The sequence below is a fragment of the Bacillus sp. LQ01 genome, assembly GCF_057624735.1.
Window position 1 is genome coordinate 1902164 of record NZ_JBYEZL010000001.1, and the last position, 56749, is coordinate 1958912.

At 33.5% G+C, this 56749-nt stretch carries 66 protein-coding genes (2 of these 66 cut by a window edge); 15 read left to right on the forward strand and 51 right to left on the reverse strand.

Translation table 11 applies throughout. The features are described 5' to 3' along the window. The 4 genes from AC22L0_RS09905 to AC22L0_RS09920 all read right to left on the reverse strand — a co-directional run. A protein-coding gene (locus AC22L0_RS09905) for a M4 family metallopeptidase (protein ID WP_087967053.1) crosses the window boundary here: on the reverse strand, positions 1–580 show its 5' end (the start). The gene continues 1124 nt to the left of window position 1, outside the view; 580 of the gene's 1704 nt are visible here — the first part of the coding sequence; its start codon is at positions 578–580; its stop codon lies beyond the left edge, outside the window. A gap of 340 nt (positions 581–920) precedes the next feature. After that, a complete protein-coding gene (locus AC22L0_RS09910; protein ID WP_001171075.1) occupies positions 921–2873 on the reverse strand; it encodes a bifunctional metallophosphatase/5'-nucleotidase in 1953 nt (650 codons plus the stop codon). 536 nt (positions 2874–3409) lie between these two features. Further along, the gene (locus AC22L0_RS09915) at positions 3410–3925 is read right to left on the reverse strand and encodes a DinB family protein (RefSeq protein WP_487272251.1); all 516 of its coding nucleotides are present in this window, start codon (positions 3923–3925) and stop codon (positions 3410–3412) included. A 128-nt stretch (positions 3926–4053) separates the two neighbouring features. Next, on the reverse strand, positions 4054–4530 hold the full coding sequence (locus tag AC22L0_RS09920) for an AraC family transcriptional regulator (protein ID WP_000862353.1): 477 nt from the start codon (positions 4528–4530) through the stop codon (positions 4054–4056). A gap of 554 nt (positions 4531–5084) precedes the next feature. On the opposite strand from AC22L0_RS09920, the gene secY reads away from it, so the two are divergent. After that, the gene (gene secY, locus AC22L0_RS09925) at positions 5085–6389 is read left to right on the forward strand and encodes a preprotein translocase subunit SecY (protein ID WP_000490135.1); all 1305 of its coding nucleotides are present in this window, start codon (positions 5085–5087) and stop codon (positions 6387–6389) included. 85 nt (positions 6390–6474) lie between these two features. Here the strand turns inward: secY and AC22L0_RS09930 are convergent, their stop codons facing one another. Further along, complete coding sequence (locus AC22L0_RS09930; RefSeq protein WP_000234333.1) at positions 6475–7392, reverse strand: DMT family transporter; 918 nt, start codon at positions 7390–7392, stop codon at positions 6475–6477. Positions 7393–7540: 148 nt separating this feature from the next. On the opposite strand from AC22L0_RS09930, the gene pdxR reads away from it, so the two are divergent. Both pdxR and mleBCA read left to right on the forward strand, forming a co-directional pair. Next, a complete protein-coding gene (gene pdxR / locus AC22L0_RS09935) occupies positions 7541–8974 on the forward strand; it encodes a MocR-like pyridoxine biosynthesis transcription factor PdxR (protein ID WP_000706791.1) in 1434 nt (477 codons plus the stop codon). Between the two features lie 485 nt (positions 8975–9459). Further along, positions 9460–10314: a BCA family alpha/beta fold macrolide esterase gene (gene mleBCA / locus AC22L0_RS09940; protein ID WP_087967048.1), complete on the forward strand. Its 855-nt coding sequence runs from the start codon at positions 9460–9462 to the stop codon at positions 10312–10314. Positions 10315–10428: 114 nt separating this feature from the next. On the opposite strand, the gene AC22L0_RS09945 is transcribed toward mleBCA, so the two are convergent. Together AC22L0_RS09945 and AC22L0_RS09950 are read right to left on the reverse strand one after the other, a co-directional pair. Next, on the reverse strand, positions 10429–10764 hold the full coding sequence (locus AC22L0_RS09945) for a hypothetical protein (RefSeq protein ID WP_001257760.1): 336 nt from the start codon (positions 10762–10764) through the stop codon (positions 10429–10431). An 11-nt stretch (positions 10765–10775) separates the two neighbouring features. Continuing rightward, complete coding sequence (locus AC22L0_RS09950) at positions 10776–11945, reverse strand: ParM/StbA family protein (protein ID WP_000025622.1); 1170 nt, start codon at positions 11943–11945, stop codon at positions 10776–10778. Positions 11946–12153: 208 nt separating this feature from the next. Between AC22L0_RS09950 and AC22L0_RS09955 the strand changes: the two genes are divergently transcribed. Beyond that, positions 12154–12558 carry a hypothetical protein gene (locus AC22L0_RS09955; RefSeq protein WP_001093143.1) on the forward strand — a complete coding sequence of 135 codons (405 nt, stop codon included), beginning with the start codon at positions 12154–12156 and terminating at the stop codon, positions 12556–12558. 44 nt (positions 12559–12602) lie between these two features. Here AC22L0_RS09955 and AC22L0_RS09960 read toward each other — a convergent pair whose 3' ends face one another. From AC22L0_RS09960 to sleB, 6 genes are all read right to left on the reverse strand, one after another. After that, the gene (locus AC22L0_RS09960) at positions 12603–13139 is read right to left on the reverse strand and encodes a DUF1697 domain-containing protein (RefSeq protein WP_087967046.1); all 537 of its coding nucleotides are present in this window, start codon (positions 13137–13139) and stop codon (positions 12603–12605) included. A gap of 400 nt (positions 13140–13539) precedes the next feature. Then, a complete protein-coding gene (locus AC22L0_RS09965; protein WP_487272253.1) occupies positions 13540–14052 on the reverse strand; it encodes a GNAT family N-acetyltransferase in 513 nt (170 codons plus the stop codon). Between the two features lie 11 nt (positions 14053–14063). Next, positions 14064–14420 carry a hypothetical protein gene (locus AC22L0_RS09970; protein WP_000976447.1) on the reverse strand — a complete coding sequence of 119 codons (357 nt, stop codon included), beginning with the start codon at positions 14418–14420 and terminating at the stop codon, positions 14064–14066. A gap of 106 nt (positions 14421–14526) precedes the next feature. Continuing rightward, positions 14527–15123, reverse strand: a complete 597-nt coding sequence (locus tag AC22L0_RS09975; RefSeq protein WP_000854053.1) for a YhcN/YlaJ family sporulation lipoprotein — start codon at positions 15121–15123, stop codon at positions 14527–14529. 26 nt (positions 15124–15149) lie between these two features. Next, positions 15150–16490, reverse strand: a complete 1341-nt coding sequence (gene ypeB / locus AC22L0_RS09980) for a germination protein YpeB (RefSeq protein WP_487272255.1) — start codon at positions 16488–16490, stop codon at positions 15150–15152. A gap of 15 nt (positions 16491–16505) precedes the next feature. Further along, a complete protein-coding gene (gene sleB, locus AC22L0_RS09985) occupies positions 16506–17285 on the reverse strand; it encodes a spore cortex-lytic enzyme (protein WP_001249053.1) in 780 nt (259 codons plus the stop codon). 144 nt (positions 17286–17429) lie between these two features. On the opposite strand from sleB, the gene AC22L0_RS09990 reads away from it, so the two are divergent. Continuing rightward, on the forward strand, positions 17430–17762 hold the full coding sequence (locus tag AC22L0_RS09990; RefSeq protein WP_000734903.1) for a DUF3889 domain-containing protein: 333 nt from the start codon (positions 17430–17432) through the stop codon (positions 17760–17762). 146 nt (positions 17763–17908) lie between these two features. Here the strand turns inward: AC22L0_RS09990 and AC22L0_RS09995 are convergent, their stop codons facing one another. From AC22L0_RS09995 to kynU, 5 genes are all read right to left on the reverse strand, one after another. Then, positions 17909–18532: a Pr6Pr family membrane protein gene (locus AC22L0_RS09995; protein WP_087967044.1), complete on the reverse strand. Its 624-nt coding sequence runs from the start codon at positions 18530–18532 to the stop codon at positions 17909–17911. Between the two features lie 16 nt (positions 18533–18548). Then, complete coding sequence (locus AC22L0_RS10000) at positions 18549–19466, reverse strand: serine hydrolase domain-containing protein (RefSeq protein WP_061654645.1); 918 nt, start codon at positions 19464–19466, stop codon at positions 18549–18551. A 119-nt stretch (positions 19467–19585) separates the two neighbouring features. Further along, positions 19586–20425 carry a tryptophan 2,3-dioxygenase gene (gene kynA, locus AC22L0_RS10005; protein ID WP_000661957.1) on the reverse strand — a complete coding sequence of 280 codons (840 nt, stop codon included), beginning with the start codon at positions 20423–20425 and terminating at the stop codon, positions 19586–19588. A 32-nt stretch (positions 20426–20457) separates the two neighbouring features. Beyond that, entirely contained in the window at positions 20458–21087 is a 630-nt protein-coding gene (gene kynB / locus AC22L0_RS10010) for an arylformamidase (protein ID WP_000858061.1), read from the reverse strand. 2 nt (positions 21088–21089) lie between these two features. Then, the gene (gene kynU / locus AC22L0_RS10015; RefSeq protein WP_087967042.1) at positions 21090–22376 is read right to left on the reverse strand and encodes a kynureninase; all 1287 of its coding nucleotides are present in this window, start codon (positions 22374–22376) and stop codon (positions 21090–21092) included. Positions 22377–22535: 159 nt separating this feature from the next. On the opposite strand from kynU, the gene AC22L0_RS10020 reads away from it, so the two are divergent. Further along, complete coding sequence (locus tag AC22L0_RS10020; protein WP_000798551.1) at positions 22536–23147, forward strand: TetR/AcrR family transcriptional regulator; 612 nt, start codon at positions 22536–22538, stop codon at positions 23145–23147. 35 nt (positions 23148–23182) lie between these two features. Here the strand turns inward: AC22L0_RS10020 and AC22L0_RS10025 are convergent, their stop codons facing one another. Further along, positions 23183–23620, reverse strand: coding sequence for an NUDIX hydrolase (locus tag AC22L0_RS10025; protein ID WP_000062927.1), 438 nt, complete (start codon positions 23618–23620; stop codon positions 23183–23185). Positions 23621–23716: 96 nt separating this feature from the next. On the opposite strand from AC22L0_RS10025, the gene AC22L0_RS10030 reads away from it, so the two are divergent. Further along, positions 23717–24133 (forward strand): hypothetical protein, encoded by a 417-nt coding sequence (locus AC22L0_RS10030; RefSeq protein WP_065703928.1) that lies wholly within the window; start codon positions 23717–23719, stop codon positions 24131–24133. 27 nt (positions 24134–24160) lie between these two features. On the opposite strand, the gene AC22L0_RS10035 is transcribed toward AC22L0_RS10030, so the two are convergent. The 7 genes from AC22L0_RS10035 to AC22L0_RS10065 form a co-directional block, all read right to left on the reverse strand. Then, complete coding sequence (locus tag AC22L0_RS10035; protein ID WP_000006411.1) at positions 24161–24619, reverse strand: SRPBCC family protein; 459 nt, start codon at positions 24617–24619, stop codon at positions 24161–24163. A gap of 149 nt (positions 24620–24768) precedes the next feature. Further along, positions 24769–25008: a DUF3953 domain-containing protein gene (locus AC22L0_RS10040; RefSeq protein ID WP_139894525.1), complete on the reverse strand. Its 240-nt coding sequence runs from the start codon at positions 25006–25008 to the stop codon at positions 24769–24771. Positions 25009–25144: 136 nt separating this feature from the next. Continuing rightward, positions 25145–25402 carry a DUF3977 family protein gene (locus AC22L0_RS10045; protein WP_065703926.1) on the reverse strand — a complete coding sequence of 86 codons (258 nt, stop codon included), beginning with the start codon at positions 25400–25402 and terminating at the stop codon, positions 25145–25147. Between the two features lie 112 nt (positions 25403–25514). Further along, positions 25515–27365: a sigma-54-dependent Fis family transcriptional regulator gene (locus AC22L0_RS10050; protein ID WP_065703923.1), complete on the reverse strand. Its 1851-nt coding sequence runs from the start codon at positions 27363–27365 to the stop codon at positions 25515–25517. A 313-nt stretch (positions 27366–27678) separates the two neighbouring features. Then, positions 27679–28017, reverse strand: coding sequence for an NIPSNAP family protein (locus AC22L0_RS10055; RefSeq protein ID WP_000499983.1), 339 nt, complete (start codon positions 28015–28017; stop codon positions 27679–27681). Continuing rightward, on the reverse strand, positions 27990–28586 hold the full coding sequence (locus AC22L0_RS10060) for a GNAT family N-acetyltransferase (RefSeq protein ID WP_000635686.1): 597 nt from the start codon (positions 28584–28586) through the stop codon (positions 27990–27992). The genes AC22L0_RS10055 and AC22L0_RS10060 overlap by 28 nt, the downstream gene beginning before the upstream one ends. A 17-nt stretch (positions 28587–28603) precedes the next feature. Next, a complete protein-coding gene (locus AC22L0_RS10065; protein WP_087967038.1) occupies positions 28604–29368 on the reverse strand; it encodes a DeoR/GlpR family DNA-binding transcription regulator in 765 nt (254 codons plus the stop codon). Positions 29369–29618: 250 nt separating this feature from the next. Here AC22L0_RS10065 and AC22L0_RS10070 point away from each other — a divergent pair, with 250 nt between their 5' ends. Continuing rightward, positions 29619–30116, forward strand: coding sequence for a hypothetical protein (locus AC22L0_RS10070; RefSeq protein ID WP_000838469.1), 498 nt, complete (start codon positions 29619–29621; stop codon positions 30114–30116). 64 nt (positions 30117–30180) lie between these two features. Here AC22L0_RS10070 and AC22L0_RS10075 read toward each other — a convergent pair whose 3' ends face one another. The 3 genes from AC22L0_RS10075 to AC22L0_RS10085 all read right to left on the reverse strand — a co-directional run bounded on the left by AC22L0_RS10075 (position 30181) and on the right by AC22L0_RS10085 (position 31980). Next, complete coding sequence (locus tag AC22L0_RS10075) at positions 30181–30780, reverse strand: class I SAM-dependent methyltransferase (RefSeq protein WP_002196577.1); 600 nt, start codon at positions 30778–30780, stop codon at positions 30181–30183. 89 nt (positions 30781–30869) lie between these two features. Beyond that, a complete protein-coding gene (locus AC22L0_RS10080; protein WP_000877650.1) occupies positions 30870–31271 on the reverse strand; it encodes an Rrf2 family transcriptional regulator in 402 nt (133 codons plus the stop codon). Between the two features lie 85 nt (positions 31272–31356). Next, positions 31357–31980, reverse strand: a complete 624-nt coding sequence (locus AC22L0_RS10085; RefSeq protein ID WP_098281305.1) for a DUF4085 domain-containing protein — start codon at positions 31978–31980, stop codon at positions 31357–31359. Positions 31981–32200: 220 nt separating this feature from the next. Here AC22L0_RS10085 and AC22L0_RS10090 point away from each other — a divergent pair, with 220 nt between their 5' ends. After that, entirely contained in the window at positions 32201–32794 is a 594-nt protein-coding gene (locus AC22L0_RS10090) for a hypothetical protein (RefSeq protein WP_061656032.1), read from the forward strand. Between the two features lie 85 nt (positions 32795–32879). Here the strand turns inward: AC22L0_RS10090 and lpdA are convergent, their stop codons facing one another. The 7 genes from lpdA to AC22L0_RS10125 form a co-directional block, all read right to left on the reverse strand. Continuing rightward, on the reverse strand, positions 32880–34259 hold the full coding sequence (gene lpdA / locus AC22L0_RS10095) for a dihydrolipoyl dehydrogenase (RefSeq protein WP_000041211.1): 1380 nt from the start codon (positions 34257–34259) through the stop codon (positions 32880–32882). Between the two features lie 15 nt (positions 34260–34274). Beyond that, the gene (locus tag AC22L0_RS10100) at positions 34275–35474 is read right to left on the reverse strand and encodes a dihydrolipoamide acetyltransferase family protein (protein ID WP_000257764.1); all 1200 of its coding nucleotides are present in this window, start codon (positions 35472–35474) and stop codon (positions 34275–34277) included. A 27-nt stretch (positions 35475–35501) separates the two neighbouring features. After that, complete coding sequence (gene acoB, locus AC22L0_RS10105; protein ID WP_087967034.1) at positions 35502–36536, reverse strand: acetoin:2,6-dichlorophenolindophenol oxidoreductase subunit beta; 1035 nt, start codon at positions 36534–36536, stop codon at positions 35502–35504. A 17-nt stretch (positions 36537–36553) separates the two neighbouring features. Beyond that, positions 36554–37552, reverse strand: a complete 999-nt coding sequence (acoA, locus tag AC22L0_RS10110) for an acetoin:2,6-dichlorophenolindophenol oxidoreductase subunit alpha (RefSeq protein ID WP_087967032.1) — start codon at positions 37550–37552, stop codon at positions 36554–36556. A gap of 169 nt (positions 37553–37721) precedes the next feature. Next, complete coding sequence (locus AC22L0_RS10115; protein WP_000233797.1) at positions 37722–38201, reverse strand: DinB family protein; 480 nt, start codon at positions 38199–38201, stop codon at positions 37722–37724. Between the two features lie 42 nt (positions 38202–38243). Continuing rightward, a complete protein-coding gene (locus tag AC22L0_RS10120) occupies positions 38244–39440 on the reverse strand; it encodes an MFS transporter (RefSeq protein ID WP_000664567.1) in 1197 nt (398 codons plus the stop codon). 110 nt (positions 39441–39550) lie between these two features. After that, positions 39551–40510, reverse strand: a complete 960-nt coding sequence (locus AC22L0_RS10125) for a helix-turn-helix transcriptional regulator (protein ID WP_000856359.1) — start codon at positions 40508–40510, stop codon at positions 39551–39553. 135 nt (positions 40511–40645) lie between these two features. Here AC22L0_RS10125 and AC22L0_RS10130 point away from each other — a divergent pair, with 135 nt between their 5' ends. Then, complete coding sequence (locus AC22L0_RS10130) at positions 40646–41491, forward strand: oxidoreductase (protein WP_001034787.1); 846 nt, start codon at positions 40646–40648, stop codon at positions 41489–41491. 76 nt (positions 41492–41567) lie between these two features. On the opposite strand, the gene AC22L0_RS10135 is transcribed toward AC22L0_RS10130, so the two are convergent. From AC22L0_RS10135 to AC22L0_RS10150, 4 genes are all read right to left on the reverse strand, one after another. Beyond that, complete coding sequence (locus AC22L0_RS10135) at positions 41568–41951, reverse strand: DUF4181 domain-containing protein (protein WP_000528450.1); 384 nt, start codon at positions 41949–41951, stop codon at positions 41568–41570. A gap of 272 nt (positions 41952–42223) precedes the next feature. Further along, positions 42224–43060, reverse strand: coding sequence for a PP2C family serine/threonine-protein phosphatase (locus AC22L0_RS10140; protein WP_135238445.1), 837 nt, complete (start codon positions 43058–43060; stop codon positions 42224–42226). Then, positions 43044–43544 carry an HIT family protein gene (locus AC22L0_RS10145; RefSeq protein ID WP_139894526.1) on the reverse strand — a complete coding sequence of 167 codons (501 nt, stop codon included), beginning with the start codon at positions 43542–43544 and terminating at the stop codon, positions 43044–43046. Before AC22L0_RS10145 ends, AC22L0_RS10140 begins: the two co-directional genes overlap by 17 nt. 91 nt (positions 43545–43635) lie before the next feature. Next, complete coding sequence (locus AC22L0_RS10150; protein ID WP_002196584.1) at positions 43636–43803, reverse strand: glycine zipper domain-containing protein; 168 nt, start codon at positions 43801–43803, stop codon at positions 43636–43638. Between the two features lie 217 nt (positions 43804–44020). On the opposite strand from AC22L0_RS10150, the gene AC22L0_RS10155 reads away from it, so the two are divergent. Beyond that, entirely contained in the window at positions 44021–44257 is a 237-nt protein-coding gene (locus AC22L0_RS10155; RefSeq protein WP_000283222.1) for a hypothetical protein, read from the forward strand. 53 nt (positions 44258–44310) lie between these two features. Here AC22L0_RS10155 and AC22L0_RS10160 read toward each other — a convergent pair whose 3' ends face one another. Beyond that, positions 44311–45147, reverse strand: coding sequence for an ABC transporter permease (locus AC22L0_RS10160; protein WP_001084761.1), 837 nt, complete (start codon positions 45145–45147; stop codon positions 44311–44313). Continuing rightward, positions 45140–46345, reverse strand: coding sequence for a quaternary amine ABC transporter ATP-binding protein (locus tag AC22L0_RS10165; protein WP_000370606.1), 1206 nt, complete (start codon positions 46343–46345; stop codon positions 45140–45142). The genes AC22L0_RS10160 and AC22L0_RS10165 overlap by 8 nt, the downstream gene beginning before the upstream one ends. A 171-nt stretch (positions 46346–46516) precedes the next feature. Between AC22L0_RS10165 and AC22L0_RS10170 the strand changes: the two genes are divergently transcribed. Further along, positions 46517–47374, forward strand: coding sequence for a glycine betaine ABC transporter substrate-binding protein (locus AC22L0_RS10170; protein ID WP_001227619.1), 858 nt, complete (start codon positions 46517–46519; stop codon positions 47372–47374). Positions 47375–47420: 46 nt separating this feature from the next. Here the strand turns inward: AC22L0_RS10170 and clpP are convergent, their stop codons facing one another. Together clpP and AC22L0_RS10180 are read right to left on the reverse strand one after the other, a co-directional pair. Then, on the reverse strand, positions 47421–48002 hold the full coding sequence (clpP, locus tag AC22L0_RS10175) for an ATP-dependent Clp endopeptidase proteolytic subunit ClpP (protein WP_000991611.1): 582 nt from the start codon (positions 48000–48002) through the stop codon (positions 47421–47423). A gap of 21 nt (positions 48003–48023) precedes the next feature. Continuing rightward, positions 48024–48710, reverse strand: a complete 687-nt coding sequence (locus tag AC22L0_RS10180) for an RNA polymerase subunit sigma-70 (RefSeq protein ID WP_000337520.1) — start codon at positions 48708–48710, stop codon at positions 48024–48026. A 142-nt stretch (positions 48711–48852) separates the two neighbouring features. Here AC22L0_RS10180 and AC22L0_RS10185 point away from each other — a divergent pair, with 142 nt between their 5' ends. From AC22L0_RS10185 to AC22L0_RS10195, 3 genes are all read left to right on the forward strand, one after another. Then, complete coding sequence (locus AC22L0_RS10185; protein WP_001125388.1) at positions 48853–49173, forward strand: 2Fe-2S iron-sulfur cluster-binding protein; 321 nt, start codon at positions 48853–48855, stop codon at positions 49171–49173. A gap of 4 nt (positions 49174–49177) precedes the next feature. Then, positions 49178–49840 (forward strand): ribose 5-phosphate isomerase A, encoded by a 663-nt coding sequence (gene rpiA / locus AC22L0_RS10190; RefSeq protein ID WP_001049986.1) that lies wholly within the window; start codon positions 49178–49180, stop codon positions 49838–49840. Between the two features lie 114 nt (positions 49841–49954). Further along, positions 49955–50389 carry a GNAT family N-acetyltransferase gene (locus tag AC22L0_RS10195; RefSeq protein WP_001190864.1) on the forward strand — a complete coding sequence of 145 codons (435 nt, stop codon included), beginning with the start codon at positions 49955–49957 and terminating at the stop codon, positions 50387–50389. A gap of 126 nt (positions 50390–50515) precedes the next feature. Here AC22L0_RS10195 and AC22L0_RS10200 read toward each other — a convergent pair whose 3' ends face one another. The 7 genes from AC22L0_RS10200 to AC22L0_RS10230 all read right to left on the reverse strand — a co-directional run. Further along, positions 50516–51883 carry a lytic polysaccharide monooxygenase gene (locus AC22L0_RS10200; protein ID WP_087967028.1) on the reverse strand — a complete coding sequence of 456 codons (1368 nt, stop codon included), beginning with the start codon at positions 51881–51883 and terminating at the stop codon, positions 50516–50518. A 453-nt stretch (positions 51884–52336) separates the two neighbouring features. Continuing rightward, positions 52337–53530: a macrolide family glycosyltransferase gene (locus tag AC22L0_RS10205; RefSeq protein WP_087967026.1), complete on the reverse strand. Its 1194-nt coding sequence runs from the start codon at positions 53528–53530 to the stop codon at positions 52337–52339. Positions 53531–53622: 92 nt separating this feature from the next. Next, on the reverse strand, positions 53623–54303 hold the full coding sequence (locus AC22L0_RS10210; RefSeq protein ID WP_000180359.1) for a formylglycine-generating enzyme family protein: 681 nt from the start codon (positions 54301–54303) through the stop codon (positions 53623–53625). Between the two features lie 161 nt (positions 54304–54464). After that, positions 54465–54968, reverse strand: a complete 504-nt coding sequence (locus AC22L0_RS10215; RefSeq protein ID WP_487272256.1) for a DNA topology modulation protein — start codon at positions 54966–54968, stop codon at positions 54465–54467. Next, positions 54965–55894 carry a phosphotransferase enzyme family protein gene (locus tag AC22L0_RS10220; RefSeq protein WP_087967024.1) on the reverse strand — a complete coding sequence of 310 codons (930 nt, stop codon included), beginning with the start codon at positions 55892–55894 and terminating at the stop codon, positions 54965–54967. The genes AC22L0_RS10215 and AC22L0_RS10220 overlap by 4 nt, the downstream gene beginning before the upstream one ends. A gap of 24 nt (positions 55895–55918) precedes the next feature. Next, positions 55919–56305, reverse strand: coding sequence for a ribosomal maturation YjgA family protein (locus AC22L0_RS10225; RefSeq protein ID WP_001093461.1), 387 nt, complete (start codon positions 56303–56305; stop codon positions 55919–55921). Positions 56306–56370: 65 nt separating this feature from the next. Further along, positions 56371–56749: the 3' portion of a class I SAM-dependent methyltransferase gene (locus AC22L0_RS10230; RefSeq protein ID WP_487272257.1), read on the reverse strand. It continues 329 nt past the right edge of the window; only the last 379 of its 708 coding nucleotides appear in the window; its start codon lies beyond the right edge, outside the window — the gene reads right to left on this strand; the stop codon is at positions 56371–56373.

The following is a 56749-nucleotide window of genomic DNA, read 5'->3' on the forward strand; positions in this document are numbered from 1 at the left end:
TAACTTGGTATGCATTTTTAGCTTGTCCATTATTTTCATCAACAAAAATAACCTCTTTAACTTCTGGCTCAGAAATAAACTTGAGATCGTTCCCGTACTTCGTATAAATAAATTGTTTTGCTTCATCTTTTGATAGATTAATAGGTTTTTTCAATTCTTCTTGTTTTAAATTTTGCGCGCTATCACCTGAAACACTTTTAATAACACCATTATTATCTACGTGTGCAGTTAATTGATGGCCATATACTTCTTTTCCTTCGTATGTTTGTTGCATACGCACAAGTGTAGTTCCATCATACGAACCACGTTTTTGAAGAACTTTATAATCTACTCCTGCTTCTCCATTGACTTGTTTTTGGGACAGAGCTTGTTCTGTTTTCTCCTTAAGTGCATCCTTTACTACATTTTCTGGTGCCTTTTGTGACGGTTGTGTAAGTTCACCCGAACGGAACGATTCCTCTTGAATTTGAACTTGTAGTTGATCTGTTTCCTCTGCATGACCTACGCCATATGGTGCCACAGCTGTTAAAGCTAATCCTGTTGTTAATGCTACCTTAGTTAATGTCTTTTTGTTTTTCATTATTTCACCTCGTATAATTTTTGAAATAGAAAGCTTGTACAAAGTATACTGTCTATTTCTGTCGGAAAAAAGAGAAAATACGAAATTTATGTAACATTATGCAAAATTACATAAATTGTGGTCAATATTATAAATAATGAACGGAACACATATGTACATTAATTCGAATAAAAGAGAATCCTTATAGACGCTCATCCAATTGGTTAGTTATTAATTATCTATATTCATTCTAATAAAAGTATACTTACATCTAAATAACAACATAAAAACCCACTCTTTACTATTGTAAGAGTGGGTTTAATGCTATTAAAATAACAATTACTATAAGAAACCTTATAATTTATATTTTTTTAGTAATCCTATTAAGTTTTTTATAAAATTCACCTTTTGTCTTTGTATGATTAAACTCATTTGGATTAATATTTGCTTTTTGTGAGAGTGCTACAATTTCTTCTTTTGAAATTGAGTCTTTCGTATTTATAGATGCTATATTTGTGTATTTTCCGTCTTCTGTTTTTGGAATTTCTAAAATCCCTTTATTCACGAGATCAACTACAGCCTTATGCTCTGAAGAATGTAAATCTACACCAGTAATTTTCCAATTACGCATAACTTTTGGAGTGTATACACCATTCTTTACCTCTTTTAAATATGTAATAGCAAGGTTACGAATGGTTCCGCCTGTTTCTCCAAATGCATTCTCTTGTTTAGATGACCAAATTTGTTCAAACTTACGCCCCTCTAAAGCTCCCCCTTTTGCCTGAAGAGCCTCCATTCTATATGCATTCATTCCTAGCGTCATAACATCGCTCATTTTGATTGGTTTGTTTGTACGAATAGAGCGTAAATTTGTAATTCTGCTTCCATATGGTTTTGTTAAGTCAATTTCGTATTTTACGCCTCCAAAGAAATCGTTCGTACTGTATTTAGATGCACGGCGGGTTTTATCAAAGCTAACGGTTACATCTCCGGCACGAGATGAGTTAAAATATCCTGCTGCCCATTCCATATAGTCTTTTAAATCTTTTCCAGAAATCTTATATACTGTAATTTCTCCCAAGGCATATTGGTAATTGTACGCAATATCTTTTTTCTTAATAGGACCTGTATCTAAACGGGCATAATCATTATCAATTTGATGGGCTACTACATCCGCTTTACTGTAGTAGAGCATGACTTCATGAAAGAAATCTGATAAAGGTGTTTCTTGAATCTGAACACTTGGAATACCCTTTATTTCATTTTCAGGAACAAGATTTCTACCCTTTAATTGAGCGACTACAACATTTGCATCTCCTCTCGCATATTCGTGAAAAGGTGTTAATGCTTCTTCAAGTGTAGGATCAGATAATATCGTTGTTCCATCAGCATTTTTTACAGGTATAGCGGTAGCAGTTTTATTTTTTAAAGTCAACTTCCCATCTTGCTTTGTAAAAGTAAGGTCAATACGTGAAATATGTGTTCCATATTTATCTGGTTCTGTAATAATTACGCCATTTACAACTTCTTTTTTTACAAGTTTATGCATGTGAGCCGCAAAAATAGCGCTTAGTTCCGGACAAGCATTTGCAATATCTTGAACACCAGTACCAGGGATACCATTCTCATTTTCTAATCCCATATGCATAACTCCTACCATTACATCTACTTTACCTTCTAATTCCTTAATTGCCTTTTTCGTCTCTTCTACCGGATTTTTCACCACTAAACCATCTAAGTGATCTGTCCCTTTTTCAAAATCACTAATCATTGGTGTATTCATACCAATAATCCCAACTTTAATTCCACCTTTTTCTACAATTGTATATGCAGGAAGAAAGCGCTCTCCATTTTCCTTATAAATATTTCCTGCTAACGTTTTTCCCTTATATTGCTCACTAACTTTTTTCAATGTATCTAATCCAAAATTGAATTCATGATTTCCAAATGCCCAGGCGTCATATCCCATTGTATTCATCGCTACCATCATTGGCGATTGTGGTTTATCGTTGAATAATTCTACTGAGTTTCCTTGAATTGTATCCCCAGCATCTACTAATATGGTATTTGGATTTTCTTGACGGACCTTCTTTATAACCGTATAAAGCTGCGTCAAACTTCCACTCATATTTGCTCCATCAAGCGCATAATCCCAAGGCATAAATCTACCATGAATATCTGCAGTACCTAACAATGTGATATTAACTTCAGATTCCTCAGCCTTAGAGATAGGTGGTTTGACTATTACTGCTGTTCCAAGCAGTAATAGAATTACAAAGTAACATACATAGTTCTTCCATTTCATTTTTTGCATAATAATAATATTTCTCCCCTTTTTGTACTTTCATAAAGTTGCTTGAACTTTAAAAATGTAACTTATTATTCAGGAAACTTCAACTACAAAAGATAATTTTGAAGGTGGTTCTGTTGCAAAATAAAGAGAATAAATTGCATACATCCCCTAACAGAATTGTATTTTATCGTTTCCTGACAGAATACCCCTTCCTTAAGCGTGTGAAGAGTACTTTCAAAATAAGGACATATCATTCATCATCATAAAATCATTATTTCAATTTACTAAAATTCGCATATAAAATATGTTATGATGATTATTTTTTTGAATTTCATTGTCGAAGTATTTCCTTCTCAATGAAAATACTTCCAAAAAAATAACCCCGCTCTTCATTTAAGACGGGGTTACACTTATACAGAAAATCGGATAGTTTCATATTTTCTTAAGCTTATTGGTTACTTTCAACTAATTTCATTCTATTTTTGTTTTCTTCTGAATCAATATGAATCAACCGTTTTCCCTGTTTATAATACGCATCAATAAATAGGGAATGATTTTTACTTTTCAATTTCACAAAGTAATTTTATCTCTTTTATTTGTGAAATATGACGCTGTTCATGTAAATAAATCAGTTCTATCCACTGATCAAGGGATAATTCTCCAAGAGCTGGATGCATCACTGCTTTTTTCGCTAATATAGACTCATCTTCTATTGTACTCAGGAAACGCATCAATTCTTTTCTTGATTCGTTTAGCATATTGAGCATTTGCTCCACTTCAAATGGTTCTATACTTGGTTCAATCATTTCTGGAGCTATAAACTTTTTCGTTCTATCTAATAAAATAGTGTGAATTTCTTTACGCTCATTTTGGTTACTATCTAACTTTTTTAATCCTGATGAAATAACTGTTATAACTCTCTCATCTAATAAAACTAAATGATGACAAACTTGTGCAATACTCCATTTATCCTTATCTGGTTTCCTATTAAATTGAGCATCACTCAACAAATTAATTTCCTCAACTAATTGATCTCTCGTTTCATAAAACTTGTCATTTACAAATGTATCCATGTGGATTCTCCTTTCATTGCAACCTACATACTTAAATTCCTACGCTAGAAATATTATCTTCAAAAAAAGTTTTTCTTTCACTACTATTCCAATTTCATTTTAAAGCTACAAATGAAATTATTTGTTTTTTATATCTTTTTAATTGGCACAAATAAATTAACCTTTAACTTTCCATCTAGATCTTCAGCAACATTATTTAAGCAAAACTCTAAATTATCTCTATCATAATCTGCATCATACTCACTATTTGGTAGCCACTCTGCATACATGTATTGATACGCTTCACTTAATTTATGAGGTTCATCATAGAACTGGTATAGACCATATGTACCTCCATCTAATCTTTTAAATTGCACATCATGATGCTTTTCTTTATCGAAGTTTTCAGGAATCGTAACACATGCATCATGCCGGCACTTATGACTTGCAACAAGTTCAGGATTATCTAATGATATTCCGATAAATGATTGCTCTGGTGGATAAAGTTTATTTTCAATTGACCAATTCAGTAACTTTCCCCAGTGATCTTGTGGTTCAAAGTAGCTACCAGTTCGTCTTATATATGCTACTTCTAATGGTGGAAATTTTTTTATAAAAACTTTCATTTACATCTTCTCCCCTATAAATATGTACACTGTTTATTTAGCTTTCTTTAAATATTTATTCCTTCTTAAATAAAAAGAATCCTCTAATCACATGAATTTTAATTGAAATACAATTGATTACTATTACTACTACTAAAGTAGTATGTACTTTCATACTTTTATTTGATTTTAAATTCTTTTTAAATCGATATATTAATTGTAAGAAAATAAAAAGGTGGAGGATTTTAATTGATTAAAGGAATATACGAAGCGCATTTACCAGTATAATGTCCTATCAATTTATCATTAAATAAATGTAAAAAATGACCCTATTTATTCATTTTTAATGCGTATGTATGTACATTTGTTAATTTATTCGATATATTATGGGTATTGAATGATTACGTGAAGTGTATAGGTCGCTTATATAACACCTTATATTTTTATATCCGTGAAAACTACAAAGTGTATGAAAATCCATTTGTCAAATGAATTTAGTGCGGAAGGAGGTTTGTGGTTACTTCATAGGGTATAATAATCAGTTTTTTACTGATAAAAATATAGGAGGCGACATAATGTTTCGTACGATTTCAAATTTCATGAGAGTAGCTGAGATAAGAAGGAAAATCCTTTTTACACTAGCGATGTTAATCGTTTTTCGAATTGGCACGTTTATTCCAGTTCCTCATACTAACGCAGAGGTATTAAAAGTACAAGATCAAGCTAACGTTCTAGGTATGTTAAACGTATTTGGCGGAGGAGCATTGCAACACTTCTCAATCTTTGCTGTAGGTATTACACCATATATTACAGCTTCCATCATAGTACAGTTACTACAAATGGATGTTATACCTAAATTTTCGGAATGGGCAAAGCAAGGAGAAATGGGCCGTAAGAAATCAGCTCAATTCACTCGATACTTTACAATCATTCTCGCATTCATACAGGCCATCGGAATGTCTTATGGCTTTAATAATATAGCAGGTGGACAATTAATAACAGATCAAAGCTGGACTACATACTTATTTATTGCGACAGTTTTAACTGCAGGTACTGCATTTTTACTTTGGTTAGGCGAACAAATTACCGCTAACGGAGTTGGTAATGGTATTTCGATGATTATCTTCGCAGGTCTCGTTGCCGCCATTCCAAATGTTGCAAATCAAATTTATTTACAACAATTCCAAAATGCTGGCGATCAGCTATTTATGCACATAATAAAAATTGTTTTAATTGGACTCGTAATTTTAGCGATAGTTGTTGGTGTTATTTACATTCAACAAGCTGTACGTAAAATACCGATCCAATATGCAAAAGCTGTTTCAGGAAACAATCAATATCAAGGAGCAAAAAACACTCATTTACCGCTTAAAGTAAATAGTGCTGGTGTTATACCAGTTATCTTTGCTTCTGCATTTTTAATGACGCCGCGTACAATTGCGCAGCTCTTCCCTGATTCAAGCGTATCAAAATGGTTAGTTGCAAATCTTGATTTCGCACATCCAATTGGAATGACACTTTATGTCGGTCTTATCGTTGCTTTCACATACTTCTACGCATTTATTCAAGTAAATCCTGAACAAATGGCTGAGAATTTGAAAAAGCAAAATGGATATGTTCCTGGTATTCGTCCTGGTAAAGCAACTGAACAATATGTAACTAAAATTCTATACCGTTTAACATTTATCGGTGCAATTTTCTTAGGTGCTATTTCTATATTACCGCTCGTATTCACGAAAATTGCTACGTTACCACCTTCTGCTCAAATTGGTGGTACAAGCTTACTTATCATTGTCGGTGTAGCACTAGAAACTATGAAGACGTTAGAAAGCCAGCTTGTAAAACGTCATTATAAAGGCTTTATTAAAAAAGTGAATTAATTATCAAAAACACAGTTGGTTATTTTTCCAACTGTGTTTTTGATTTTATCAGTCCTGTAATATACAGGGCTATTGCTTTATTAAACTACATCTCCTTCTCTAATAACCGCCCTTTTTTGAAATAAGTCCGTAGTGTTGAACGATTGGCCAAAAATACACCAATCAATATTAGACAAGCCCCCATTCCCATTGTAGGATTTAAAGGTTCTCCTAAAATGATATATCCCACAATTATTGCAATTAATGGTGATACATATAACCACGTCGATGGAAATACTGGATTTGTTTTTGATAAGAGCCAGTAATATAATCCGTGTCCACCAATCGATCCGATAAATATGAGATATAAAATAGGCCATTGCACACTCCATGAAGTTAATACGGTTACATTTGGTTGTTCTACAATAATAGATGCGATTAGTAGTAAAATCCCTCCATAAAACATTTGAATACCGTTAATAAGAAATGGTGATACATTTGATAAATCTGACAGTATTTCTTTCGAACGAATAGAGCCTATTCCGTAAAATAACTCCCCTATAACTAACACAATACAAGCAATACTCCATATGAAACTTACTTGTTGATGCATTCCTGGTAAAGAAACAAATATAACACCTGCTAGTGCAATAACTAAAGCAACGAGTTGTTCCTTTTGTAATTTCTCCCTATTCCTCTTTGCTTGTATTAATAAAATCATCATTGGTCCCGTAGCAGAAAGAACAGCAGCTAATCCCGAAGAAATATATTGTTCTGACCAATATAAACTTGCGAATGTCATAAATGTTAAACAAAATCCAGCATACATAATGCGTTTTGAAAATATATGTGGCATAATTTCTTTTCGCTTTAATTTAAAAATAATCATAAGGATTATGCCCGCTAAAAAGAAGCGAATTCCTGCTGAAAACAACGGTGGCGCCCCTGCTTCAATTCCAATTTTTATCGTTAAAAATGTTGTCCCGAAAATAATACATACTAAAATGTAATTAAAAATGACCATTTTGCTTCCTCCTTTTTACTCTTAGAATGAGTATAGAGGCTATGGTGTATAACAGTGTATCGGTACATATAACAGTTACTTCAAGTTGTAGTTGATTCCCTATATATTTTTCGCTTTAATTAAGTTAAAAAGAAAAATAGGTGAACCTATGAAAATTGTATTGCGTAAAGAAACAAACATACCGTATTACAAGCAAATATATATGCAAATTGTTGACAGAATACAAAGTGGTATGCTTTCACATGGTGAATCTCTTCCTTCTTTACGTTGTATGGCCACAGATTTACAAATCAATGTATTAACAGTTCGTAAAGCGTATAAACAGTTAGAAACGAAAGGGTATATACGCATCGAACAAGGAAAAGGTGCTTACATATATAAACGGGTAAAGAAAGATTTCAAACCAATTCCGTATAAATGGCAACAAATGAAAACGATTAATGTTATGCGTTCTCAATATGCAATGAATAAGCACCGTAAATATTATAATTTTTCACAAGCAATTCTGTATCCTCGTCTGTTACCAAATCCATTTTTGGCAGATGAAATGCATAAATTGCTGGATAAAAATCCGATGTTGTTAGCAACTTATGGGCCAGTTCAAGGCGATTATGAATTGCGAGTTGAAATAGCAAATTACTTAAATGAACACCAGAAATTAGTGACAGACCCATCTCAATTATTAATTACAAGCGGCGCACAACAAGGAATTGATTTAATTGCTCAAACATTATTAAAACCTGGAGATATTGTATTAGTAGAAAGTCCATGTTACAGTGCTGCGCTTGATATTTTCATCAATAAAGGTGTTCAAATCATTCCCGTTTCTCTTGATAATCATGGAGTTCGCTCCGACTTAATTGATGATATTTGTCAAAGTAAAAATCCCGTTTTATTGTATACGAATCCCACCTTCCAGAATCCGACAGGTACAGTAATGAGTAAAGAACGAAGAATGGAACTTATAGAACTATCGGAGTTATATCAATTTTTTATTATTGAAGATGATTCTTTCGGAGAAATATATTTTGAGGATGCTATAATCCCGCCCCCAATCAAAAGTTTTGATAAGGATGGCCACGTAATATATATAAAAGGATTTAGTAAAACGTTAGCACCAGGACTGCGTATCGCGGCACTTATTGCCGATGGTCCTATTTTTGAATGGCTATATGCAGTAAAAGGTTCAATGGATATCGGTAGTCCTTTATTAACACAGAAGGCACTTCTACCGTTTTTACGTGCAGAACGTATGAAAAACCATTTAGAAAAATTACGTACAGCTTTACAAATGAGACGTGATTTAACAATTGATATATTATCGCCATTAAAAGAACTACACTTTGAAATACCAAATGGAGGTTTTAATTTATGGGTGACACTACCTGATTCGATAGATCCCTTTACCTTATTACAAAAAGCAAATGAAGTAGATGTCTCTTTTTTACCAGGAACAGCTTGTCTATTAAATTACGAAACAAATGATAACCAATTAAGAATTAGCTATTCAATGTTAAACGAGAAAGATATGGAAATTGGATTAGAAAAATTACACGATACAATACGAAACAGTATTTGTTAGAAGTAATATCACAATAGCTAACAATAAATAATACTCGAAAATGAAAATGTATAGTATGGGATATTATTTATTGTTGAGCTTTTTCGTTATTCTGAACAACCGGTTTTAAAACTTGTCTTTCTTTTAATTCTTCAACAATACCATATTGATCAATAATAATTGCTTTCATTTCCTCTCCTCCTTGCTGTTTATTTTAATAACATACAATTATTTCTCAAAATTTTTTGCCTTGAATTAACATATAATTATTTTTGGGGGTAATTATGCAAGAAGCATTATAAAGTGAAACTTTAATCAACCCTCGCCAATCGGGTTTTTTCGGGAAGTTGGTCCCCTCCCAACTTCTTTACTTTCCCTGAATTTTAAGATGGGACTCTTACTGCCCAGCAAATAGCGGGATGAATTCCACCACGAATCTTACACACATCTTAGAATCATCCAAAACTGTTTTATTGATCAAATTCAAAAGAAATGGAGCTAACTATATGAGTGAAAAGATGTTTAAAATAAACGGAATTGATATATGTACAGAAAGCTTTGGAAACCCTAAGAACCCTGCTATTTTATTAATTATGGGTGCTACATGTTCCATGGTTTATTGGGATGAAGAGTTTTGTGAGCTGTTGGCTAGTACGGGGAAGTTTGTTATTCGCTTTGATAACCGTGATGTTGGGCGCTCTGTTGCCTATGAACCTAGAACTTCCAATTACACAGTAACAGATATGGCTGAAGATGCAATTGGAGTACTAGATGCTTATCATATTGATAAAGCTCACCTATTTGGCATGTCATTAGGTGGTATGATTGCTCAAATTGCCGCTGTAAAACATCCCGAAAGAATTTTGACGCTAACTTTACTAGCGACTAGTGTAATAGGATCTGATGACAATACTCGCGATTTACCTCCAATGGATGAAATGATTTTAACACATCATGTAAATGGCACAAGTATAGATTGGGCAAATAAAAATGATGTGGCAGAGTATTTAGTTTCAGGATCTCGTCTATTATGTGGATCAGAACGAATATTTGATGAAAATAGAGTTTATAAACAAGTAAAACAAGAAATAGAACGCGCAAACAATTTATTAAGTATGTTTAATCACGCTTTACTTCAAGGTGATGATGCATATGAAGGTGTACTTCAATCCATACAAGCACCTACATTAGTTATTCACGGAACAGACGATACAGCACTACCATTTGAACATGGCCTCGCACTAATTAATGAAATTCCAAACTCAGTACTATTAACCCTTAAAGGGGCAGGCCATGAAAACCATCCAGATGACTGGGAAAGCATAATTAATGCTGTTTCTAAACATACATCTAAAATTTAGATAAATAACTAATGGAAGGGTCACAAATTGTATTGTGCCCCTTCCATTTACAAACAAAACCCCATCACTGTATTCGTATGTATAGTGATGGGGACTTCTTATATTTTTCTATGTTTAAAAAAATGGACAATCTAATTGATCAACAGATTCCCATAATTTTTTTTTTGCATTTTCAGTGGATGTATTTGTGTCTAGTGTCATGTTTTTAAAAGGGTTTACTTCGACTTTTAATAAGGATGAAGGCTCCACATATAATGAGAAAACATGGCTGCTTGGTAAAGCTTTAGAAACGTCAATATCTCCTACTTGTTTAAATAGTTGCTGCGCAGCAAAGAAGAAGAAATTAGTTGGATTTGATTGTTTATTCAGCCACGCAAGCATTTCAGGTGATACCGATTTATGAATATTGATTTTTACTCGATCACCACGTTTATATCGCCTAGATCGCATACTTCCACCAACTAACTTATCGTTAAGTTTGTAAATCCTAACTCTTTTTGCTTATGCTCTCTATATTTTGGCGAACAAGTATAGACTAATAATCCTCGTGCATTTGTAAATAACGGATTATCTACAAAGATTACATTTTTGAGTCGTCCTTTTTGCTTTAAAATCATTTTTAAACTGTTTTTAATAATTACTGCACCCCCGCCATAAATAAACACGTATGGATCGTCTTTCATATCATCAATTTTATTTATAATATCTGTTGCAACACGCGCTGCTAAACCTAATAGCGCTGGCTGTGATTCCTCAACTAATAATGTATTTCTCGGATGCTTATCATTTAAATAAATTTGATTGAATTCTGTAATGCTATCAATCGTTTTAGTTGGATACTTCCGGTTCCATCTCGTAATGATTTGTAGTAACGTCTCTTTTACACCATAAGATAAACCTTTACTTAGTTGCGGACGGAAATTCACCCCTAATGAAACGACTTCTTCTGTCGTCCCTGCGCCAATATCAAAAGAGAGTAGAGTTTTATCTACAAAATCAATTTCAGAAACTTGATTTTGCTCACATTCTATTTTATGTTTCACAACATTTCCTTCTTCATCGTATACAATGCCCCACGTCCCAGAAGCACCCTCAGGTAGGCATTTACAATACTCAATTGAAACATTAATTGTCACATCGCGTCCGTTCGGATAATGGAAAATAACCTTATGATTTCCCATATAACGTTTTGCATTTTCAGCAGCTATTTCTTGTGTAATAAGCTGCATAGGAAGAGCGACAGATAAATCATAACGAATATTAATATGGCTAGAAGTTGGACTTTGACGCATAGCGCTTACCGCCAAACCTGATAGTATTGTAATAACCATTAACTCATCCGTTGACTTATTTGATTTCTTCTCTACCTCAGTACCTTTTAATTGATCTTGAATGACTTTTTCTCCAACGATGTATCGTACATTATTTAGCATTAACGATGGCGAACTTATAGTCACATCAATGTGGTTTTCTAATTCAGATAATGAAACATCTACCTCATCTAAGAGTCCTGTAGGCTCACCTATATATAAAGAATAAATACTCGGAATAAAAATAGGGTCTTGCCCTTTCACCATTAACTTCAAACCGTTGTTTCCTGCATCTGCACCAGCTTTTAAAAGTATAGACATAACTACCCCCTAAATTAATCTGACATCCCTTCCAAATATATGCGAGCCCATTCTTTTACATTCAAATGTATTGTAATTTTTTATTTATCATAGAACTAAAATATTACATACTTACATATTTCGTGTAAAAAGTATTTGACATGATACTTTTCCAATTTTATACTTATATTTGTAAAGAGTTTTTTACAATCGAGGGGGCAATTATTTATTGAATACTAAAAAAACTATTTTTATAATCATTGTTTTAGCATTAATTGCAATACTAGTACATGGCACATATAAATACATAACTGAAGGTTCTATTTTGGGCGGTACGATTTTTGCTATTTCGTTAATACTTAGTAATTTAATTAATTACATTACTTGGGGAGATCCCCACGGTGTATCAGAAGAAAGTCAAGATGAAATGGGACAACAAATTACATATAAAAGCTTTAAAATTGCATATTTTGTGCTTGTAATTGTAATGTTCCTTATATTAATCTTCTCTGAAGGATTTTCTATGGGGGCTAATTTAGATGGAGTAAAAAACCTCCCTCTGTTCATCGCAATTTGCTCTTCCTTCTTTATTTATCCTATTGTCGAACTCGTAGTTGCAAAACAATATAAATAAAAAGATGAGGTTTTCTACATGTAGAAAACCTCATCTTTTTATATTTACATACCCACTACAATTGCTTTTAATTTGTTCACAGTCCGCCAATTCCTAACTGTAGCTGGTGTATGTAACTTCTGAAACTGGTTCATTAATTTAGAATTTCGAATGCTATTTTTGAAAAACAAATAAACGACTTTCTCATCTATATAGCAATCTTCAAGTTCACTTTTAAATATAAGCAATTGACTACTCTCTTCTTCAGAAAGTACATTCGCTAAAAAAGCAACATGAACACTTTCTCCTTCTAACAATGAATGAACTTCATACGGACATTGCTTAATAATATTTATAAATTCATCATGTGTTCTTAGCATGACTGGAACATCGAAATCAAATTCATTTTTTATTTCCGTTTGTATTCGGTCTTTTAGAAAGTTTATATCTTCCTCAGATTCGAACACGATATTACCACTTTGTATATACGTTTTCACTTGTTTTAACCCTATTGATTCAAACACTCGTTTTAACTCAGCCATTTTGATTACTTTATGTCCACCGACATTGATTCCTCTTAGTAATGCAATATAAAGTGTCATACTATTCCCCCCACAATAAAATGAACTTATCAATTGAATCGATTTCCCCACTCATATTTCTCGGATATTTGTTTTAATTCTTCTAACATATCATGAATAGATAATACCTCAAATAAAATAATATACTCACTTGAAAAATGGTGATGATAATGATTTGGTTTATAATCTTTTAAATCATTTTTATAACTCCAAGTTGAGATATTAAAAAATTCACAAACTAACACTGTAAGAAAAACTGCAATCCCAGTTTTAATCACTCTTCCCCCAACGATATTCCATTTTCTATCTTGATTTATTTTTTATATCCTTCATTTTTATTTCATTTTATATACATATATTGTATATTATTAAAATAAAAAAACCTACTACATGAATATTCAAGAGTAAGTTTTCTATCTCATTATTTCATTATAGACAAATGCATTATTATTTGTTGGCCTATTGGTCCCATTCTTCTAAAACCTTTATCTTGGAAGCCGACTTTTGCATATAAATTTTGTGCAGGAATGTTTCTTTCATTCACAGCAAGTACAACTTCATTTTTTATTGGAAAATAACGTTTTACAAACTCTTCTAATAATAACAATGACTTTTTAGCGAATCCTTTTCTTTGTCTATTGTGATTAATAGAAAATGATGTTAAAAGTAAAGCATCCTCATTATCTGTGAACTCCTTTACTCTATCTCTCGTTTCCAATGCGAAAAGACCCACCGGTACCCCATTGTAATCTAAAATAACAATCACATTTTTTGTACGATCACTTTTTGCTTTCTCCAGTAATGCGCTTGGATCTGATGTAAACTGAACTTGTTCACTTGGTAAAGTAAATGTTTGTATAACTTCTTTATATTTCTCCTTATACGGAACTAATTGAATTTCCCCTGTGTGTATGTTCATGCTAAACTCTCCCATTTTTTAGCTTATTAACTTATACCTTGCTGTGCTTTTGAATGCACTCTTCCATCTAAAAAGGTAATTTCAACAAATGAATTTGGATTGTTTCCTTTCCAAGCAAAAATTTGTTTAATTTGTGTAGAATGTTCTACCCCTTCTTCTATAAGTAAATCTCCTTCAAAACCAATTAAATCTTTCACTTCTGTATAAGTCATCCCTTCATTTATACTCGAAAAATGATTTATATTGATAGACTCTTTCTGTTGCCTTTCCATCACAGTAGAAGAAGTTGCTGTTTGATTTTTCACTTCTTTTCTCTGTTCACACGCTGTCATACTGAAACCTAAGCATAAACTAAACAATATACATGCGCTTTTTTTCATCATAACAGTTGTCCCTCCCATCATAATTAAACCATATTTTTCCTTAAAAATAAACTGAATATTTAATATTATATTTAAAAACCTCGTACAATTAAGTACGAGGCTAATTTCATTTATTCAAATGATTATTTGATTGATCATCCTGTTCTTTTCTTAACTCTTGTTCTTCATCTTTTGGTAATTGTTTATCATTATCTTTAATTGGATTCGTTTCTCTATTTTCTATCATATCATTTGGAACTTGTGGCATTACTCGGCCCACAATAGCGGCTAATTCATCTAGTATACCTTCACCTGTTTTTCCTTTTTTAATTTGCTTTCCGATTTGTTTGAGCCGTTCATACGTATCAACATCTGCTACAACGACTGCATTAGCACCGTCAGGGTCATTTTTTAAACTTTCTGCAACAGAGTATTTAATTGATTCAACTCGAGTTCGATCAAGTTTTGCTTTTACATCAATACCTACAATAGCATATTTTCCAACAACGACCGCTGTTGCATCATTCACACCTGGCACACTTGCTGCTAAAGATGCTAAATGATCTGCTGCTTTTTCATTTGGCTTATTTGATTTATTCGTATAATTAACATTTTTCATTGAAACATTTTTTTGTTCCGGCTTTTCGTTTGGATTGTCTTTTTTTCCAATACTGCATCCAGTTATAACGAAGCAAAGCATCAATATATATATTAGAGTTTTCATTATTTTCACCACTTCACTATTAAGGTTTAATCATAAATTTTTTCAACAGCTTGCATTTTCTTTACCTTTTCCTCGGCCCCGCTATTAGCATTAATGAATATTTGGTACGTATCTTTTCCTAAAGTGCCTACAAATTCATAGCAAAGTACTTCATTATGCAAATCATTGACTACTAAAGCTTTACGTTCTTCCATGACTTTTACATCCGGATTGATTTTCTTTCTTGCTTCTGCTGCAGTTAGCTTTGCCGATGGAACTGTTCGCTTTTGATGTGACGCTAAATATTCTTTTGCGGAGAACCCAACGATAGAACCATCATCTAAAGCAATTTTCATTTGGATTGCTTCTGGATAAATTCGTACTCCATTTTCATTTACTACATACGTAAATACACCAACATTATCATATTGAGAGCTATCATAAAGCTCTATATTATTAAACTTATGGTCCTTTAAAAATTTCAAACCTTTACTACCTGCATCGTTTAAACTAACTTTCTGTTCTTTAATTTCGCGGTTATTCATAACCCAAATTGGATATCCGCCTTTTCCGGTAATATCCATATAGAACTCGTTGTTCGTTGCTTCATCTTTAATTTTCACACTATAGAAGGATTCTTTCGCACCTTTTCCGCTTTTCTCAACATTTACTTTTTCATTTCCTTTTAAATTCAAAAACGATTTGGCAATTTTCGCCGCTTCATCTTTAGAAATTGCCTTTCCTTCCGCTTCAAATCCGCCTTTTTTATTTTTTTGCGCACTTGTAAAGGTCGGTCCGAAGTTTGTAGAAGAATATGATGTTACGTTTTTCTCTACAGTTTTCAATCCATCAATAATTGTGTTATCTGCTGGATCGCGATTTGATGCAAGTGCCATTTCTACATCCATCCAGCGTAAATTATTTTTCAAAACAAGATGTTGTACTTTTCTTAGTTCATCTTGTATATTTCCTGCATTTGAATATAAAGTTTGCAACGTTTTATATTCTTGCTCATTTAACGGTTCTTTTTCTAAATCACGAATGGCTGCACGGTAACTAAAATCACCGATATTCGCTAAAAATTCTTCCGTTTTATTAAATGGCATTAATGTTAAAGGAAGTTGCCCTACATCTGAGCGAGCTTCAGATGTTAAACGCCATACATCCGCTAATGCAGGTGATAAAGATGATCGTGAATTCATCGCAAGTGTTGTGCCAATTTTATCGTGTAATAAATCGACTTCGTATGCTAAATCATGGAATGCACGTTGATAGCTATTTTCCGCTCGAATTAAAACTGCATTTTTCTCTTGGTGCTCTTTATAGCCCCAATAGCCTGTTCCTACTACACCGACTGTTAATAATACAATGATAATACCTCGTAACATTGTCCCACCTCCGCTCTATTTACAGAAAATATGTTTACCGATTTTTTTAATTTGTGGACGAGTCCAAATCCATTTACTAGTCGCGGTATCTGGATTGAAATAATATAAAGCATTTCCTGTTGGATCCCATCCGTTAATCGCATCTAAAACTGCTTTTTTTGCTGTTTCATTTGGCGTTAAATATATTTGCCCATCAGCTACCGCTGTAAATGCTCTAGGCTCAAAGATTACACCTGAAACAGTATTTGGGAATGACGCACTTGTAACACGGTTCAAAATGACAGCAGCTACTGCAACTTGTCCTAAATACGGTTCACCACGCGATTCTCCGTATACTGCGTTTGCCATAAGCTGAATATCATTTTGAGAATAACCGTTCGGAACATTTGTCCCTTTATTTTGAGGTGGTTTATTCTCTTGTGCAGTGCCACCGCTATTTCCTTTATTCGTTGTCGTCCCTTTATTAGCAGTTGACTTGTCATACTTCGTTGCCTTCACGAGCATTTGCTTCGTTTTAGCTCCAGCTAAACCATCAACGGGTAATCCGAATTTCTCTTGAAAATTCCGAAGTGCCCAATATGTACCCCATCCGAAAACACCATCCACTTTTCCCGTATAAAACCCGTTATATTTCAAACGAGATTGCAGTTCAATGACATCTTCGCCAGATGCTCCTCTTTGAATAACTTGATTAGAAAAAGCTTCTACATTCTTTAATTGTATACTACTGACCATTAAAGACAGTCCTATGAACGCAAGTAAAACTGCTATTTTAAAAATAGCTTTTTGGCGCATAATTTTCCCTCCTTAATTACGGAAATGATTTCTTGGTTATGTTTTGTAAAAGCCTCGCTTTTATGTAAAGAAGACAAAAAAATCCAAACTAATATCGTTGAAAAAATATGTAAACAATATAAAAAAGGATAAAAGGAGTTCATCATGAAAAAATTGTTAAAACGTGTCGCACTTGTCATTCTGTTCCTAACAACATGTTCAAATATATATACAGGCTCATCAATTGTTCATGCGCAGCCGCCGTATGCCAAATGGGGTAAACTTGCCGTAGAAAAGACGAAAGAACAATACCCAAAAGCAGAAATTATTGACTATCTTCATATAGGTAGAAAACCAAAAACAGTTCAAATAACTGTTGAAAAATTTAAATTGTGGTTACGTGAGAACGGAAAAGAATACGGTGTTTTTGTTGATGTAGAATTTGAAACGAAGACGGAGAAATTTATAAAGTTGTCGTTTCAGAAGACGAGTAGATAAAGTGAAACCTTAATCAGTGGGGGTTTTGTTCATCTCCCACTAATCATCAGCCCTCACCAATCGGACTTTTACGGGCAGCCCGACAAATAGCTGGATAAAGTGAAACCCCCACTGTTAAAAACAGACACAGTGGGGTTCTTGCATTTCTAAAATTCTTTTCTAAAGTTTCGATTCCCTAAAAATCTTACCAATATACAAATAGCACCAATTACAACTGCTATCCCTATACTGTATAAAAGTACTTTACCATATCCACCTATTCTCGGATCTAAAAACGGATATGGATACCAATTCACGATTGGACCACGTATTAAGCTATATACAACGTAAAAAAACGGGAATAAAAGCCAACTTGTAGCTTGTTTCCAAGTGATTTTCTTAATAGGTGGATTTAAAATCCAATCTAAAAGCATTGTAATCGGCATGATATAATGTAGCACAGTATTTACCCATGGTATTGCCGTTTGAAGTGACTCTTCTAACCCTCTTAGTAACAAAAAATAAACGAGTCCTGTCGTAAGTATATATACCGTCGCCGCACCACGAAGTATACTAAACTGCTCTGAGCGACCAAATGTAGCTGTTCCGATACTACTTAAAAGGAGAATACATGCAACTAAAATGTTACTTTCGATAGTAAAGAAACTAAAAAAGTTAACTGGATTGAACGGTTTCACTTGTGCCCTGATTATGAATTGCGTAATAATGGCGCTACATACTAGAAGACTTAAACAGAATCTAAATAAAGATAAAATTTTTTCATCCTTCATACATTCCCTCCTTTTCTTATATATAATTAGAATTTCCCTGTACATGCTCAATAAATAGTTTTAATGGAACGAGCCCACGTTTTGGCATATGACTACTTATAATAGCTACTACTTCTAACTGAGGAATGATAACGATGTATTGTCCGCCGTATCCCATAGCGAAATATATACAATACGGTATGTGAAATCTTTCGGTATGTAATACCCACCAGTGATATCCATATGCGCCGACATGTTCATATGTTTCAAAATGCGCCCTACTTGACTCTTCTAACCATTTCGCTGATACAATTTCTTTTTCATTCCAATATCCATTTTGCAAACATAATTTTCCTAATTTTAATAAATCGGTAGATTTCATTTTCATACCGAAGCCGCCGACATATATACCCTGCGGATCTTGTTGCCACTCGTATTCGTTAATTTCTAATGGATTAAATAAATATTTCTTTGCAAACCGCTCTGTCGACATTCCAGTAGCTTCTTGAATAATATAGCTCAGTAAATGAGAAGAACCTGAATTATAATTCATTTTTGTAGCAGGTTCTTCAATTATTGGCTTTTCTAATATGTACTGTACCCAGTTCTGTGATTCTACAAAGTCATTTGGGAATACTACTCCATTCCCAAACTCTTTCCAGTCCTCACCAGTAGTCATTGTTAATAAGTGATATAGTGTTAAATTATGTTTTCCCCTAGGTACATTTTCAATCCACTCTGTGATCGGTGTATGTATATCATTTATATAGCCCTTATCAACTGCAATACCAATTAATAAAGATACGATACTTTTTGTAATCGAATTTATTTTATATAAGTTATTTGCACATTCGGGTGTTTTATAATACTCAGTTGTTAATTGTCCTTTTTGATAAACAAGAAATGTATTCACTTTTTTCTTTTCGAATTTATTTTCTAGTTGCTTGAAATCCAAAAACTTTACCTCCATTTAAATAGTTAATCCATTTATTATATCTTGTTCCTTCATTTTAAACATAATTGTGCTCAAATAAAAATAAACCTGTCAGCCATAATGAACTGACAGGTTTATTTTTATAATTTCGTACGAACATTCCAAAGCTCTGGGAAGAATTGTTGATCAAGTACTCGCTTTAAATAAGAAACACCGGAGGATCCACCTGTACCCATTTTATGTCCAATAATTCTTTCTACTGTTTTCATATGACGGAAACGCCATTGTTGTAGCCAGTCTTCAATATCAATCAATTTTTCAGCAAGCTGATATAAATTCCAATATTTTTTCACATCCGCATACACTTCTAACCATGCTGCTTCTACTGTTGCATCTTCTTCATAAGGCTGCGTAATATCACGGTTTAACACATCTTTATGAATAGGAAATCCTTCTTTTACTAATGCTTGAATCGCGACATCATATAGACTTGGTGCATGTAGCGCTTTATGAAGTCGTGCATGTAATTCTGGATCCTTTTCATAAATTTTTAATGCATGTGGCGTTTTATAGCCAAGTGCATACTCAATCATACGATATTGATACGATTGAAAACCTGAAGCTTGACCGAGTGAATCACGAAACTCAATATATTCTGATGGTGTTAATGTCGCAAGAATATCCCAAGATTGAATAATTTGAGACTGAATTTTTGATACACGTGCTAACATTTTAAAAGCTGGTTGTAATTTATCTTGTTTAATAGATTCAATCGCCGCATTTAGCTCATGTAAAATGAGCTTCATCCAAAGCTCACTTGCTTGGTGAATAACGATAAATAACATTTCATCATGATGGTCTGATAATCTTTTTTGAGAAGATAGTAAACTATCTAATTGTAAATATTCCCCATACGTCATATTCTCTTTAAAATCCGTATGAATCCCTTTTTCCATAATTACTTTTTCATTTTCTTTCATATTAGCCAAACGCCCCTTTTATATGATTCTACTTATATTGGTCTAATAACGGCTCGAACTGGACTTCCATCCGCATCAGTTAATGCAAGTGGTAATGCAATCAATTCATAATCACCGTCTGCTACATGATCTAGTACGACATTTTCTAAAATATGAATTCCATGTTTAAATAATTGATGATGCGCTGCTAATTCTTTATCATCTAGCGGATCAACTGATGGGACATCTACTCCGATTAAACGAATACCTTTCTCCGAAAGAAAAGGTGCTATGTCTGCACGTAAATGAGGGATCACATCTGGAAATTCTTCAGCTTTTCCATGTGAAGATGTACGTAATAATAATCGTTCTACACCTTCTAAATGAAAGCTTTCTAATTCCTTTTTTCCGATGCTTTCAAGATTAGAAACGTCAATAATCCGTGCTGGGCCAACATAAACTTGAACATCTAAATCCAATACTTTCTTTCCATCATTATCAAAATGAAATGGTGCATCAATATGAGTGCCTGTATGAATACTCATCGTTAACTTTCCAACATTTACTGAGCCACTTTCTTCTTTTGACCATGAAACTTCATATGAGAACGGTGTGTCTCCTGGCCACGTTGCAATATCATTATTTAGCGGTTGTGAAATATCAATCCACTCTGATGTTTTCATGCTTATGCCACAACCTCTCGCTTATTTTCAAACTGTTTATACTCTTCTTCTTTCATAATTTTCTTTAATATTTGTACAGATTTCCACACTTCTTCATATGTGTTATATAAAGCGACCGGCGCAAGTCTTACTCCATTAGGTGCTCGGAAATCAGGGATAACTCCATTTGCTTTTAGCGCTTTACAAATACGTGCTGCTTCTGCATGTTCTAAATATATGTGCCCGCCACGTTTTTCATCCTCTAATGGATTTCCAATTGTAAATCCGAAATCTTTTAATTCGTGATCAATTAAATTCAGCATATATCTTGTAATATGTAAAGATTTTTCGCGTAAACGTTCAATACCAGCATCTTTAAACATTTCAAGAGAACCAATTAAAGGTGCTGTACTTAATACGTGCGGTGTACCAATTTGATAAGCACCTGCATGATCGGCAGCTGTTAATGTATGCTCCATATCAAACTGTTTATCTTTTCTAGAACTAAACCATCCAGACAATCCTGGCAGTCTATTAAAATGTTTACTATTTACATAAAGGCCTGCAACACTACCCGGTCCTGCATTTAAATATTTATAATTGCACCAAACAGCAAAATCGACATCCCAATCTTTGAAATGATGCGGAATAGATCCTATTGAATGGCATAAATCAAATCCAATGTGAATGCCGCGTTTATGAGCTTCCGTTGTTAAACGTTTCATATCAAGAATTTGACCACTTCTATATAAAACAGAAGGTAATAAAATTAAAGCGATATCATCTTCCATCGCATGGATAATATCTTCTTCAGAAAGTGTTCTACCATCTCGGCTTTTCACTCTTACTAAATGCTCCTCTGGATCTAATCCTTTTAAACGAATTTGACTTTGAAGTGCATAAATATCTGATGGGAAAGTCAATTCATCCGCAAGTATTTTTGTACGTATTCCTTTCGGCTCATAAAACGTCGCAATAACTTGGTGTATATTCGCAGTTGTGGAACCGGTTACAATAGTTTCTTCCGGTAAAGCTCCAATAAGAGGGGCTGTAAGTTTACTTAATTTCTCTGAAAGGAAAAACCACGGATGCTCACCTTCTGTCCAGCCGTCAATACCATACTCTTTCCACGAATCTAGCAAAGTAAGTAATGATTTCTCTGCTCTTTTTGAAAGTAGCCCTAATGAGTTTCCATCTAAATATATAGTACCTTCTTTTTTATAGAATTCAGTTTGAAAATCTTTCAGTTCATCATGTTTATCACATTCAAGCGCATACTCATAAGTTGGTTGAAATGGTTCTTTATACATGGTGTCACCTTCTCTTAATTTTCTTTTTATTCTAACTAATTGAAATATATCACCTTAATTGATATAACGTCAATGATATTATGTCAGTTGACTTTATATATGAACTTCTTTTACAATACAATTATATTTTCAGATATTTCAGTATAAAGAGGTGATTCTTTGAAAAACAGTACCCTTTCATCAAGAAAACACCGCTCCTTAGAAACGAAGAAGAAACTATTACACTCTGGTTACACTATTTTTATACGTAACGGATTTCAAAAAACGACAATTACACAAATTATTAAACATGCAGAAACCGGATATGGTACAGCATATGTATACTTCAAAAACAAAGATGATCTCCTAATTAGTTTAATGGAAGATGTTATGAATCGTTTTTATAATATCGCTGAACGCTCTTTTTCTCCACAAACAAAAGAGGAAGCACGTATAATGATCCAAAATCAAGTTAGAGCATTCCTGCAATTAGCAGATGAAGAACGCGCTATTTTGCAAGTTGTAGAGGAAGCGATAGGATTATCAAGAGAAATACGGCAAAAATGGGATGAGATTCGGGAACGTTTTATAACAAGCATTAAACAGGATATTACTTACTCTCAAGAAAGTGGATTAGCACAACCTAATTTAAATAAAGAGATTGTAGCACGCGGTTGGTTCGCGATGAATGAATCGTTTCTTTGGACTATTATGCAAAATGACAAAAAGATTAACTTAGAGGAAATTGTGTATACGTTAACGGAGATGTATACGACCGGGTTATATAAATAGCACACCTTCAATAAATAAGGTGTGCTATTTTACATCTATAAAAATATATTATCCGGGTATGGTAGTGCTAAAGGAGGCTTTTCAGAAAATGAGAAATATTGTAGTTTTAAAGATTCACCATCTATCGATTTCAGTTTTCCACTAGTAATTTCACATTCAAACACAACAACAATATATTCTACTTGATCGCCATTCGGATATATATGACGGAACCTTTCCCCTCCAAATACCCCTTTTTGTTTTTTCACTTGTACTTTCAATCCTGTTTCTTCCCATACTTCCCGAATTACTGCTTCTTCTGGAGTTTCTCCAGGTTCAATTGCTCCAGCCGGCAAACTCCAATATTCTCCGCCAGGATATTGAAATAAGAGTTCTCCCTGCTCGTTTTTAATAACTGCAGCTACACTTGGCATGAATATTAGTTCATGTCCTAATTGCTCCCGGATTTTTTTATAATATAGCGACATCGACATATAATTCTCTCCCACTCCATTAATGAATAACTGTATTTTCTGACATATATTCTATAATAATACCAATAACAATTTCTATATAGAAAGGATAAGAAAATGACCCAAGTACAACTAGTAAATAGCTTTCTATCATTTTTAGGAACGACAAAACAGCCTACTAGCTTAAAGTTTTTAAATGAGCTTATTAAAGCTCATCAAGAAAAAGTAAAAGAACCAATACACTTATCAAATATGAAAGAACTTATTTCAAGGTCTAACGATTGGCATACATCTCCTGTATTAAAGAAAATTCAGATTTTCGGTTATATCGATGGTATTCCAACTTCTATTAATGATAATGTTTTAAAACGATATTTCCAAGGTAAGAAAAGAGAACAAATCATTACATCTTCTGAACTTAATTATTGGATAACAGAAAGATTTTGTGTTGATAAAGAAATATATGAAAGAGCTATTGAGATTTTCAATGAAAAATTTTCAAACAGTAAAAGCGTTACTCATGAGATTGAGTAACGCTTTTACCTTAATATATTTTTAATATTAATCTTCTTTATGATAAGCAGCTTCTACACATTCTGCTAGACGTTCCATTTGTTCTATAGTTAAACCTCGTGAAATCCAGCCTGTTAACTTATACATCATTTTATAATAAAAATTACTAGGTTCATATTCTGAAATTAATGTTAGTGCTGTACCTTCCTCATCTTCTTCTAACATATAAGTCATTGCTGAATATCCTTGCTTCATTTCACTACCAAGTGAAATAATATGCGGTGCATTGTATTCAAGGATTTCTACTTCAGCCTCGAATATTTTCTTACCGACTTTTTGAACAGTAATATATTTATCTCCTACACGTGGATTCTCTTTATCCATATTTGAAGGATAGCGATTTTCTATTATAAACGTATTCCATTCTTTTATTTTTTCATCTTCTATTATGTAGTCACATACAACATCCAATGGTGCTTTTATTACTATTTCAATTGCAAAACTCATTATACTGCCCCTCTCAAATACCCTATCCATTTCTATTTTAACTAAATCATTATGCCATATTTTATATAGTGAAATACAAGTAGAATTTTAACTTTTTATTGTGAGGAGAATTCTATAAAAAATCATTTTTTATTAATTTAAAAACTTATTCATGCAAAATATTTTATTAACGATACAACAATTAAAAATAAAGCCAGAAGTAGTAAAGTAATCCCTATACTTCTAATTTCTTTTTCGTTATTCTTTATATTTTGTAATCCTAAACTAACTAACATAATCCCTATAAGCGTTTGTAAAATTAGCATACTCTGTTCCGAAGCATCATTCCAACTATAAATGGAATACCCCATTATAATAATTGCAAGTAAAAAAGTTACGATCCTATTCATACGCAAACCCTCCCTTTTTAAAAAGAAACCGCTAAGTTCCCTTAGCGGTTTTATTAACAATTTATATTTAGTAAATGTGCTTTTCATGAATTTGATATAAGTCAAAAGAATTTCCTGTCCAATATAACTACGCATGTTAGCCCACTTTTTCTTTATTCAGTCTACTTACAATTCCAACTATAAATTTATATTCAATCCTCCTCTTCTTAGTTTTTTTAAACCCTTCTTTCGTATCAAAAATAAAACACGTTTTCCGAAACCAAATTCGTACATATAAAGACTCAAAATAAATAGGTTTTATAATTCCTCGTTCCTCAAATTCAGTTCCATCTTTATTTTCAGTTTCTGTTCGAACGAACCACCTATTTCCGAAGCCAATTTCAATATACTTCACATAAGTCCCCCTTTCGGAAATTAATTTCTAACTGTTCTATTATTTCCCCGGTAAGCGCACATTCCGACAGAACATGAGCCCACAAAGAAAAAGTAGATTGCAAAAATCTACTTTATAACTTATATTTTTGCATTCGTTTATAAAATGTACTACGGGGTACATTTAATAGTTTTGCAGCTAACGAAACATTTCCATTTGTCTTTTGTAATGCTTCAATCATGCTATCACGCTGTATTTTTTCGCGAAAATGTAATGTATGTTCTGTTTTATTTTCAACTTGTAACTCAAGTTGTTGTTGATTTCCCCTCATTGTTTGTAACAAAAAATCTACTTGTTTTTCGCATATTTCCCGTCCTTGCGACAAAATGTAAATGCGTTCTAATACATTTACTAGTTCCCGAATATTTCCGGGCCATGTATGTTGTAAAAATTGATTGTATATACTCTTTGGAAATACAACATTCCAATTCTTCTGTTCGCAAAAGTGTTGTATAAAATATGGGATATCCTCTTTTCTTTCTATTAACGATGGAACATATAACGGATAAACGTGCAAACGATAATATAAATCTTGACGGAATTTCCCTTCTTCTACTAACCGTAGTAAATCTTTATGTGTGGCAGTAATAATACGAATATTTACTGGTACCAATTTTGAACTCCCAATTGGAGTTATTGTGCGTTCTTGTAAAACACGCAATAATGCTACTTGCATCTCTGGTGGTACTTCACCAATTTCATCTAAAAATAATGTTCCTCCGTTTGCTTGTTCAAATTTCCCTTTATATCCTTGACGTCGCGCACCTGTAAACGCACCTTCAGCATAACCGAACAATTCACTTTCCATTAATTCTTTAGGCAAAGAACCGCAGTTAACAGCTATAAAGGGCCCGTCTTTTCTTGGACTATTTTCATGAATCGCTCTCGCGACATATTCCTTTCCTACTCCTGTCTCACCACATACATACACACTAGCATCAGTCGGTGAAACAAGCTTAATTTCTTCTAGTGTGTGTTGAAATGCTCTGCTTGTCCCGGTAACTCCTGAAAAAGTAATCCCTTTTATAAATGTGAGAGCAGAATATGTATTCATTTGTTTATTTTCCTTTAAATACATACATTTCCCAATCATTCTTTCATTACTATATACTGGTATCTCTAATTTAGTTTCCAATCCATGGTGCATTAACTCTTCAAGTTTCATTCTTGACCAATTATTTATTCGTTCACGAACGCTCTTACTCGCAGAAACGATAACATCACGATGATTACAAATAACTACTTGTTCATCACTATCAATGACATCTAAAAAACGATGGATTAAGTGTAATTCATTTTGATGAACTCTTATGCTACATTCACGTTCTATCGCATGTGCAATTGAAGTTACCATACCGAGCATATATGGATGCGAAAATTCAATCGGACACGAGAAATCTAGAACACCAATTAATTTCCCATCATCATTATGAATGGGAGCAGCCGCACAACTCCAGCTATGAGATGCCACGGTGTAATGTTCAGTACCACTTATCATAATAGCTTCTTCAATTTCTAGCGCTGTTCCAATTGCATTTGTGCCAACAGCTGATTCCGTCCATTTTACACCTTCAATAAAATTAATATGTTTCGCTCGCTTTAACGTTTGTTTATTTCCACTTAACGATAGAACATAACCATCTGGATCGATTAATAATGCCATCATTTGTAGTTCATCAATGGTTTTTCTCATATTTTGTATTTGAGGTAATGCGATATCAAGGAAAATTTCACTCTTTTTCTTTTGTTCTTGAAAAATGTTAGAAGACAAAATTTTCTGACCTTTATTCATATGAGGATTAACATTAGCCTGTTTACATCGATGCCACGATTCTGAAATTCTTTGATTTATGCGATTTGAATCAAGAACACCTTCATTAACAAACTTTTTCCATGTATGTAAGTAAAACGGTGAAGCTAACATTGTATCATCTCCCTTTTAATTGTTTTGGAGATTTATAAAACATACTTTTATTATAAAACTGAATAAAAGCGTTTTCAATACAACTAGCAAGACGACACAAATATGTTAATAATTTGAATATCTTAATGCACTTCTTTATTCTTTTTTAGTAGCACTATATTTTGTATAATGGACGCAAAGAAAATACATAACCAAAACCACTTTTGTGGATTACCATTTATAAAGAAAACAATCACGGCTATTGCAAATAAAATAGTGGATGCTAAACTAAAATATAATTTTGTTTTAATTTCTCTTATCCCTCACCCCTCTGCTACTTTACAGTACATACTAACTCTTCATTTTTCATCTCTACTATGTACTCCTGTAAAACATATTCTTTCCCGCCATGGTTTTCATACCATTCATGTATTCCTTTAATATGCCTCTCGTCACTTCTAATTTTCGATTCTATTTCATTATACTGTTCATAACTATCATATTCCCATATGGCAAATACTTCAGACGTACCATTCTTATTATCTTTCATCCAGCGTCCTATTAGCCTAGAACCATGCTTTAATTGATTAGGTAAGTTCGTGTGATTGAAATGATCATTAAATACTTCTATGAATTCATTTTTCACTACATAGTACTTCCTTCTGTAAAACATACTTCTTCACCTCTTTCATGAAAAGTATTAGTAAATCTTCCCATCACTACCGTATTATAATACTTTCCATCCGATAGTCTTTTGTCATTTTTCAAAATGCCTTCTACTTCAAAACCTAATTTTTTATAAAGATGAATAGCTTTCTCGTTTGTCTCTAATACTTGTAAAGATATTTTATTTACTGCATTTTCGTCAGCCCATTTAATAGATTGTTGTAATAGGCTCTTCCCCATTCTATATCCCCAAAACTCTTTTAAAATACAAACGCCAAACTCCACTTTATGAGATAATCTCTTAAAATTTGATCCTTCACATCTTGAAAATCCAACAATTCGATTGTGCACTTCTACAACTAAAAAGAGATTCTTCGTTTCTTCACTATCTGTTTTTATTATTTTTTGAAACCCTAGGTCATCTATAAATCCCTCTCCAGCATCTCTATCCATATTTTCAGTTTCTCCATCAATCTGAACTCTAATTTTCGATAACTGCTCAGCATCTTTTTCAGCTGCAGAACGAATTGTATAAGTTAATCCATTTATATGATACTCTTGCTCTTTTACAATCATGTCAAACTCCTTTCAAATCAATATAATGGCGCTATTACAACTTGTTTACCTTGTTTCTCAAATTCCTGAACAGTTTCTTTACTAGCCTCTTCGTCAGTTATAATAAGGTCAATTTCTTTTAGAGACTCTCCTCTTATAAAACAATCTATTCCAAGTTTATTATGCGGAGCTAAACAAATATTTCTTCTAGCAATTTCACTTACTCTTTTACTAAAATAAGCAACTTCAGGTGTTGCAGTACTAATACCTTGTAATGAAATGCCTCCACCTGTAGAGAAATAAAGATCAATAGAAAATCTACTTATCAATTCAGAGGCAAATGTATCAGTAATATTTCCTGAAGGCTTTACTTTTCCACCAATTAAATATGTATCGATGTTCTTATTTTCTCTTAGATGACCAGCTATTTCTATAGAATTCGTAATAACCGTAAATGATACTTCCGGTAAATATTTCAGCATCGCATTATGAATGGAAGCCTCGCCAATAAAAATAGAATCATCTTCTTGTATATAAGATGCCGCAACTTTTGCAATTGTGTTCTCATATATTGAGCTATCACTATAACGTTTAGCTGGTTCCGCAGCTAAGTTCCTCACTCGCGTAAGTTCAATTGCACCTCCGTGCGTTCTTTTTAATAAACCATCCTTTTCCATAATAGACAAATCTCTTCTTATAGAATCAATAGACATTTCAAATCTTTCCGCAAGTTCCTTTGCGATTACTCTTCCATCTGTATTAAGTAGTTCTAAGATTCTCTCTCGACGTTCTTCAGTAAACATGTTATCACCACCGTTATTGAAGATTCAGAAACTTAAACTTTATTTTAATTATATGTATGCCTCTTCTGTTTTACAATATTTTCAGTTCTTATTTATTCCGTTTTATACAGTCTTCTCCCGCTTTCTATCCCATTAATTTGCCAACCGAATAAATGTATATCTGTATATTACGCAAAAATACTTTCATTTACCTTCCTGTTGATGTAAAATTATTCCTATGTTTTACTTTTTAATACAGAAAGGGATTACTATGAAATCATTAATCAAAACGACATGTACAGCATTATTATTTACTGGAATATTAACAGGATGTAATAGCAATACTACATCAAAACAAGAAAAGAGCGCTCTCGAAAAGAATGCAATGCACTATGGAGAAATAGTTAAAAACGAATACTATAGAGCGACAGTTGAAAATGCAAAGTTTGAAAAAATAGACAAAGAGCGACGCCTTACTACTCGTGTTATGATTAATAATGTTCGGGACGATGGACAAACTATTGATCTTTCGGAAATAAAATATTTCATACAAGATGAAAAAACTGGTCAGAAATATGAAGGTGAAGCTCATCCGATAGATGACGAGCACTATAAAAATGTTCCACACGAATTCTCTTTAACTACTGACGTTGTGTTTGAACTGAAAACTTCACCAAAAGATTTAAATAATATGTATTTATACATAGATAGCAAAGCAGCGCCGTTAACAGATACATATTGGAAGCTTGATAATTTAGTATCTAAATAGAAAGACCAGTCTTACATGACTGGTCTTTTACATTCATACATTTAACTTTCATTAACACTTATATTCATTTTCTAATAACAACTTGAATAACATCAGCTAAACCAGTGTGCCCTTTCCCTTCAATTCGCTCTTGTTCGCCATTAAAGAAATGAATTACCTTATGTTCTTCACACCAAGTAAGGATATCAATTGGATCATACAGCATATCAACATCTTTTGGTCCACCAGTACTATAGTTTATTTGTTTTTTTGAGTAAACTTCAAACATAATTAAACCACCAGGCTTTATCGTTTGTATCATTTTACCTAATATCATTTTTTTATAATTATCATGAAAATGTCCAAATACCATAATTGCTGCATCATATTCATTTTCTGGCAAACTATCAGCTAATAAATCTACTTTTTTTGTATGCACGTTTACGTTATGCTTCTCTGCCAATTTTTTTGTCTTCTCTAATCCATCTTCCGAATAATCAATAGCTGTTACTTCGTTCCCTTGTCTTGCTAGAAATACAGCATTTCTACCTTCTCCCTCCGCGAAAGCTATTACTTTATTGTGATTTGCTAAACGAAATGCTTGTTCTTTAATAAATGTATTAGGTTCTTCCCCGTAAAAATATTCATCTGATTTATATCGATCATTCCAAAATTTAGTCATCATCTTCTCTCCTTCTTCATATCATTTTCTAACTACAATTAAAGATATCGAAGAGTCTTTTTATCCTTAATTAATTTAAAAATAAAAGCAGATTAAAAATCCACTTTTATTTTTTTCGCAAGATCTACGATTTTTTGATTTCGTAACTCTTCTTCCATTTTCTCTTCTGCTGCAAGCATTACTTCATTAATTAAACATCCAGGTTTGTCATGTAAACAACATTCAAACAATGATGTTTTACCTTCAATTGCATGTATAATATCTAAAAATGAAATATCTTCCCAATTCTTACTAAGCGAGTAACCGCCCTTTGGACCAGATGATGAATGTATCATCCCTTCCTTCGTCAACTTAGTTAGTATTTTAGACAAGTACGTTGGTGAAACATTTTGCATTTCTGCTAATTGGTGAACACTAACTAACTTATTTGGTGTAGCCTTTGCCAGAAAAAGCATTGTATGAAGAGCATAATTTGTAGCTTTAGAATATTTCATAATACAGCTCCTATTGTAGACTTCATGTATCTACAATAACTTTATTTTTTTATTATGTCAAACGTTTGTAATACTCCATACAACATTATTTCTTCACAAGTAATACATCTGCCGCGCAAATCGTCACTTCTCTAAATGGAGAGTCAAATAAAACACCTAGTTCAAAACCATCTTCAGTAAGAGCTATTTCATGATATAACCACCAAGCATTTTCAAAGCTTTCCGGCATAGAACACTTTGTTACTCCTATAAAGGTTACTTCAAGTTTATCAAATTCACTAAAAGTACCACTGCAATCTAATACGATAGACAAAGTATCTTCTGATTCTCTCTTTATTACTTTAATTACACTATCGTGTAGTGATGTCTTGTGTAACTGAGCGACATTTGACGGAAGTTTTTTCTCAATGGAATTAAAATATTCTACGTATAATTGATCTAATTGTGCCACTCTTTTCTCATAATCTGTTGTCCACTTTTGCATACGTTTTTTCAGTTCACCTGATGGGTATTCTGAATTAATTGTGATGTTTTGTATAATTGAGTATATCGATTCAGGAAGGAATTTTAATAAATCTATTTTCCTTTCCTCTATTTCTTCCTTTAAACTTTGTATATCCATTTCTGACCATTCTTTTATAGACTCTATAAAACTTACAAATTCTAAAACTTGCATTTTTTTATACCAATCTCTTGTAAAATATTTCAATGACACCTCTCCTAAAACATTTTTAAATCCAGTAAAAACAATATATCCACTTATTATATCATTCCAATAACTATTTTTTCTAAAGAAAAAATGTAAAACTGTAAATATTCCGCCTATTTTTTCCAAAACTTCAGAATATTTACAAAAGTATAAAATTAGAATACATTTTAGCTGTACAAGATTCACCTGTACAAAAATTCAAACAAAAAGGGATGGTTATATGTTGAAGAAATTAGTAGCAGGAACATTAGTAGCGGGTTTTGCATTAACTGGAGGACTAGGTGTGGTAAGTGCTGAAGAAAAAAGCAACACAATTAAGTCATTTGATTATTTAAAAGTGGATGAACAAAATGTTAATTCATTTGCAAAATTAAATGATCAGGATAAGAAAAATATCCAAATTACTATGGTATTACCAGAGCAAAATGAAAATGGGGATTGGCTAGCTTATGGTTTTACTAGTCGTGAAACATTAGATGCGTATATTGAAAAGGATAAAAAAGCAATTAAAAATAAAATTAATCCTTTAGGTAGCGGTGCTGGTAGTACTGATTTTTATGAACATAAAGATAAAGGTGGCCAATACATTTACTGGAGCAGCGGATTTAAAAACTTACCATCTAGCTGGAATGACAGAATTTCTTCTGTAAGTACAGCGTCACCTTCTGCAAGTTATTCAACGACACTTTGGGAGCACACTTCAACACAAGGATATGGAAAAGGCGTTTTATTTAAACATGCTGATTGGTACGGTAAAACTGCTAATTTAGCTGCTGATTGGAACGATATTACTTCAGCGATTGAAATTAAATAGTAATAAGACATTTAATTTCTTCTATAAAAATTCAAACCACTATTCTCTCTTTCATTTAGAGAATAGTGGTTTATCATATTTCTATTTAAGCATGTACAGCATGTCCTACTGCTTGCATTAACGCTTCATGAATCGCCTCAGATAAAGTTGGATGTGCTGCAATATAATCTCTCATTATATCAGCGGTAACTTCTGTATGAATCATTACGGTTCCTTGACCAATAAGTTCAGTTGCATAAGGACCGATAATAGAAATCCCTACAATTTCTTGGTATTTAGGTTCCACAATGACTTTTACTTTCCCTACTTGTTCTCCTAAAATAAGAGCTTTTCCGTTCGCTGTAAAAGGAAATTCTCCGATGAGAATATCACCATATTGTTCTCTTGCACCTTTTTCACTTAACCCGACACTAGCTATTTCTGGAGCTGTGTATATACATCGAGGCACAGCGTGATAATTTACTTTCACGTCTTCTCCACTTGCGTGTAATGCTGCTGTCGTTCCTTCATGGAAGGCAACGTGAGCAAGCTGAATTCCACCGATCACATCACCAGCTGCGTAAATATGTGATACGTTCGTTTGCATATGTTCGTTCACAGCAATCCCTTTATTTGAAAACTGAACCCCTGCTTTTTCTAAATCTAATTGTTGTACACGTGGTTTTCGGCCGACAGAAATGAGAACATATTCCGGGTTAGCTTCTTGGATACTACCTTCATATTCAAATGAAGCTTGCTTCTTATAATTATTTAATCCTTTTAAAGCAGCTCCTGTAAATATTTCTACGCCATCACTTTCTAATTTCTCTCTTAAAATATGTGCGATATCTTCATCTTCACCTGGTAATAATTGCGGTGCCATTTCAACAATCGTAACTTTTGTCCCAAGGCGACTATAAATACTTGCAAACTCACATCCTATTACACCACCGCCAACGATTAACAATGAAGATGGTACACTCTCAAGAGACATCGCATGGCTACTATTTAAAATCCATTTTCCATCAAACGGAGCGAATGGTAATTCTGTAGGTTCGGAACCAGCTGCGATAATAAACCTCTCTCCATCCACTACTTCTTCTTTATTTCCTTGTACAACTCGCACACGATGATCCGTTTCGAATTTCGCTTTTCCTTTTACAACTTTAATTTTATTTTTCTTCATTAAATATTGTATTCCTTGGACGAGTTGCATTACGATTTGTGATTTCCTTGCCTGTATTTGATCCCAATCAATTGATATACTTCCTGTATTAAGCGTAACCCCATAATCATTCGCTTTTCTCACAATGTCATGCACTTCTGCACTTTCTAACAATGATTTCGTCGGCATACACCCAACATTTAAACACGTTCCGCCAAGGTCAGCTTCATCAATAAGAGTGACCTCTTTTCCATTTTGAGCCGCGGTAATTGCCGCTACATATCCAGCTGGTCCGCCTCCAATTACAACTAATTTACTCATTCTCTCACCTTCTCTTTATAAAAGAATTGTTATAGGTTCTTCTAAATAATATTTAATTGTGCGTAAAAATGCAGCTGCTGGTGCACCGTCTAGTACACGATGATCGAATGTTAGACTTAAAGGTAACATACTACCTTTTTTAAATTTTTTCCCTTTATATACAGGAACATGTTCAATTGCGCCAATACCTAAAATACCAGTCTCAGGTGTATTTAATACAGGTGTGAAATATTCAATACCAAAGCTACCTAAATTACTAATTGTAAATGTCGTTCCGTGCATATCATCACTACTTAAGCTACCTGCTCGCGCCTTTTGTGCCATATCCTTAATCTCTTTAGACAACTCTACTAAAGATAAATTATTTGCAAAGCGAATAGCTGGAACGACTAATCCTTTTTCTAATGCGACTGCTATGCCTAAATGCACATGTTCAAATTGATGAATGGCATCATCTATATAAGCGCTGTTCATTTCTTTATGCTCTCTAAGCGCTAATACAACAGCACGAGAAACGAAATCCGTAATGGTTAGTTTGTTTTCGTATCGTTTTTGCACAACTTCCGCTATGTCTTTATGTAATGCAACTAAATCTGTAACATCTACTTTCATCGTTAACGTTAATTGCGCACTATTTTGTAAGCTTGCATGCATACGACTCGCAATTGCTTTTCTCATACCAGTAACAGGAACGACTGTACTTTCTTCTTGTTCAGGTACTTCTGGATTTGCTACTCTTTCTTCTAGCGCCTTTAATACATCTGCCTTTGTAATCCTTCCGCCAGGACCTGTACCAACTAATGCCTTGATATCCAGATTTTCAGACTTTGCAATTTTCTTCGCTACAGGTGAAATTTTAATTCTTTGCTTTGATACTTCTTTCCCATTTGGTTCTTGATTTTGTACATTTTGTACTTCTATATTAGATGTTTTTTCTTCTATAACATGTGTGCTTTCCTGCATTTCTACTTTTTCATTCGGTTTACCGATGTAGCAAATTACAGTACCAGGCGGCACTCCTTCATCTTCACTTACAGCTATATCAAGTACCGTACCATCAGCTGGCGCTTCAATTTCCGTTTCAATTTTTTCTGAATTAATACTAGCAATCAGTTCTCCTTTTGCTACATTATCGCCTGCTTTAATATTCCAGCTCGTAATAATACCTTCTTTCATCGCCATACCTAACTTCGGCATTACAACTTCTACAGCCATGTGTCTCTCTCCCTTCTCATCGTTTTATTACACATGTAATAAAGATTGGTCTCCAATCATTTCTGATACAGTTTCAATTACTTTTTCTGGCGTTGGCAAATACAACTTTTCAAGTGGTGGTGAGAACGGAACAGGTGTATGTGGTGCTGTAATTCGTTTAATAGGTGCATCTAACAAATCAAAACCTTTATCCGCTACAATTGCCGCAATATCTGTTGCGATACTACATCTTGGATTCGCTTCGTCAATAACGATAAGACGATTTGTTTTTTCAACAGATGATAAAATAGTATCTTCATCAAGCGGTGATAAAGATCGTGGATCAATTACTTCTACTTCAAGCCCCTTTTTCGATAATTGCTTTGCAGCTGCAAGTGCTGTATGAACTTGTTTTCCGATTGCGACAATTGTTACATCAGAACCTTCTCGTTTAATATCTGCTTTTCCTAAAGGAATTGTATAATACCCTTCCGGCACTTCACCTTTCATATTGTAAAGTGTTTTATCTTCAAAGAAGATTACTGGATCATCATCTTCAATTGCTGTTAATAATAAGCCTTTTGCATCATACGGCGTGGAAGGAACAACAACTTTAATACCTGGTATGCTCGTAAATAATGCGTACAAACTTTGTGAATGCTGAGCTGCTGCACTAAAACCAGCACCATGCATCGTACGTACTGTAACGGGTACTTTTGCTTTACCTCCAAACATATAACGGAATTTCGCACCTTGGTTTAATACTTGGTCAAGACAACTACCGATAAAATCATTAAACATTAACTCAGCTATCGGACGTAACCCAGTTGCAGCAGCTGCCATCGCAGCTCCCATATAACCCGCTTCAGAAATTGGTGTATCCAATATACGATTTCGGCCAAACTCTTGTACAAGTCCTTTCGTAACACCAAGAACACCACCCCAAGCTTCATCATCTTGCAGATGATCAACTTGTGCACCGCCTGCAACATCTTCACCTATTAAAATTACATTTTCATCACGACGCATTGAGATTTTCATCGCTTCATTAATTGCAGTTGACATACTTACTGTTCTAGTCATAATTTTTCACCCTCCTCTTATTTGTAAGAAACGTATACATCTTTTAATAATTCTTCATCGTCTGGGTATGGACTATTTTCACTAAATTCAATGGATCTTTGTACTGCATCATCTACTGCTTTTTCCATATCAACAAGTTCAAATTCCGTTAATAAACCTTCATGAATTAAATGCTTACGGAAATTCACAATCGCATCTTTTTCATTTAAATGTTCTTCTTTTTCTTCTGATGTTTTATATGTTTGCGCTTCACCTTCAAAATGACCGTAATTACGATATGTCATACATTCAATAATTGTTGGACCATCACCATTACGCGCACGTTCCACTGCTTCTGCAGCAGCTTTATATACAGCTAGAAGATCTTTTCCATCTACTTGAACGCCTGGAATATTATAAGCTTTTGCACGATCCGCAATAGAATCACAACTTGAAGCATATTCAAATGTAGTTGCTTCACCGTAACCGTTATTTTCTGCAATAAAAATAACTGGTAACTTCCAAATCGCCGCTAAATTAACCCCTTCATGGAATGTTCCTTCATTATTTGCTCCGTCACCGAAGAAACAAACACTTACATCTTTTGTTCCTTTATATTTAGCTGTCAATGCTGAACCGCAAGCAAGTGGGAAACCCCCGCCTACAATGCCATTAGCACCAAGCATTCCTTTATCTAAATCCGCAATATGCATGGAACCGCCTTTACCTTTACATAATCCTGTCGCTTTCCCGAAAAGTTCAGCCATCATACCATTTAAATCACAACCTTTTGCGATACAATGTCCATGACCTCTATGTGTACTTGTAATACTGTCACTATCCGTTAAGTGGGCACATACACCAACTGCTACCGCTTCTTCACCTGCGTATAAATGAACGAAACCTGGCAAAACGCCTTGCGCGAACAATTCATGTACCTTATCTTCAAACTTACGAATCTCTAACATTTTTTCATACATCCAACGAGCTTGTTCTTTCGTAATTTCATTCCCTTTACTTTCAGTTGTTTTTAACATGTCCAGCCCTCCTATTTTCTTGATCATCTTTTATATTGCAAGTACCGTGCCAAATTCTAATCCTTGATTTAATAGGTTTTCTCTTTTCTTTCATAATAAAAAAGTGGACAAAATGAGACATCTGTCTCGTTTTGTCCACTTTTGTTCACCTAATTTGAGAACTATTATCTTATTCATTATCAAAGCTCTGCTGTAATTTTCGGATGTAAATAATTTGGCCAATATGATATGCATTATGAGTTGTTACATTCGCTAACACTTCCCACCACTTTGCAGAAACAGGAAATCCTACTACATCACTTTCAACCTTTTCTTCATTTATAAGATTTTGCCATTGTAACAGTTTTTCTAGTAGTTTTTCCCGTAATTCATCGAAAGTTTGATTATCTGAAAGCATAAAACTTTTGTTATTATCTCCTATAGAGGGTACTGCATTAACATTTGATTCTTTATACCTAGTTTGCCACGTAGAGTTCCAATACAGTAAATGTTGTACGATTTCAGCTATACTATTACTCTCTTCATTCGGTTTCCAGAAAGCTTCCCTCTCAGATAAATCCTTAACTGCATCTGAAAATGGCATATACCAACTGGGATCATTTGCATTTGCTAATAACTGATCTGCTAATACATCTTTCACATGGACCATTTTTCTTCCCTCCTGTTAAAAAGATTCATTTCATGACAATACTCACTTCTCTAAATACGCTGAGTTTGTAAGATTTCCTCTTTTTAAGCATAACCCCATACATATGCACATAAAGAAACCGAAAGCACCTAATACATAAGCTAATGCATAACCACTTCTCCCAATAACCCAGCCCGCAATTCCAGGTCCAATCATTTGCCCAACTGCATAGAAAACAGATATAAAACTAATTGCCATTGAGACATATTTCGGAGATACTTGCTTTGAAGCTGCAACTTGAATTAATAATAGTATACCTCCGAGGCTAGAACCCCAAATAATTGCCGACACGATAAAACCAGTTATATTTCCAAATATAATTGGAGCCATATCACCTATAATAGCTAATAAAAGCGCACTACATAAACTCTTCTTTATACCAATTCGATCCGAAATAAATCCCCAGACAGATGCTCCTACGATTGAAAAGATGCCAGCAATTGCATAAACAGTCCCCGAAATTGATGCTGAGATACCACTATCAATCATAAAACTAGTTTGATATAAATTTGGAATTAAATATACAACACCAACAATAAAATACATCCATGCAATGATATATAGTTCTTTCGTTTTCCATAAAAACGATTTATTACTCATTTTTTGCTCATCTTCAGTAACTTCTGGATTTTTCAAAACAACTGAAGCGGCAAATACAATGATACATGTAATAACTCCAAACAAAAACCATGCACCACGCCAACTATACTCAGGAAATGTGCGCACTACATAAGGAACAATTATTCCACTAAATAGCATACCTATACCTGCACCGCTTAATAACAATCCCATTACAGTTCCTCTTTTGTCTGGAAACCACCCTACCGTTATTGACATGAGTGGTGTATATACAAGAGCACTACCAGCTCCAGCACATAGCATACAAAAAGCAACTATCCAAAATGAAGAAACAAACGCTAATCCCATTAAGCTTATAACGACGAACCAACTGCCTATTAATAAAACTGATTTTGCGCCAAAACGGATAGTAAATATTCCAGATGTTCCTACAGTTAATAAATAACCTAAAAAAAGTATGGTTCCTAGCATACCTGATTGAGCCGTAGATAAGTGAAGTCCTTCCTGCATAAATGGCAGTATAATTCCATATGCCATACGGGCGAAACCAGTTGTTGTTATAATAAGAAAGATTCCTATTAATACAAATATCCAAAAATGACTTTCATTCCGCTCTTTCATTTAAATTCCTCCATAAAAAATTATTTCCAATTGGATGTTGATTGTAATTATAATGATTATGACAAAATACAACTACCAAATGGTGGAGGAGTTTACGGTATAACGGATTTTTAATACATACGCAAAATTTCAGAAGGTTTCATTCCATATTTCTTTTTAAATGACTCTGAAAAATGACTAATATTATTGTATCCAACAGCAACTGCCGTTTCGGTCACATTACTAGTTCCCGAACGCAATAAAAGCATTGCTCTTTCCATTCGCTGTTCTCTTAAATATGCAAATGTGGACGTGCCAAATAATTCTTTAAAACCAATTTTTAATTTATAATCATTTAATCCTACTATTTTAGCCAATTCTAATAATGATGGGGGTGACTCCATTCTTTGAAGTAAAATTTCTTCAGCTTGTTTTATTTTATTTAAATCCTTTTTGGATAATTGGCTCCTTTTATTTGCATCACGATCATTCAGTAATACTTTCCCAAAGTATATAGAAAGCAATTCGAGCGCTTTACTTTCTATTTCGAGTTGATTAATACGATCCTTTTGGGGATTCTCTAACATTCTCTTAATAATATTAGATGTTAGGGCATCAATGGGGGTTTGAAACTTTTTAAAAGATTGATTTCCTATTATAGTATGAAAATCATGACTTTTTTCAATAGCACAATTTAGCATGAAATGATTAAACAACTGTACAGGAATTCCAATTGCTAATGAATATAGTGGAGTTTCTTTTTCATATTCAAATAGAACTTCAAAGTCATTCATAAAATATAAATAGCTATTCCCAGCCATTAATTTATTTGTAGAGTAACCAACTTGTACTTCCCCGGATCCTTGTAAACAAAAATTAAGTTCCACCATTGCTGCATCCGATGCAAATTGAATGCGATGGTTTTTATGAAACTGGTAATTTGATAGCACTATTTCCATTCCAGAAAACGAGCTCCACCTTCGCACTTCACCCATACCTATTGTTTTTGGCACATACATATATCTTTCTTCTACAACTTGTAACCCATGAAAATATTTACTAAAAATATCATGAAAACTGTTAGTCTTCATGAAATCCACACTCCTTTTATATACAAATTACAATCAATTGATAATCATTTTCAATTATAACAAATATCTTTATACAATAAATAGCTTTTACCTTTATATCTCGTTATGATAAAAGAAAAAGAAAGCGAGCCGACAATGAATAAAAAAATTGCAATTATTACTGGGGCTTCAAGTGGATTCGGCCTATTAGCAACGCTTGAACTTGCGAAAAAAGACTATTTAGTCATTGCTACAATGCGAAACCTAGAAAAACAAGGAACCTTACTATCTCAAGTTACTGAACTCAACTTACAGCAAAATATAAAAGTTCAACAATTAGATGTAACAGATCAAAATTCTATACATAACTTTCAATTATATATAAAAGAAATAAACAGAGTAGACCTACTTATTAATAACGCAGGATATGCAAATGGGGGCTTTGTAGAAGAAATTCCAGTAGAGGAATACCGCAAACAATTTGAAACGAACCTATTTGGGGCTATATCAATTACTCAGCTTGTCTTACCGTATATGAGAAAACAAAGAAGTGGAAAAATCATTAATATTAGCAGCATTAGCGGCCAAGTTGGATTCCCTGGTTTATCTCCTTATGTATCTTCAAAATATGCATTAGAAGGCTGGAGTGAATCACTTCGCTTAGAAGTAAAACCTTTCGGAATAGATGTTGCTTTAATTGAACCAGGTTCTTATAACACAAACATATGGGAGGTTGGGAAACAACTCGCTGAAAACCAATCTGATACAACATCTCCTTACAAAGAGTATATGGATAAAATACAAAAACATATTAATAGCGGCAGTGATACATTTGGTAATCCGATAGATGTTGCTAATAAAATTGTAGAAATTGCTGAATCTAAGCGTACAAATTTACGATATCCAATCGGTAAAGGTGTGAAATTTATGATCTTTGCGAAGAAGATTCTTCCTTGGAGATTGTGGGAATATCTTGTTTTGAGGAGTTTTAGGAAGTTGTAAATAAAAAGAGTAACTATCAAGATAAATAATGGTAGCTACTCTTTTTAAATATTCATCATAAAAAAACAAAACGATATTAATATGTAGAAAGAGGATCAAAATAAAGTAACATTGAAACCATAAAAACAAATGCAAAGAATCCAATTATAGAAAGAATATATTCCTTTGTTTCTCTGTTATACTTCCATTCCATCCATACGCGTAATAAGGAAATTGCTCCAAAATAAGTAAGTACAGCAATTCCTATATTAGCATTTTCTACTTTGAACAGATAAATAAAACTTACTATAAGATATATGATAAAAAGACCTATTTCTAATTTTACATGTAAACCATTTATATGTTTATATATCCAAACATTCCCCTTTGGCATATTTAATTTTTTCCTTAAAAACTTTTCTAAAAAATATCCTCCAATTATCATACTAATAACTATAATCCAAATAGTAGAGTTGCCCATTGCATTCCCTCCTATTAAATTAATTATGTTTTCGTAACAAAGTGGACTATATAATTTTTTAATGTTTCGATAATATCTTCATTTTCTTTATGCTTACTTCTTTAGTAGTAGTTTTATCAAGACATGTTTTATGTATTGTACAGCAACAATCTATTTCCCATCCTTTTCTTCGGGATGTATACCTTTTTTCTTGCTATTTTTTCAAAATGAATGCAGATAGTACTCATAAAATTAATAGAGTTATTTTTCTAATTGACAAAAAAACTATCCTTTTATTTTCTTACTTTCATTTTCTCCGGCTGATCACTCGGATACGTAGCATTCTCTTTATTTTCAACGTCCCAACTAATTATAGTCGCACTATCACGTCCCAACTGATGATGCACGTGTTCTAAAACATTGTGAATATTTTCTTTAAGTGTTTTATCATTTCTGTTCATAGCATTATACAAATTTACAGGTATTTCATATCGGCGTTCCCCGCATTCTAATACTCCATCTGTCACCATTACAATTCGGTTCTTTCCAGTACGTAATTCACGAATACCTGATGAATAGCAAGGAACAGGTAAATCAAATGTGTTTACATTTCCAATCCATTCGTAAAAATGACGTTGATTTAATGCATATTGTCCTAACTTATGTAACTCTTCATGAAATACATACACTAAACAATCACCGATAGAAAGCCACCATATATAATTTTCTTTCCTTACACATAGTAAGCAAGCTGTTTCACCTTTAATTTTTTTGCACTTTTCCTTAAATGAAGATGCCTGAAAAATTGTCAGTATATGATTTTCAACAGATTGAAACACTGTATTAATTGGTTCATTCAAAATTACTTTTATATTTTCATATTCTTTTTCGATTGTATTTACTACTAAATCAACACTTTCTGCACTATTATGTCCATCTAATATAGCTGCAAATTCCCATTCGCCATTTGACCAAACTAATGCACCATCTTCATTCTTTTTCGCTCCAGCACTTATATTCCCACCATATTTACCAAGTACAATATCACCATATTGTTTAACTGAAATTTCTCCTAAACACATTTCTATATTTCCAACCCATGAATATTGTGTATTATTTTTTGTATGCATACTCATTTACCATATACTTTCGTATTCTTTCACATAGTTTTTTTATTTTCTCTTCGTCACCATATGGTGCGCCAGTCCATTTCGCTATCTCGGTTGGTGACCAAAACTCTTTTGGTGTATTCGGATAACGCGGAATAATGTGCATATGCATATGTGGTACACTATTTCCTGAAACAAAAGTGTAAATATGCTCTGCACCTTCGCTTTCTTTTAGCGCTTTACTTACTCTACTTGTTATAAGTCCGAACGCTTTCGCTTCTTCATCTGTTAGTTCAGCAAGGCCAGGTACATGTCTTTTTATATCTATCATTACATAACCCAGGTATGTTTCTTCACTATCCCAGTGGACATGTCCAACGTAAACGAGTTCATCTTCGTAAATAGCTCCACCTGGAACTATAATATTTCCTATATGTTTTTTGCAAATGAAACAGTTTTGTTCTATTTGATTGTTTGTTGACATATCCATCACCTTCCTTTTCATATATAATATCACAAAAAAAGGAAAAACAGGTTTCGTATTCCGAATTTTCATTCTTTTGATACAACAATTTTTGAAATGAATTTACATCTCATTATTTCTTCAAAAACGCAATCACAATTATAATCCCAATTACAATTCCTATTACTAAATTATTTGTAAAGTGCCCTTGAAATACACCAATTACAACCCCTATACCGACACCTATTGCCAAAGCATCATTTCTTTTTTTATTTTTAGCCAAAATCACATCTCCTCCCATCATTTCTCCCTAAATAACATACATTTACTTGAATGTATTAATATAAGGACTATCTCGCTTAAATATTTCCAAAAAATGTACTGTAACTTCACATATAATATTTTCCATTTTCTGTACATACTCCTTTTATATTGGAAAATTTTCAAGTAACTATTAATTATACATAGGCATTTACTATAAGAAAGCTTCGTAATTTATTGAAGGAGGAACGATTCAAATGTATCCTCATTGGAATCCAAATATAAATCAACAGTATGTTTATTCCCCTCATCCCGCAAGGAATACATTGCATCATGATTCACAATATATGATGCAGCGTATTGCAAGTCTTGAAAATCAATTAACTAAATTAATCTCATTAATCGAGGAAAATAATCAATTAATTAAATCAATGGAACAACAAAAAAACCAAGTTTGTGCACCAGCTGGAGGTTCTGTTATCGTTCGTATGTGATCTGGATGCAATAAAAAACACACTTTGTATTATAAAAGTGTGTTTTTTATTCATTATTTTCTTTTCGTATGGAGCCCTTGTGTAATTCGATCTAATATAATTGCGATTACTACGATAGCTAATCCAGCTTCAAATCCCATTCCGATATTAACTTGTGTTACAGAGCGATATACATCAACTCCAAGTCCTGGAGCTCCTACAAGTGATGCTGTTACAACCATCGATAACGAAAGCATAATGCTTTGGTTCACACCAGCCATAATCGTTCCGGTTGCAAGTGGTAATTGTACTTTAAATAGTTTTTGTGATGCCGTGGATCCAAACGCATTCGCTGCTTCAATTAAATCTTCTGGAACTTGTCTAATTCCTAAGTCAGTAAAACGAATTGTCGGTGGCATTGCAAAGATTACTGATGCAATAATTCCAGGTACTACACCTACTCCGAAAAATGTAATCGCTGGAATAAGGTATACGAATGCAGGCATTGTTTGCATAAAATCTAATGTTGGTTTTAAAAATTTTGAGAAACGTTCATTTTGAGATGCTAATATACCAATTGGAATTCCGACAATAATTGAAATAATAACAGACGTAAGTACGAGTGCCAATGTTTGCATCGTTTGTGCCCAGTAGTTAATATTCAAAATAAATAATAATCCAATAAGCGTAAAAATGACTAAAGATAATTTCCTCGTTGTGTACCAAATGAGGAAACATAAGATAATAATCATCAATATGGCGGGTATTATTGTTAAAAAATTAGTGAGTAAATCAACAAATCCGCCAATAATATAAGAGAATCCTCGGAATAAGCCTTCAAAGTGCTCATATAAACTTGCAACAAATGAGTCGACCCATTCCCCTAATGGAATCCGCGGTATACTATTCATCGTCTTTCACCTCTTCCTCAATGTTTCCTGCAAGAGCTTGAATGACACTTTCACGTTTAATAATTCCTCTTAGCCTTTTCTTCTCATCGATTACTGGTAACGGATATTTCATCTCTGCCATTTTTGCATATGTCTCTTCCAGTAAAGTATCCAAATACACATGCGGAATATCATTAAGTAATAAATCAGCAATCGGCCACTGTTTTTGTACTGCTTTACTCGCATCATCCGCAGTTAATATACCTAAAAACTCATACTTTTTGTTTACAACATATACAGTTGAAACACCTGCATTCCTCATAATTTGAAGGGCTACACGAGGACCACGATCAATTAATAAAGTTTCTGGTCGTTTTAAAATAGACTCCGCCGTAATTACTTTTCCTAAATTCACATCCGCAACAAACTTTTCTACAAATTCATTAGCGGGGCTCATCATAATTTCTTCTGGTGTTCCAATTTGGACGATTTCTCCATCTTTCATTAATGCGATACGATCTCCAATTCGAAGCGCTTCGTCTAAATCATGCGTAATAAATATAATCGTTTTTTCCATTTTATCTTGTAACTCTAACAATTCATCTTGCATTTCTTTTCGAATAAGTGGATCTAATGCACTGAATGACTCGTCCATTAGTAATACATCTGGATTATTCGTTAGTGCCCTTGCAATTCCAACGCGCTGTTGCATACCACCACTAAGTTGACTTGGGTAATTATCTTTATGATGATCGAGTCCTACTAACTGTAGCGATTCTAACGCTTTTTTCTCTCGCTCTTCAACCGGAACTCCTTGTATTTCTAAACCATATGCAACATTTTGTATAACTGTACGATGCGGAAATAGAGCGAATTTCTGAAATACCATACTCATTTTCGTTCTTCTTACTCTCCGTAACTCTTCTTTTCCCATCGTTGCGATGTCTTCACCATCTATGTATATATGACCTGCAGTTGGTTTAATCAATTGATTTAACATACGAACTAGCGTAGATTTCCCGCTACCAGACAAACCCATAATAACGAAAATCTCTCCAGAGTAAACTTCAAACGTTGCTTTTTTCACCCCAACGTTCATTCCTGTCTCTTTTAAAATTTCCGATTTACTTTTTCCTTCTTTTAATAAGGAAAGGGCCCTTTGCGGATGTTTCCCGAATACTTTTGTTACGTTTTCAACACGCACCTTTGTATTATCCATGTCACTACTCCTTTTCTACCCATCTATTCACATAGTGTTGCGATTTTACCAAGAAATATTACATAAAAATGACATTCATAAGATTTCTTTAAAATTCTCGTTTCCGTTCATAATAAGAATGCTTACTTATACATTTATTTTATAAGGCAAACGTTACTTAGGAGGTTTTCGATGCGAAAGAAAATTTGGTTTATATGCCTTGCATTATTTATTACTATGATTTTCACTTCATGTAATGCAACAAATGCAAATTCGAAAGGAAAAATTAAACTTGGTGTAACAAGTTGGAAAGAAAATATTGCAACCGCAAACATGTGGAAAGTTTTATTAGAAGAAAAAGGCTACAAAGTTGAGCTCATGTATTTAGAAAAAGCCGCAATTTGGACTGGTGTCGCTCGTGGTGATGTTGATGCGAATTTAGAAGTATGGCTACCAGTTACAGATAAACCGCTAAACGATCGTTATAAAGATGATATTGTCTTAAAATCAAAATGGTACGAAGGTACTGGACTAGGTTTAGTCGTCCCTTCTTATATGAAAAACATAAACAGTATCGAAGATTTAAATGCTCATAAAGATGAACTAGAGAATAAAATTGTCGGTATCGAACCCGGTAGTAGTCTTATGAATTTAACGAATAAAGCAATGAAAGAATATGATATAAAACTAAAACTTGTCCAATCCTCTGAAGCTGCGATGATGAGTGAACTAAAGAAAGCATATACGAAAAAGAAACCAATCGCTGTTACGCTTTGGAATCCGCATTGGGGCTTTTCAGAATTTGACTTAAAATATTTAAAAGACCCTAAGAAAGTATATGGTGAAAAAGATGACATTTATTACTCTGTTCGTAAAGGTTTCGAAAAAGACCATCCGGATATCATAAAATACTTTGACAAATGGAAGATGAACGATGAACAGCTTGGTACATTAATGGTCGAGTTAAATAAAACGAAAGATCCCGAAGAAGCGGCGCGAAAATGGATTAAGAAGAATCAAGCGCTAGTTGATGAATGGATAAAAGATTAATAAAAATAGGCTAGAGGGTTAGCATATCCTCTAGCCTGTTTTTAACTTATTTTTTCGTAACAACGTTATCTACAATCCCATATGCCTTCGCTTCTTCTGCAGTCATAAAATAATCTCTTTCTGTATCATGTGCTACTCTTTCAATCGGTTGCCCCGTTTTTTCTGCAATCATTTTATTAATATCATGCTTTAACTTTAATATTCTTTTCGCAGTTATTTCAATTTCTGTTGCTTGCCCTTGTGCACCACCAAGCGGCTGATGAATCATAATTTCACTGTTAGGGAGAGCAAACCGTTTTCCTTTTGCTCCTGATAATAATAACAATGCACCGAATGATGCCGCAAAGCCCATGCATAGCGTTTGCACATCTGGTTTAATTAAATTCATCGTATCTAATATTGCAAAACCTGCTGTCGTTGAACCGCCAGGGCTATTGATGTATAAGAATATATCTTTTTCTGCATCTTCTGCTTCTAAAAATAATAATTGCGCTACGACACTACTCGCTACTTGATCATTAATTTCTGAGCCGATAATAATAATGCGGTCTTTTAATAACCTTGAATATATATCATAGGAACGTTCTCCTAATTTTGTTTGTTCTACTACATATGGAATTGCATTCATTTTAAATCCCTCCAATACTTGTTATGCTGCGTAAAGCATATAACTGTAGGAAGAAGGGTTTTTCACATTAAATAATAAGACTGGCTGTTTAGATGGTAATTTAGTAAAATCTATTGTCGGAAGAAGCTTCGTTAATAATTCTGGTCTTTCCTCACGAATAGATGTTACAACAACTTCAATATCCTCTGTGAATTCGACTATCTCAATCCCTTCTTCACTTACAGTTTTCAGCCTATTTCTACTCCGAAATAAAGAAGCTTTCACTGCACCTTCTGATACAGAACACACTTTAGCAATATCAGCGATACTATATTGAAAAACATCTTTTAATAATAAAATTGCGGATTGCTGTACATTTAATGAAGACAATACTTTCCCTACCATTTCATGCAAATCTGCAATGTTCTCATGTGGTTCTTCAAAAGTGATTTGTCCTCTTATTTTTTCATGAACAGACTTAGACTTCATCTGATCTAACCAACGATTTCTTGCTATTTTATAGACGAGTGTCATACAAATATCTTTATTTCTATATTTTCGAAGCACTTTACACACTGTTTCTTGGGCGAGATCTTCCCCATCCCATTTGTTTTTCGTTAAAAAAGTACAGTATCTTTTTAACTCTCCATATTGTTCAATTAAAAAGTTTATATTTGAATGATTCATATCGATATGATTCTTTAAAACATGAGTTACTTTTGTGCACAAAATAACCACTCCTTTTCAGCGCTTACTTAATAAACGATTCAACATTAAAAAAAGTTACGGGGATATAAAAAAATAATGTTTATGTTCAATAATTCGCGGTCATAAATATGTTATGTACAATTTTACGTGAGGAGGAACAAATTTGCCAAAATTAACAATTGAAGGTGCGGGAACTTTTGATGTGAAAGAAGGAACAAAGTTAGTATTAGCAATTGAAGATAGCGGTGTCAACATTCTTCATCGTTGCGGCGGGAATGCACGTTGTACAACTTGTAGAGTAGAAATACTAGCAGGTGATTTCTGTGAAGCGAGTGCGAATGAGAAACATGCAATGACGGAAAAAGGAATTGAAGATCATTTACGATTATCTTGTCAAATGCGTGTACATAAAGATATAGTCGTTCGTCCGGTACTTACAGTTGAAAATTCAGGTCTTGATGCTGGGCCACGCCCGGCGGAGTAAAGTGATGAATTTAAAACAGCTCGCTGGCGAATATGCTGCTAACTTTGTAAATGATGGCATGAAAATTGGGCTTGGTACAGGTTCTACTGTATATTGGACAATACAAAAATTAGGTGAACGTGTAAAAGAAGGATTATCATTTCAAGCTGTACCAACATCAAAGGAAACTGAAGCATTAGCACAGCAACTAAATATCCCCCTAATTTCGTTAAACGACGTACAAAGCCTTGATCTTACAATTGATGGAGCGGATGAAATTGATTCAAATTTACAACTTATAAAAGGCGGTGGTGGTGCATTACTTCGTGAAAAAATCGTTGCCTCTTCCTCTAAAGAACTAATTATCATTGCTGATGAATCGAAATTTGTAACACATTTAGGTAATTTTCCATTACCTGTTGAAATCATCCCTTTTTCATGGAAACAAACCGAAAATAAAATTCAGTCTTTAGGGTGTCAAACCACATTACGTTTGAAAAATGATGAAACTTATATAACCGATAACAATAACCTGATTATCGATTGTATATTCCCTAATCATATTTCTAATCCTGCCCATTTACACACCCAATTAAAAATGATTACTGGTGTAGTTGAAACAGGGTTGTTTATAAGTATGACGAGTACAGCAATTATTGGTACTAAAAATGGGATAAAGAAATTGTAATAAAAGCTAACTTTTTAAAGTTGGCTTTTTAGTATGTTCTTCTTCTCTTAATAGTGCTTTATTATGATATACTAGGAAAACGCAAACTGATTACACTAGAAAGGACTGAACATTTTGCAATCCAAACTTATAACAGAACTTGCTGATTTAGAAACTGCCTTTCATATTCGAAAAGAAGTATTTGTAAAAGAACAAGGTGTCCCTCTTGCAGATGAATTCGATACATTCGATGAAATCGGAGAGCAATGTAAACATATTTTAGTTTATTATCATGAACTTCCTGTAGGCACAGGTCGTATACGATTTGTTGATGGTGTCGGAAAATTAGAACGTATTTGTATTTTAAAAGATTATCGTACATACGGATTAGGTAAAGTCATCATTCAAACGTTAGAAGAACTTGCTCGTAACGAACAAGTTACGAAAGTGAAACTACACGGTCAAACACAAGCTGAAGGATTTTATAAAAAATTAGACTATGAAACTTCTTCTGATATATTTATGGAAGATGGCATTCCGCACATACTTATGACGAAAATGTTATCATAATAAAAAGGGTAGTATATGAATCTTATGTATTCATACACTACCCTTTTTTATTAATAGAAAAGTGAATTCTCAAGATTACCTTTTGCATCAAAGCCCATCATCTCTTAGTTCATACCTAAGTAAAGCTTACACTGTTTTCCATAATGATAATGCATAAATCCAGTTTGGATCACCATTTCCTTGATAACTCTGGACTGCTTCATATACTTTTCCTTCGTGTAAAACTCTATCTCCCTTTTTATATGCTTTTTTTGCATCCCACGCTTCATATGAAGCGCTTTCGGTTTTTGTAGTAATTGTGAATATATCACTCTGTACGGATTCATTTCCAGCTACATCAACAGCTTTCACTACATATTTATAAGTAGTATTAGCGAGCAGATTTTTATCCAAATAAGAAGTTGTATTGGATGTTGCAATCTTTTTCATTGATCCTTCTGTTTCTCTATAAATATCATAATGGTCTACACCAATATTATCGTCAGATGGACTCCACATTAAATCCACACTTGACGCTGTCGTTCCCATACTATGTAATCCTTTTGGTTGTGTTGGTGCTTCTGTATCAGGAGTCTCAACTGTCGTTTTTACTGTAAGCGCTGTACTTTCTGTCGATACATTGCCAGCTGCGTCAATTGCTTTTACAGTATAAGAGTATTCTGTACTTGGTTGTAACTTCTTATCAATAAAATGAGGCCCTGGTACTGTATCAATCATCTCTCCGTTACGGAAGATTTGATATCCTTTTACCCCTACATTATCCGTAGAAGCGTTCCATGTTAGTTCTACACTATTCGCTGTTACTTTTTGCGTCTGAAGTCCATTTGGAATACTTGGTGCTTCTATGTCTGGTTTCACATCATTAATAAGATTAACATCAATTACATTATAGAATGCATTTGCTGTATCAGCTACATCCCATACTGCTAAAATCACATGATATCCACTACGATCAGTAGGTACATTGATTTTATGAGTTAAATTATTTGAAGCTGCAGAACCATCATGTTGTACAGTTCCAATTGGTTCGAAATCTGCTCTTGTTAGCGCTTTATTTGGATTCCATCCTTTTTTAGTAATATAGTAATGCCACTTACTCGTTAAGTGAGGCGCAGTATACTTCCAAGTAAATGTATTTTCCCCACCAGTGATTGTATTTTTAAACCAACGATTTGCTGTTTGTTGATCTAAAATACCACCAAATTTTCCGCCTGCTGAAGCAATTTGTCCATCTACTGGACCACCTTGTGGGAACCCTTTTGGAGCTTCTAAACTTTGTGGTTCATACATAACACTTCCACAGTTTACATTTAGCGCACCATAAGTTGGACTACATAAAGCGGATCGGCTACCGGGCTTTTCAACAAAACCGTGCGCATAAGCATTTTGAGGAATAAGTGTCGTACTAATAATTCCAGCTGTTAATGCTACAACTCCTAAACTTTTTTTGTTCATTTTCATATTTTGTAGTTGTTTTAAAAATCGATTATTCATGTTCATGTCCCCTTCTTGTTATACTTTGTAGTGGAATGTGGGCTTTGATGTAAAAGAATAACAAGAGACAAACTTGTACCGATGTATGTGTTAATTATGCATACACCGCAGTGAAAATATATTTTTTCCTTGTGAAATATTTCACTTTATGAATATATCATGACATAGAACTCGCCTAAGCATGTGCAGAAGTTGTGCAGAAACAGTGAAATTATTACTAACATATAAAACCACATCCTGAAATCATAAATTAAAACTTTAATTAGTTGGGGTTTTACGGTCGGTTAATACGGGATAAAATAAAAGTGTGCAGCAGAAATTGTAGACTTAGTTCTCAAAATTCACATTTAGTATTTTCATTTTTTCCATTTAAACAATTCTTCTCTTCCTACAACAGAAAAGTGTCTATATCATTTAATATAGACACTTTTTTCATGTATAACTTTATATTTATTACTGACCTACAAATGTAAAAATTTCATCAACAGCTTCCTTATATCCACCCGATGTTCGGAATGATTCCTTCAAATTCAAAGCAGCCTCTTTATATGAAGGGTTATTTAAAATTAACTCCACACTTTCACGCAATTTCTCCACGGTTAATTCATTCATATGTAATTGAACTCCTGCTCCAAGACTCTCCACTTGCTTTGCAATTGCTGGCTGATCTGCACTTTGCGGTATTACAACGAGCGGAACCCCGTTATATAATCCTTCATGCGTACTGTTCATCCCGCCGTGTGTAATAAATAGTTTCGTATAAGTAAGCAGTTCGGTTTGAGGCACATAGTTTTTCACAATGAAGTTTTTAGGGATTTCGCCTAGATCACTTATTTTTGTATTATTACCAATAGACATAACAATTGTATGCTCACTATTCTCAAAGGCCTTCATACACAGTTTATAAAAGTCAATCGCTTCATTAAAAACAGTACCTAATGAAATATAAATCGGACTTTTTTCTTCAATTGAAGTAAAATCAACGTCTCTGTTTTTCATTTGTGCAGAGATAGATGGTCCTACAAATTTATATGTTTCATCAAACGTATCACCAAAAGGCTGAAACTCCTTAATTGTATACACAATAGTAAGAGGTGCAGGATTACAGAAAACTTCATACGATGATTTTATTTCAACACCATATTTTTCAGCAATTCCCTTCGTTAAGTTTTGAAAATCATTCTGTATTTTATCATGAATTTCTACTGGGATATTTTTTGACAGATGACCTAACATTTGCTCAAAAGATTTTTCATCCTGCGCAAAAGATGTGCATGAATTTATGGCTGGAAGTTTAAGAATTTGAGCAATTAAATGGCCACAACCAAACATAGAATCATGAATCATGTAATCAAAATGTTCACCTTCAATTTGTTCTAGAACGCTAGATATTACAATATCCGCTGTATGTAGAAGGCCGTTTATTCTTTCCTGTAAATAATTTCTGCCTCCAGATAGAAACGCTTTTATAAATTTTTGATCATCAATCGTTCGTACAGTAGCACCTGTCTTCTCAATCCGATCCCTGAAAGCTTCTATTGAAAAATAAACGACCTCTTCACCACGAGAAATCAATTCTTCTACAACTTGTAAAGTTGGATTTATATGTCCTTCTGATCCAGCGTTAATAAATAAAACACGCGCCATAATAAACACTCCTTACGTTAAATCGTTTCTATGTTGGCAAGAGTACGGATTTTCTCCATACTCTTTTCTTAGTTGTTCGTAGCATGTTCCTACTAAATTGACCTAGCGAGTCTAAAACCGAGATCATCTATATGAAATGTAGGATGGCTTCGACGACGACAAGTAGCGCCGCACCCTCTCGCTGTTTCAGCCCAACTACCACCACGAAAAATGCGATATGATCCGTACACTGTTTCATCATACAAATCATAACACCATTCCCAAACGTTCCCTAGCATATCATAAAGTCCCCATGCATTCGGTTCTTTTTGGCCAACGTCATGAATCTCTCCATTTGAATTTTCATTATACCACGCTATATCATGAAGTTTCCCGTATGTATATCCGGTTGTACTTGCTTTACATGCATATTGCCACTCTGCCTCACATGGTAATCGGTAGCCATTTGAATCTAAATTACATTTCACAATTTGACCACCATCACTAATAGAATAATATTCTTTTAATCCCGCTTTTTTTGAAAGTACATTACAAAACGCAATGGCATCGTTCCATGAAATATTGACAACTGGTTTATGATTTTTATCAAAATTATTTAATGGACTATTTGTAATAGCATCATATAGTTCCATTGTTACAGCATACTTCGCAAGAAGAAATGGTTGAATTTGCACTAGCCATTCTTTTTTTATTCGATCATCTCTTAATACTACCTCTCCAGCTGGAATATTTACCATTAATGAATCGATTGTTTGAATTAAATCATTAGTCATTTTCTATTCCTCCAAACGTTCATTTTATATGATTTTATAGTCATATACTCATTACAAAATACAATTTTCAAAAAGCGTTAAATTTTTCATAATAAAAAACGATTAGTTTAATTAAACTAATCGGTAAGATCCAAAAAGAATTGTTGTGTCACATTGTATTATTATATGTGCTCTAAAAATTTCCGAACCTCATTTGGAGATTTTAAAACAATAACCTTTTTCTCTTCGGACAATTGCTCTAACCCTTTTAAAATTGTAGGTCGTTTAGCATTAGGATATTTCCATATCCATTTAAAAAATTGCAAATCAAATCTTTCTTCACATCCCGCGCCCATATCTGGTCTTGTTTTATTCCGGTATTTTACAATTCTTTTAAACGCATGATAAATACAAATTGTTCTATGAATATCAAGGAAGATAATTGTATCAGCTGCATTCAGTCTGATATCCATCGTCCCGCCATAATTCCCATCAATAATCCACTTCTCATCTTTAATTAAGTTATTTTGAACTGCTATTTGTTCTTCTCTCGGAACACCTTCCCAATTCGGTTTCCAAAATAATGCATCAAGATGATGCACCTTAATATTTAATTTATTTCCTAACTGCCTTGCTAATGTAGATTTTCCTGAACCACCAGAACCAATTAATATTATTTTTTTCATACCTTTACGATACATTCTATAACTTCTTCAATAGCTTCCTTATTAGCAAAAATCCAGAAGAACATTTCTTCATTTAACTTTAATAAATCTGGTAACTGGACAAAATAAGCAATAAAGATAATTTGAATTGAAAGCATAACATACCAAATAGCTTTTAGTTCTTCTTTCGTTAAATCATTTTGTTTATAATAACCTTCAAAGACTTTGCTAACGATATGTAACCATTTCCCTCTTAATCTTTCATTACTAAATAGCTCGCTTAATACACTTGTACAGCAATAACATAAATCAAATATTTTTACATTATTTTCTAAAATCTCAAAATCTATAAACCCTTCCAGTTTATCATCTTTAAAGATTACATTTGATAGATGCATATCACGATGAATAATTTGTCTCGGTAATGAATGGACCGTTTCCTTGAAAGCTGCGTGCATTCGCTCCATCTTTTGAATTACCTCTCGATGAACATACTCATTCTTTTCTAAAATCGGTATAGCCCATTCAAATACCATCTTATATAAATCTCTTTTTATTAACTCATGGTCACTATTCACCGAATGTAATGCTTTGTGCAGATTAGCTATTTCTTCTCCAATTGTACTTGCTAGCCTTTCCAGCTTATTCGTATCTTTTATTTCTAAAACACTTCCGGCAACATACTCATATAAGCAATAATATTTTTCTTTATATAATACATATTGTTCATCATTTTCTGTCTTTACTACTCTCTGTACTTTAATTCCCTTTTCATACAGTTGCTTCAAAACATCGAATTCAACTAGAAATTGCTTTATCGATCCCGTTCTCTTTAAAATGTACTCTTTATTCTTGCATAAAACCTTCGCTACTTTTGGTTGCATTACAGTAGCTGTGACATGTTCATTTCGAAACCAAAGCTTTGCAATTTCCAGTGCTTGTTCCATTTACAAATACCCCTTTTACAATTCTTATTTCTTCCGAAAAATAACCTCACACAGTATTCCCACTCCAACACCAATTGTATAAGCCACTACATCACTCCACAAAAAACCGTATCCCAACACGAGTCCCCCCAAAGTCGTTGCACGAATGCTATCTATCCATTCCGCATGATACAATTGGCTCGCTTCAATCCCGTAGCAAAACATTAAACTAATAAAAGCCAACTTCTTCGTCTCTGTTTTAGGAAACAAAAATCCAAAGCCAGTGAAAATCATTAATGCCCATAATGCATCACCTAAATAATCATTTAATAGATGTGGTAGTGCAAAAGCAAACTTTCTTGAGCTAAGACCTAAAATAATAACAACTATAGTAAATAGTGCATATACTACTCTATTTCGTTTCGTATTCATTTTAAAGTCTCCTAATATGTAATGTAAAACTGTAAATAGCTAGTAAAACAAAGTTATTTTACTAGCTATTTATTGATTGCTTTTATGATAAGAAAATGTGGATTCATATTTAAATAATGATATGATTTTTCGCTTACTTCTTTCATTTTTTCAATTGCCTTCGGTTCCACTATCTCTTCTAATACAAAATAATTTGTAGTTTCATTTAGTATGTCTTGTAATGATCTTCTAAAAAACTTGACTTCAATAGTAATATTCGGTTTAACCCAAGTATCTATTAATAACTGTTTTTCAAAATAATTTTCACATGGAAACTTTGTGAAATCCATAAAAGGATGATGAATAGAATAAATAAGTTCTCCACCTGGCTTCAATACACGACGAAATTCTTGAAATACTTGATTCCAATTTTCTATATAATGAAGAGTTAATGAACTTACAATC

Bases quoted from the DNA above. Each gene is read 5' to 3' on its own strand.
- sleB (WP_001249053.1), bottom strand. From the start codon at position 17,285: ATGCGCCAAAAAGCTATTTTTAAAATAGCAGTTTTACTTGCGTTCATA.
- mleBCA (WP_087967048.1), top strand. From the start codon at position 9,460: ATGAGTGAAAAGATGTTTAAAATAAACGGAATTGATATATGTACAGAA.
- clpP (WP_000991611.1), bottom strand. From the start codon at position 48,002: ATGAATGCAATTCCATATGTAGTAGAACAAACAAAATTAGGAGAACGT.
- kynA (WP_000661957.1), bottom strand. From the start codon at position 20,425: ATGAAAGAAAATGAAAAAGTAATTATGGAAAAAGGGATTCATACGGAT.
- AC22L0_RS10055 (WP_000499983.1), bottom strand. From the start codon at position 28,017: ATGTTTTACAGAAGGAAGTACTATGTAGTGAAAAATGAATTCATAGAA.
- AC22L0_RS10115 (WP_000233797.1), bottom strand. From the start codon at position 38,201: ATGGTCCATGTGAAAGATGTATTAGCAGATCAGTTATTAGCAAATGCA.
- AC22L0_RS10075 (WP_002196577.1), bottom strand. From the start codon at position 30,780: ATGATGACTAAATTTTGGAATGATCGATATAAATCAGATGAATATTTT.
- AC22L0_RS10080 (WP_000877650.1), bottom strand. From the start codon at position 31,271: ATGAAATATTCTAAAGCTACAAATTATGCTCTTCATACAATGCTTTTT.
- AC22L0_RS10025 (WP_000062927.1), bottom strand. From the start codon at position 23,620: ATGTCGATGTCGCTATATTATAAAAAAATCCGGGAGCAATTAGGACAT.
- AC22L0_RS10130 (WP_001034787.1), top strand. From the start codon at position 40,646: ATGAATAAAAAAATTGCAATTATTACTGGGGCTTCAAGTGGATTCGGC.
- AC22L0_RS10050 (WP_065703923.1), bottom strand. From the start codon at position 27,365: ATGTTAGCTTCACCGTTTTACTTACATACATGGAAAAAGTTTGTTAAT.
- AC22L0_RS09930 (WP_000234333.1), bottom strand. From the start codon at position 7,392: ATGGTCATTTTTAATTACATTTTAGTATGTATTATTTTCGGGACAACA.
- AC22L0_RS09990 (WP_000734903.1), top strand. From the start codon at position 17,430: ATGAAAAAATTGTTAAAACGTGTCGCACTTGTCATTCTGTTCCTAACA.
- AC22L0_RS10215 (WP_487272256.1), bottom strand. From the start codon at position 54,968: ATGAAAAAAATAATATTAATTGGTTCTGGTGGTTCAGGAAAATCTACA.
- AC22L0_RS09920 (WP_000862353.1), bottom strand. From the start codon at position 4,530: ATGAAAGTTTTTATAAAAAAATTTCCACCATTAGAAGTAGCATATATA.
- AC22L0_RS10035 (WP_000006411.1), bottom strand. From the start codon at position 24,619: ATGAGTTTTGCAATTGAAATAGTAATAAAAGCACCATTGGATGTTGTA.
- AC22L0_RS10040 (WP_139894525.1), bottom strand. From the start codon at position 25,008: ATGAATAGGATCGTAACTTTTTTACTTGCAATTATTATAATGGGGTAT.
- AC22L0_RS10145 (WP_139894526.1), bottom strand. From the start codon at position 43,544: ATGAAAAGGAAGGTGATGGATATGTCAACAAACAATCAAATAGAACAA.
- AC22L0_RS10100 (WP_000257764.1), bottom strand. From the start codon at position 35,474: ATGGCTGTAGAAGTTGTAATGCCGAAGTTAGGTATGGCGATGAAAGAA.
- AC22L0_RS09970 (WP_000976447.1), bottom strand. From the start codon at position 14,420: ATGATGAAAAAAAGCGCATGTATATTGTTTAGTTTATGCTTAGGTTTC.
- AC22L0_RS09945 (WP_001257760.1), bottom strand. From the start codon at position 10,764: ATGCGATCTAGGCGATATAAACGTGGTGATCGAGTAAAAATCAATATT.
- AC22L0_RS10205 (WP_087967026.1), bottom strand. From the start codon at position 53,530: ATGGCGCGTGTTTTATTTATTAACGCTGGATCAGAAGGACATATAAAT.
- lpdA (WP_000041211.1), bottom strand. From the start codon at position 34,259: ATGAGTAAATTAGTTGTAATTGGAGGCGGACCAGCTGGATATGTAGCG.
- ypeB (WP_487272255.1), bottom strand. From the start codon at position 16,490: ATGTTACGAGGTATTATCATTGTATTATTAACAGTCGGTGTAGTAGGA.
- AC22L0_RS10160 (WP_001084761.1), bottom strand. From the start codon at position 45,147: ATGAATAGTATACCGCGGATTCCATTAGGGGAATGGGTCGACTCATTT.
- acoB (WP_087967034.1), bottom strand. From the start codon at position 36,536: ATGACTAGAACAGTAAGTATGTCAACTGCAATTAATGAAGCGATGAAA.
- AC22L0_RS10155 (WP_000283222.1), top strand. From the start codon at position 44,021: ATGTATCCTCATTGGAATCCAAATATAAATCAACAGTATGTTTATTCC.
- pdxR (WP_000706791.1), top strand. From the start codon at position 7,541: ATGAAAATTGTATTGCGTAAAGAAACAAACATACCGTATTACAAGCAA.
- AC22L0_RS09915 (WP_487272251.1), bottom strand. From the start codon at position 3,925: ATGGATACATTTGTAAATGACAAGTTTTATGAAACGAGAGATCAATTA.
- AC22L0_RS10220 (WP_087967024.1), bottom strand. From the start codon at position 55,894: ATGGAACAAGCACTGGAAATTGCAAAGCTTTGGTTTCGAAATGAACAT.
- AC22L0_RS10210 (WP_000180359.1), bottom strand. From the start codon at position 54,303: ATGACTAATGATTTAATTCAAACAATCGATTCATTAATGGTAAATATT.
- AC22L0_RS10060 (WP_000635686.1), bottom strand. From the start codon at position 28,586: ATGATTGTAAAAGAGCAAGAGTATCATATAAATGGATTAACTTATACA.
- AC22L0_RS10165 (WP_000370606.1), bottom strand. From the start codon at position 46,345: ATGGATAATACAAAGGTGCGTGTTGAAAACGTAACAAAAGTATTCGGG.
- AC22L0_RS10150 (WP_002196584.1), bottom strand. From the start codon at position 43,803: ATGGGAGGAGATGTGATTTTGGCTAAAAATAAAAAAAGAAATGATGCT.
- kynU (WP_087967042.1), bottom strand. From the start codon at position 22,376: ATGTATAAAGAACCATTTCAACCAACTTATGAGTATGCGCTTGAATGT.
- AC22L0_RS09950 (WP_000025622.1), bottom strand. From the start codon at position 11,945: ATGTCTATACTTTTAAAAGCTGGTGCAGATGCAGGAAACAACGGTTTG.
- acoA (WP_087967032.1), bottom strand. From the start codon at position 37,552: ATGTTAAAAACAACTGAAAGTAAAGGGAATGAAATTACGAAAGAACAA.
- rpiA (WP_001049986.1), top strand. From the start codon at position 49,178: ATGAATTTAAAACAGCTCGCTGGCGAATATGCTGCTAACTTTGTAAAT.
- kynB (WP_000858061.1), bottom strand. From the start codon at position 21,087: ATGAAAACATCAGAGTGGATTGATATTTCACAACCGCTAAATAATGAT.
- AC22L0_RS10120 (WP_000664567.1), bottom strand. From the start codon at position 39,440: ATGAAAGAGCGGAATGAAAGTCATTTTTGGATATTTGTATTAATAGGA.
- secY (WP_000490135.1), top strand. From the start codon at position 5,085: ATGTTTCGTACGATTTCAAATTTCATGAGAGTAGCTGAGATAAGAAGG.
- AC22L0_RS09975 (WP_000854053.1), bottom strand. From the start codon at position 15,123: ATGAAAACTCTAATATATATATTGATGCTTTGCTTCGTTATAACTGGA.
- AC22L0_RS10065 (WP_087967038.1), bottom strand. From the start codon at position 29,368: ATGTTTACTGAAGAACGTCGAGAGAGAATCTTAGAACTACTTAATACA.
- AC22L0_RS10170 (WP_001227619.1), top strand. From the start codon at position 46,517: ATGCGAAAGAAAATTTGGTTTATATGCCTTGCATTATTTATTACTATG.
- AC22L0_RS10090 (WP_061656032.1), top strand. From the start codon at position 32,201: ATGTTGAAGAAATTAGTAGCAGGAACATTAGTAGCGGGTTTTGCATTA.
- AC22L0_RS09960 (WP_087967046.1), bottom strand. From the start codon at position 13,139: ATGACACTTTATATTGCATTACTAAGAGGAATCAATGTCGGTGGACAT.
- AC22L0_RS09995 (WP_087967044.1), bottom strand. From the start codon at position 18,532: ATGAAGGATGAAAAAATTTTATCTTTATTTAGATTCTGTTTAAGTCTT.
- AC22L0_RS10030 (WP_065703928.1), top strand. From the start codon at position 23,717: ATGACCCAAGTACAACTAGTAAATAGCTTTCTATCATTTTTAGGAACG.
- AC22L0_RS10070 (WP_000838469.1), top strand. From the start codon at position 29,619: ATGAAATCATTAATCAAAACGACATGTACAGCATTATTATTTACTGGA.
- AC22L0_RS10125 (WP_000856359.1), bottom strand. From the start codon at position 40,510: ATGAAGACTAACAGTTTTCATGATATTTTTAGTAAATATTTTCATGGG.
- AC22L0_RS10140 (WP_135238445.1), bottom strand. From the start codon at position 43,060: ATGCATACAAAAAATAATACACAATATTCATGGGTTGGAAATATAGAA.
- AC22L0_RS10225 (WP_001093461.1), bottom strand. From the start codon at position 56,305: ATGAATACGAAACGAAATAGAGTAGTATATGCACTATTTACTATAGTT.
- AC22L0_RS09965 (WP_487272253.1), bottom strand. From the start codon at position 14,052: ATGGGAGAGTTTAGCATGAACATACACACAGGGGAAATTCAATTAGTT.
- AC22L0_RS10200 (WP_087967028.1), bottom strand. From the start codon at position 51,883: ATGAATAATCGATTTTTAAAACAACTACAAAATATGAAAATGAACAAA.
- AC22L0_RS10135 (WP_000528450.1), bottom strand. From the start codon at position 41,951: ATGGGCAACTCTACTATTTGGATTATAGTTATTAGTATGATAATTGGA.
- AC22L0_RS09910 (WP_001171075.1), bottom strand. From the start codon at position 2,873: ATGCAAAAAATGAAATGGAAGAACTATGTATGTTACTTTGTAATTCTA.